General features: G+C 60.3%; 61 protein-coding genes and 1 tRNA gene (2 of these 62 cut by a window edge). 30 read left to right on the forward strand and 32 right to left on the reverse strand.

From position 1 onward, the window contains the following. Window positions 1-355: the beginning of a ferredoxin reductase family protein gene (locus BG455_RS08225; protein WP_071469508.1), read on the reverse strand. The gene continues 1,112 nt to the left of window position 1, outside the view; only the first 355 of its 1,467 coding nucleotides appear in the window; its start codon is at window positions 353-355; its stop codon lies beyond the left edge, outside the window. A gap of 132 nt (window positions 356-487) precedes the next feature. Here BG455_RS08225 and BG455_RS08230 point away from each other — a divergent pair, with 132 nt between their 5' ends. After that, on the forward strand, window positions 488-1,600 hold the full coding sequence (locus BG455_RS08230; RefSeq protein WP_071469509.1) for a polyheme membrane-associated cytochrome C: 1,113 nt from the start codon (window positions 488-490) through the stop codon (window positions 1,598-1,600). A 136-nt stretch (window positions 1,601-1,736) separates the two neighbouring features. Beyond that, window positions 1,737-1,874, forward strand: coding sequence for a hypothetical protein (locus BG455_RS17300; RefSeq protein WP_170124776.1), 138 nt, complete (start codon window positions 1,737-1,739; stop codon window positions 1,872-1,874). 24 nt (window positions 1,875-1,898) lie between these two features. Here BG455_RS17300 and BG455_RS08240 read toward each other — a convergent pair whose 3' ends face one another. Continuing rightward, the gene (locus BG455_RS08240) at window positions 1,899-2,702 is read right to left on the reverse strand and encodes an anti-sigma factor family protein (protein WP_071469511.1); all 804 of its coding nucleotides are present in this window, start codon (window positions 2,700-2,702) and stop codon (window positions 1,899-1,901) included. After that, on the reverse strand, window positions 2,702-3,214 hold the full coding sequence (locus BG455_RS08245) for a sigma-70 family RNA polymerase sigma factor (RefSeq protein WP_071469512.1): 513 nt from the start codon (window positions 3,212-3,214) through the stop codon (window positions 2,702-2,704). Before BG455_RS08245 ends, BG455_RS08240 begins: the two co-directional genes overlap by 1 nt. Window positions 3,215-3,397: 183 nt before the next feature. On the opposite strand from BG455_RS08245, the gene BG455_RS08250 reads away from it, so the two are divergent. After that, the gene (locus BG455_RS08250; protein WP_071469513.1) at window positions 3,398-4,396 is read left to right on the forward strand and encodes a DUF2333 family protein; all 999 of its coding nucleotides are present in this window, start codon (window positions 3,398-3,400) and stop codon (window positions 4,394-4,396) included. 162 nt (window positions 4,397-4,558) lie between these two features. Here the strand turns inward: BG455_RS08250 and BG455_RS08255 are convergent, their stop codons facing one another. Beyond that, window positions 4,559-4,885 (reverse strand): hypothetical protein, encoded by a 327-nt coding sequence (locus tag BG455_RS08255; protein ID WP_071469514.1) that lies wholly within the window; start codon window positions 4,883-4,885, stop codon window positions 4,559-4,561. A 307-nt stretch (window positions 4,886-5,192) separates the two neighbouring features. Between BG455_RS08255 and BG455_RS08260 the strand changes: the two genes are divergently transcribed. From BG455_RS08260 to BG455_RS08295, 8 genes are read left to right on the forward strand one after another with little or no spacing between them, the layout of a single operon-like run. Continuing rightward, a complete protein-coding gene (locus tag BG455_RS08260) occupies window positions 5,193-5,825 on the forward strand; it encodes a Na+/H+ antiporter subunit E (protein ID WP_170124775.1) in 633 nt (210 codons plus the stop codon). Beyond that, the gene (locus tag BG455_RS08265; RefSeq protein WP_071469515.1) at window positions 5,822-6,082 is read left to right on the forward strand and encodes an MrpF/PhaF family protein; all 261 of its coding nucleotides are present in this window, start codon (window positions 5,822-5,824) and stop codon (window positions 6,080-6,082) included. Before BG455_RS08260 ends, BG455_RS08265 begins: the two co-directional genes overlap by 4 nt. Then, window positions 6,082-6,366: a cation:proton antiporter gene (locus BG455_RS08270; protein ID WP_071469516.1), complete on the forward strand. Its 285-nt coding sequence runs from the start codon at window positions 6,082-6,084 to the stop codon at window positions 6,364-6,366. Before BG455_RS08265 ends, BG455_RS08270 begins: the two co-directional genes overlap by 1 nt. After that, window positions 6,359-7,336, forward strand: a complete 978-nt coding sequence (locus tag BG455_RS08275) for a hydrogenase subunit MbhD domain-containing protein (protein ID WP_071469517.1) — start codon at window positions 6,359-6,361, stop codon at window positions 7,334-7,336. The genes BG455_RS08270 and BG455_RS08275 overlap by 8 nt, the downstream gene beginning before the upstream one ends. Beyond that, window positions 7,326-7,616 carry an NADH-quinone oxidoreductase subunit K gene (locus BG455_RS08280; protein WP_071469518.1) on the forward strand — a complete coding sequence of 97 codons (291 nt, stop codon included), beginning with the start codon at window positions 7,326-7,328 and terminating at the stop codon, window positions 7,614-7,616. The genes BG455_RS08275 and BG455_RS08280 overlap by 11 nt, the downstream gene beginning before the upstream one ends. Further along, the gene (locus BG455_RS08285; protein ID WP_071469519.1) at window positions 7,606-9,057 is read left to right on the forward strand and encodes a complex I subunit 5 family protein; all 1,452 of its coding nucleotides are present in this window, start codon (window positions 7,606-7,608) and stop codon (window positions 9,055-9,057) included. Before BG455_RS08280 ends, BG455_RS08285 begins: the two co-directional genes overlap by 11 nt. Continuing rightward, complete coding sequence (locus tag BG455_RS08290; RefSeq protein ID WP_071469520.1) at window positions 9,054-10,544, forward strand: complex I subunit 5 family protein; 1,491 nt, start codon at window positions 9,054-9,056, stop codon at window positions 10,542-10,544. The genes BG455_RS08285 and BG455_RS08290 overlap by 4 nt, the downstream gene beginning before the upstream one ends. Window positions 10,545-10,548: 4 nt before the next feature. Beyond that, window positions 10,549-12,288: a complex I subunit 5 family protein gene (locus tag BG455_RS08295; RefSeq protein WP_071469521.1), complete on the forward strand. Its 1,740-nt coding sequence runs from the start codon at window positions 10,549-10,551 to the stop codon at window positions 12,286-12,288. 95 nt (window positions 12,289-12,383) lie between these two features. On the opposite strand, the gene BG455_RS08300 is transcribed toward BG455_RS08295, so the two are convergent. From BG455_RS08300 to dctP, 8 genes are all read right to left on the reverse strand, one after another. Further along, the gene (locus tag BG455_RS08300; protein ID WP_071469522.1) at window positions 12,384-14,975 is read right to left on the reverse strand and encodes a TRAP transporter permease; all 2,592 of its coding nucleotides are present in this window, start codon (window positions 14,973-14,975) and stop codon (window positions 12,384-12,386) included. Between the two features lie 142 nt (window positions 14,976-15,117). Next, window positions 15,118-16,104 carry a TAXI family TRAP transporter solute-binding subunit gene (locus BG455_RS08305; RefSeq protein WP_071469523.1) on the reverse strand — a complete coding sequence of 329 codons (987 nt, stop codon included), beginning with the start codon at window positions 16,102-16,104 and terminating at the stop codon, window positions 15,118-15,120. A 345-nt stretch (window positions 16,105-16,449) separates the two neighbouring features. Continuing rightward, complete coding sequence (locus BG455_RS08315; RefSeq protein WP_084386205.1) at window positions 16,450-17,430, reverse strand: quinone oxidoreductase family protein; 981 nt, start codon at window positions 17,428-17,430, stop codon at window positions 16,450-16,452. After that, a complete protein-coding gene (locus tag BG455_RS08320; protein WP_071469525.1) occupies window positions 17,427-18,941 on the reverse strand; it encodes a malonate--CoA ligase in 1,515 nt (504 codons plus the stop codon). The genes BG455_RS08315 and BG455_RS08320 overlap by 4 nt, the downstream gene beginning before the upstream one ends. A gap of 44 nt (window positions 18,942-18,985) precedes the next feature. Beyond that, the gene (locus tag BG455_RS08325) at window positions 18,986-20,269 is read right to left on the reverse strand and encodes a malonyl-CoA decarboxylase domain-containing protein (protein ID WP_071469526.1); all 1,284 of its coding nucleotides are present in this window, start codon (window positions 20,267-20,269) and stop codon (window positions 18,986-18,988) included. Further along, on the reverse strand, window positions 20,266-21,582 hold the full coding sequence (locus BG455_RS08330) for a TRAP transporter large permease (protein ID WP_071469527.1): 1,317 nt from the start codon (window positions 21,580-21,582) through the stop codon (window positions 20,266-20,268). Before BG455_RS08330 ends, BG455_RS08325 begins: the two co-directional genes overlap by 4 nt. After that, window positions 21,582-22,130, reverse strand: a complete 549-nt coding sequence (locus BG455_RS08335; RefSeq protein WP_071469528.1) for a TRAP transporter small permease subunit — start codon at window positions 22,128-22,130, stop codon at window positions 21,582-21,584. The genes BG455_RS08330 and BG455_RS08335 overlap by 1 nt, the downstream gene beginning before the upstream one ends. Before the next feature lie 74 nt (window positions 22,131-22,204). Then, window positions 22,205-23,158 carry a TRAP transporter substrate-binding protein DctP gene (dctP, locus tag BG455_RS08340; RefSeq protein WP_245735501.1) on the reverse strand — a complete coding sequence of 318 codons (954 nt, stop codon included), beginning with the start codon at window positions 23,156-23,158 and terminating at the stop codon, window positions 22,205-22,207. Window positions 23,159-23,384: 226 nt separating this feature from the next. On the opposite strand from dctP, the gene BG455_RS08345 reads away from it, so the two are divergent. Beyond that, complete coding sequence (locus tag BG455_RS08345) at window positions 23,385-24,050, forward strand: GntR family transcriptional regulator (RefSeq protein ID WP_071469530.1); 666 nt, start codon at window positions 23,385-23,387, stop codon at window positions 24,048-24,050. 135 nt (window positions 24,051-24,185) lie between these two features. Here the strand turns inward: BG455_RS08345 and BG455_RS08350 are convergent, their stop codons facing one another. Next, window positions 24,186-24,932, reverse strand: a complete 747-nt coding sequence (locus BG455_RS08350; protein WP_111361337.1) for a universal stress protein — start codon at window positions 24,930-24,932, stop codon at window positions 24,186-24,188. Between the two features lie 371 nt (window positions 24,933-25,303). Here BG455_RS08350 and BG455_RS08355 point away from each other — a divergent pair, with 371 nt between their 5' ends. The 5 genes from BG455_RS08355 (at window position 25,304) to BG455_RS08375 (ending at window position 30,973) form a co-directional block, all read left to right on the forward strand. Further along, a complete protein-coding gene (locus BG455_RS08355) occupies window positions 25,304-26,281 on the forward strand; it encodes a Bug family tripartite tricarboxylate transporter substrate binding protein (RefSeq protein ID WP_071469532.1) in 978 nt (325 codons plus the stop codon). Window positions 26,282-26,371: 90 nt separating this feature from the next. Further along, window positions 26,372-26,878, forward strand: a complete 507-nt coding sequence (locus BG455_RS08360; RefSeq protein ID WP_071469533.1) for a tripartite tricarboxylate transporter TctB family protein — start codon at window positions 26,372-26,374, stop codon at window positions 26,876-26,878. Window positions 26,879-26,890: 12 nt separating this feature from the next. Further along, a complete protein-coding gene (locus tag BG455_RS08365; RefSeq protein WP_071469534.1) occupies window positions 26,891-28,402 on the forward strand; it encodes a tripartite tricarboxylate transporter permease in 1,512 nt (503 codons plus the stop codon). 47 nt (window positions 28,403-28,449) lie between these two features. Beyond that, entirely contained in the window at window positions 28,450-29,991 is a 1,542-nt protein-coding gene (locus BG455_RS08370) for an acyl--CoA ligase (RefSeq protein WP_071469535.1), read from the forward strand. 4 nt (window positions 29,992-29,995) lie between these two features. Beyond that, window positions 29,996-30,973, forward strand: coding sequence for a 2-dehydropantoate 2-reductase (locus BG455_RS08375; protein WP_071469536.1), 978 nt, complete (start codon window positions 29,996-29,998; stop codon window positions 30,971-30,973). Window positions 30,974-31,378: 405 nt separating this feature from the next. Here BG455_RS08375 and BG455_RS17095 read toward each other — a convergent pair whose 3' ends face one another. The 3 genes from BG455_RS17095 to BG455_RS17655 all read right to left on the reverse strand — a co-directional run bounded on the left by BG455_RS17095 (window position 31,379) and on the right by BG455_RS17655 (window position 32,057). Next, window positions 31,379-31,651: a hypothetical protein gene (locus BG455_RS17095; protein WP_143079901.1), complete on the reverse strand. Its 273-nt coding sequence runs from the start codon at window positions 31,649-31,651 to the stop codon at window positions 31,379-31,381. Between the two features lie 63 nt (window positions 31,652-31,714). Beyond that, entirely contained in the window at window positions 31,715-31,837 is a 123-nt protein-coding gene (locus BG455_RS17685; protein ID WP_084386206.1) for a transposase, read from the reverse strand. Between the two features lie 85 nt (window positions 31,838-31,922). Next, window positions 31,923-32,057, reverse strand: a complete 135-nt coding sequence (locus BG455_RS17655) for a hypothetical protein (RefSeq protein WP_281243910.1) — start codon at window positions 32,055-32,057, stop codon at window positions 31,923-31,925. A gap of 30 nt (window positions 32,058-32,087) precedes the next feature. Here BG455_RS17655 and BG455_RS17305 point away from each other — a divergent pair, with 30 nt between their 5' ends. Genes BG455_RS17305 through BG455_RS08385 form a run of 3 tightly spaced genes read left to right on the forward strand, consistent with a single transcriptional unit; the run spans window position 32,088 to window position 32,721 of the window. Continuing rightward, window positions 32,088-32,246: a Clp protease/crotonase-like domain-containing protein gene (locus BG455_RS17305; RefSeq protein WP_170124774.1), complete on the forward strand. Its 159-nt coding sequence runs from the start codon at window positions 32,088-32,090 to the stop codon at window positions 32,244-32,246. Next, window positions 32,224-32,391, forward strand: a complete 168-nt coding sequence (locus tag BG455_RS17310; protein WP_170124773.1) for a site-specific integrase — start codon at window positions 32,224-32,226, stop codon at window positions 32,389-32,391. The genes BG455_RS17305 and BG455_RS17310 overlap by 23 nt, the downstream gene beginning before the upstream one ends. 24 nt (window positions 32,392-32,415) lie before the next feature. Then, window positions 32,416-32,721: a site-specific integrase gene (locus BG455_RS08385; RefSeq protein WP_071469538.1), complete on the forward strand. Its 306-nt coding sequence runs from the start codon at window positions 32,416-32,418 to the stop codon at window positions 32,719-32,721. A gap of 19 nt (window positions 32,722-32,740) precedes the next feature. Here BG455_RS08385 and BG455_RS08390 read toward each other — a convergent pair. The 4 genes from BG455_RS08390 to BG455_RS08405 all read right to left on the reverse strand — a co-directional run bounded on the left by BG455_RS08390 (window position 32,741) and on the right by BG455_RS08405 (window position 36,438). Continuing rightward, a tRNA-Arg gene (locus BG455_RS08390) sits at window positions 32,741-32,817 on the reverse strand. 78 nt (window positions 32,818-32,895) lie between these two features. Then, entirely contained in the window at window positions 32,896-34,293 is a 1,398-nt protein-coding gene (locus BG455_RS08395) for a sensor histidine kinase (RefSeq protein WP_071469539.1), read from the reverse strand. A gap of 22 nt (window positions 34,294-34,315) precedes the next feature. Then, window positions 34,316-35,710, reverse strand: a complete 1,395-nt coding sequence (locus tag BG455_RS08400) for a dihydrolipoyl dehydrogenase family protein (RefSeq protein ID WP_071469540.1) — start codon at window positions 35,708-35,710, stop codon at window positions 34,316-34,318. Continuing rightward, the gene (locus BG455_RS08405) at window positions 35,707-36,438 is read right to left on the reverse strand and encodes a TVP38/TMEM64 family protein (RefSeq protein WP_071469587.1); all 732 of its coding nucleotides are present in this window, start codon (window positions 36,436-36,438) and stop codon (window positions 35,707-35,709) included. Before BG455_RS08405 ends, BG455_RS08400 begins: the two co-directional genes overlap by 4 nt. A 274-nt stretch (window positions 36,439-36,712) precedes the next feature. On the opposite strand from BG455_RS08405, the gene rpmH reads away from it, so the two are divergent. The 10 genes from rpmH to BG455_RS08455 all read left to right on the forward strand — a co-directional run bounded on the left by rpmH (window position 36,713) and on the right by BG455_RS08455 (window position 43,765). Then, entirely contained in the window at window positions 36,713-36,847 is a 135-nt protein-coding gene (gene rpmH / locus BG455_RS08410; RefSeq protein ID WP_071469541.1) for a 50S ribosomal protein L34, read from the forward strand. Window positions 36,848-36,884: 37 nt separating this feature from the next. Then, on the forward strand, window positions 36,885-37,304 hold the full coding sequence (gene rnpA / locus BG455_RS08415; RefSeq protein WP_071469588.1) for a ribonuclease P protein component: 420 nt from the start codon (window positions 36,885-36,887) through the stop codon (window positions 37,302-37,304). Next, window positions 37,301-37,564: a membrane protein insertion efficiency factor YidD gene (gene yidD, locus BG455_RS08420; RefSeq protein WP_071469542.1), complete on the forward strand. Its 264-nt coding sequence runs from the start codon at window positions 37,301-37,303 to the stop codon at window positions 37,562-37,564. The genes rnpA and yidD overlap by 4 nt, the downstream gene beginning before the upstream one ends. Window positions 37,565-37,570: 6 nt before the next feature. After that, a complete protein-coding gene (gene ttcA / locus BG455_RS08425) occupies window positions 37,571-38,443 on the forward strand; it encodes a tRNA 2-thiocytidine(32) synthetase TtcA (RefSeq protein ID WP_071469543.1) in 873 nt (290 codons plus the stop codon). A 99-nt stretch (window positions 38,444-38,542) separates the two neighbouring features. Beyond that, complete coding sequence (yidC, locus tag BG455_RS08430; RefSeq protein ID WP_071469544.1) at window positions 38,543-40,315, forward strand: membrane protein insertase YidC; 1,773 nt, start codon at window positions 38,543-38,545, stop codon at window positions 40,313-40,315. 4 nt (window positions 40,316-40,319) lie between these two features. Continuing rightward, window positions 40,320-41,069: an MOSC domain-containing protein gene (locus tag BG455_RS08435; protein WP_071469545.1), complete on the forward strand. Its 750-nt coding sequence runs from the start codon at window positions 40,320-40,322 to the stop codon at window positions 41,067-41,069. After that, window positions 41,066-41,719, forward strand: a complete 654-nt coding sequence (gene yihA, locus BG455_RS08440; RefSeq protein WP_071469546.1) for a ribosome biogenesis GTP-binding protein YihA/YsxC — start codon at window positions 41,066-41,068, stop codon at window positions 41,717-41,719. The genes BG455_RS08435 and yihA overlap by 4 nt, the downstream gene beginning before the upstream one ends. After that, on the forward strand, window positions 41,720-42,610 hold the full coding sequence (gene argB / locus BG455_RS08445; RefSeq protein ID WP_084386208.1) for an acetylglutamate kinase: 891 nt from the start codon (window positions 41,720-41,722) through the stop codon (window positions 42,608-42,610). Window positions 42,611-42,614: 4 nt separating this feature from the next. Beyond that, complete coding sequence (locus tag BG455_RS08450; protein WP_071469548.1) at window positions 42,615-43,268, forward strand: ferredoxin; 654 nt, start codon at window positions 42,615-42,617, stop codon at window positions 43,266-43,268. Beyond that, entirely contained in the window at window positions 43,265-43,765 is a 501-nt protein-coding gene (locus tag BG455_RS08455) for a SixA phosphatase family protein (protein ID WP_071469549.1), read from the forward strand. The genes BG455_RS08450 and BG455_RS08455 overlap by 4 nt, the downstream gene beginning before the upstream one ends. A gap of 1 nt (window position 43,766) precedes the next feature. Here BG455_RS08455 and BG455_RS08460 read toward each other — a convergent pair whose 3' ends face one another. From BG455_RS08460 to rpmD, 12 genes are all read right to left on the reverse strand, one after another. Further along, complete coding sequence (locus BG455_RS08460) at window positions 43,767-44,477, reverse strand: ATP12 family chaperone protein (RefSeq protein ID WP_071469550.1); 711 nt, start codon at window positions 44,475-44,477, stop codon at window positions 43,767-43,769. After that, window positions 44,474-45,130, reverse strand: coding sequence for an HAD-IA family hydrolase (locus tag BG455_RS08465; protein ID WP_342742041.1), 657 nt, complete (start codon window positions 45,128-45,130; stop codon window positions 44,474-44,476). Before BG455_RS08465 ends, BG455_RS08460 begins: the two co-directional genes overlap by 4 nt. Before the next feature lie 2 nt (window positions 45,131-45,132). Then, window positions 45,133-46,170, reverse strand: coding sequence for an RluA family pseudouridine synthase (locus BG455_RS08470; RefSeq protein ID WP_071469589.1), 1,038 nt, complete (start codon window positions 46,168-46,170; stop codon window positions 45,133-45,135). 144 nt (window positions 46,171-46,314) lie between these two features. Continuing rightward, the gene (locus BG455_RS08475) at window positions 46,315-47,622 is read right to left on the reverse strand and encodes a replication-associated recombination protein A (RefSeq protein WP_071469552.1); all 1,308 of its coding nucleotides are present in this window, start codon (window positions 47,620-47,622) and stop codon (window positions 46,315-46,317) included. A gap of 41 nt (window positions 47,623-47,663) precedes the next feature. Beyond that, window positions 47,664-49,049, reverse strand: a complete 1,386-nt coding sequence (locus tag BG455_RS08480; RefSeq protein ID WP_071469553.1) for a trypsin-like peptidase domain-containing protein — start codon at window positions 49,047-49,049, stop codon at window positions 47,664-47,666. A gap of 113 nt (window positions 49,050-49,162) precedes the next feature. Beyond that, complete coding sequence (gene rplQ, locus BG455_RS08485; RefSeq protein WP_071469554.1) at window positions 49,163-49,579, reverse strand: 50S ribosomal protein L17; 417 nt, start codon at window positions 49,577-49,579, stop codon at window positions 49,163-49,165. A gap of 118 nt (window positions 49,580-49,697) precedes the next feature. Further along, complete coding sequence (locus BG455_RS08490) at window positions 49,698-50,714, reverse strand: DNA-directed RNA polymerase subunit alpha (protein ID WP_071469590.1); 1,017 nt, start codon at window positions 50,712-50,714, stop codon at window positions 49,698-49,700. A gap of 117 nt (window positions 50,715-50,831) precedes the next feature. Next, a complete protein-coding gene (gene rpsK / locus BG455_RS08495) occupies window positions 50,832-51,221 on the reverse strand; it encodes a 30S ribosomal protein S11 (protein WP_071469555.1) in 390 nt (129 codons plus the stop codon). A gap of 15 nt (window positions 51,222-51,236) precedes the next feature. Next, on the reverse strand, window positions 51,237-51,605 hold the full coding sequence (gene rpsM / locus BG455_RS08500; RefSeq protein ID WP_071469556.1) for a 30S ribosomal protein S13: 369 nt from the start codon (window positions 51,603-51,605) through the stop codon (window positions 51,237-51,239). A 257-nt stretch (window positions 51,606-51,862) separates the two neighbouring features. Beyond that, the gene (gene secY / locus BG455_RS08505) at window positions 51,863-53,236 is read right to left on the reverse strand and encodes a preprotein translocase subunit SecY (protein ID WP_071469557.1); all 1,374 of its coding nucleotides are present in this window, start codon (window positions 53,234-53,236) and stop codon (window positions 51,863-51,865) included. 105 nt (window positions 53,237-53,341) lie between these two features. Further along, window positions 53,342-53,833, reverse strand: a complete 492-nt coding sequence (gene rplO, locus BG455_RS08510) for a 50S ribosomal protein L15 (RefSeq protein WP_071469558.1) — start codon at window positions 53,831-53,833, stop codon at window positions 53,342-53,344. Between the two features lie 114 nt (window positions 53,834-53,947). Continuing rightward, window positions 53,948-54,086: the 3' portion of a 50S ribosomal protein L30 gene (gene rpmD / locus BG455_RS08515; RefSeq protein ID WP_071469559.1), read on the reverse strand. 50 nt of this gene lie beyond the right edge of the window; only the last 139 of its 189 coding nucleotides appear in the window; its start codon lies beyond the right edge, outside the window; its stop codon occupies window positions 53,948-53,950.

Below are 54,086 nucleotides of genomic sequence, written 5' to 3' on the forward strand. Positions count from 1 at the left end.
ACAGGCCGCGGGCGGGGTCATCCGCCCATGTTGGCAGCACATAGAACAGCGGATGCAGCAGCAGGCCAAGCAGCACCCACCATGCGGCGATCTTGTGAAAGCCCATGATCTGATCAATCCCAAGCCGCCCCGAGACAATTCCGAACCGCCCCGATGTCACGAATTGCACCGCCATGGCCGTCAGCGCAACCAGCCCCACACCAGCCCCCAGCCGCTCCCACGGGTCCAGCGGGACAACCTGCCGCCCAAGCGCCAGCGCAAGCGGCAGCAACGCCACGGCCAGATATATCGCGGCAAGCGCCTTGCCGCCAAGCTGTCGGGTTTTCGGAATTGGGGCGGGATCGGGCTGGGCCACGCTGCTCCTTTCGGGTCTTGGATATGGTCCCTCCAATCATCGGGCGGTTTCAGAAACAGGCCATGATCTGAGTCAATGTCGCGCCAGACTGTCTGTGCGATACTTCACATCTCAATTGCCGAAAAAGGAGGAATGACCTTGGGACAGTTCCGCCTGCTGCGTCTGGTCGCGGCTCTCTTGGCGGGTGTTATGATCGCAAGTCTTGCACCGCCTGCCAGTGCCACGGACGAGTTTGACATGGAGGCGCTTGCCAAAGCCATCGATACTTGGCTGGCATCCCCACATGCAGATCACAATTCACGCTCGTTCACCTATTGGAATGAACGGGGCAGCGTGCCGGAAAACTGCGCCGCCTGCCATTCAGAGCCGGGCTTTCTGGACTATATCGGGGCCGATGGCAGCGAAGCGGGCGTGGTAAACCATCCAGCGGCAATCAATGCGGTTATCGGCTGCGCGGCGTGCCATACAGCCACAGCCCATGCGCTGGAGAGTGCTGAACTGCCTTCGGGGGTTGCTGTCCATGGTCTGGGCATGAATGCGACCTGCACGATCTGCCATTCCGGCCGCGCCTCTGGGGATGCGGTAAGGGATGCGACAGAGGGGCTGGGTGAAGATACTGTCTCGGCTGATCTGCAATTCATCAATATCCATTACGGCGTAGCTGCGGCGGTTATGCACGGGGGCGATGGCCGCGCGGGGTTCCATTACCAAGGCAAAAGCTATGCAGGACAGTTCCGGCATGTTCCGGGGGCAGATACCTGCATCGCCTGTCATGACGCCCATACCACACAGGTGCAGGAAGAAGGCTGCCTGTCCTGCCATCGCGGGGTTCAGGATGTCCGCGACATCCGCACCCGCCATCAGGATTTTGATGGCGATGGCGACAATTCCAAAGGCATCCATGCCGAAATCATCGGGCTGCAAGACCAGCTCTATACCGCGATCCAGTCCTATGCAGTGTCGGTTGCAGGCACGCCCATCGGCTATGCCAGCGGCAGGAACCCGTATTTCTTCATCGATACAGATGGCGACGGGCAGATTGACGACAGCGAAGCCGTCAGGGACAATCGTTATCAAAGCTGGACGCCCCGTCTGCTGAAGGCCGCCTATAATTATCAGGTCGTCAAGAAAGACCCCGGCGGCTATGTCCACAATCCGGCATATCTGTTGCAGCTTTTGTATGACTCCCTTGAAAGTCTGGCAGAACAGGTCGAGGTTGAGGCCCGCAGCCGCCACCGCCCTTAGGCGCAGCAAGCGGCCACATGACACGCGCACCGAAAAGGCGGCTTGGCAGGGCTTTTTGCTTTTGTCACATGCTGTGACGGCGTGGCGGTGGCGAAAACTCTGGGTGGCCCAAAGCAGCGAACCTTGCCCGCAGCAGATGTTCAGCAGCATCCGCAAGGATGCTGCCCCCACAATCGCGGATGCGTCACGGTTTATGGTGCTGATTTCTGTCCTGATGCGTTCCTATGTCGAGGATTTGCAGCGCAGGTCAGGCCGCATGCGCGGCTTGCGCTGATTGCGTGCGTGGCAGGCAGGCCACTCAATCCCGCACCGCCGCTGCAAGGGTGGTGATCCGGCCAAGGTCCACATCGCCAATGACCGAATAATCCAGCCCCGCATCTGTCCAATAGGCCATGCTGTCTTGTTCCAGACGCACAACCCGCAGCTTGTACTCGGCCTGATCCGGCGCATGCGGGGTGATAGAGACGGTTACCCGCTGCCCTTCGCCGTCGCGGTAATGAAAGATTGCCAATGGCCCGCTTTCGCTGGCCAACAACCGCGCGCTTTCCACCTCATAGCCCAAGCGCTCCAGCTTGGGGCTGTCGATCTTGCGTTGCATTTGCGCCGACATCCAGTCCAGCGCCATGTCCATCTCGTCCGGTCGAAACTCGGCCTGTTGCACAGCGGCTTGCTGACGCGCCTGATGTCCGGTCATGGTGGCAGAGACGAATTGCGGATAATCCGCCCCCGCAATTTGCGACGCGGAACCGAAAAACCCATGCGCGCCCCAACCTGCGGCAAAGATCAGCACGCTTGCCGCGATCCGGCCAAGGGCCGGCCCCAACACGAACGCGCGGCGCTTGCGCGCTTGCAATTTCGCGGCCAGTTCACGCTCCAGCGCGGCAAGACGCATATTTGCGGGCAGGTCATCTGCAGTTTGCGCCATCTGCCGGATCAGATTGTCATTATGACGCCAGCTTGCAGTGGCCGCGCGGGCCTCTGGGTCGCGGGCAAGACGGGCCTCGACCTCGGCCATCCTCTCGGGGGGCAGATGGCCATCGACATAGGCCATCAGCTCATCATCCAGACCAAGGTTTTGTTCAGATGGTGTTTCTTGGGTCATCAGATGTTTCCTTTCCGTCTCAGCACCGCCAGCTTGCCCTTGCCCAACCCCGATACGATCTGCCGCAGCGCTTCGCGCCCGCGCCCCAGCCGCGACATGAAAGTGCCCAGCGGCACATCAAGCGCGCGCGCGGCCTCGGCATAAGACATTTCGCGCAAGGCAATCAGGATGATGGGGTTGCGCTGTGCCTCTGGCAATTGATCCAGCGCTTGTAGCACCTGCTTCAATTCAAGCTGCGTATGCTGGTGGTCGGGGACCACAGGTTCAGGCAAATCCGGCGCGGCATCGCTGCGGGTTTTCAACCGGCGCAACTCGCTGATATGGGTGTTGTGCATGATCCGAAACAACCACGGGCGCAGGTTGGTGCCCGGTTGCCATGTATCGGCCTTGTCGATGGCTTTGAGCAGCGTTTCCTGCACCAGATCATCTGCCGCTGTCGCATCGCGGGTCAGAACCAGCGCATAACGGCGCAAACTGGCCGTGTGCAGTGTCACTTCAGCTTTCAGACTCACAATGCGCCCTCCGGTTTCGGTTTGTCCACATACGCGCGACACGGCGAATTCATCCCAAAAAAAATGATCTGCTTCAAAAAACTCTTTGGTGCAGGGCGGATTAAACCGCCCCTGACCGCGTTAGTAGGGGTGAAAGTGCAGCACGCGGGCGTTGCCCTGCTGCCCAGTTACAGGAGGGGTGCAATGGGCAATGACCTGATCATTCGGCCACAAGTTCCGGCCAAAAGGCCGGAAATCTCGCTTCCGGGGCTTGTCTTCGGAACACGACCGCGCGTCATCCTCAAGCGGAGTTTGTGGATGCTTGCCGCTGCTTTCGTGCTGTATTTCGGCGTGATCGGCAATTTGATGCACCGGATTGACGCCAATCTGGATTTCACGCCCCCTGCCCCCGTCGAGGGGGGTAGCCATGCCGTGAACATGGCCGAGGCGTTGATCACCCGCGAAGTGGTCACCCATCGCTGGACCGCGAATGACCCGATTTTCTTTCCCACTGCATTCCATGACAATATGCCAAATTTCCAGCGCGGCATGATGCGCGCAATCAGCCGGTTCACGCTGGAACTGGAAAACCAGATCGGGCGGTTGCGCGGATCATCCGCGATTGACAGCGATCTGGAACGCGCAAGCGGGCTGCTGCAATTCCCCACCGATGTGTGGATTTTCGATCTTGATCAATCCTTTCTGCCTGTCCAGCCTGCCGAAACACAGTATGAAGCCGCCGCCCGCGCCTTGCGGGCCTATAACACGCGGGTCGCGCGCGGATTGGCGATTTTTGAAACCCGCGCAGATGCATTGGCCATGACGGTCGAGCGGATGGCCAGCGAACTGGGGTCACGCGCCGCAATCGTAGATGAGCATGTCAGCGCCGATGGCTTCATTCTGGACACAGTTGCCGATGATATATTTTATCTGAACAAGGGCATGGCCTATGCGTCTTATCTGTTGCTGCGCGAATTGGGGCGCGATTTTGAAAATGTCATCACAGCACAGGGGTTAACGCGTGTCTGGCTTCAGGCGCTGGACAGCCTGCGCGAGGCGTCACAACAAAAACCACTTGTCGTGCTGAACAGCTCTGGCGCCAGCAGCTTTCTGGCCAATCACCTGCATCTGCAAGGGTTCTACCTCAAGCGCGCGATCCTGCAACTGGACGAAATATCGCGCGTCATTCGGGCAACGCGGTGAATGGTGTTTCCAGAAACCTGCACCCGCAAAGCATATGGCAATCGGATCGGGGTCTGACTGCCATATTTCATGTTCTGACATCTGGACTGGGCAACCCCAGCTTTGCGGGGCATGAAAAAGCCGGGCAGTATGGCCCGGCTTTTCCAACGGATGAGGGGCATTTTATTCCGCCGCAATAGCATGGCCCTCAGGCGCATCATCTGTGACCAGCGCCAACACTTCCCTACAAATCTCGGCGTCACGCTGCGCACGCAGCGCCAGATCCTCGACATCGAGCGCCAGCGTTTTATGCGACAGGCCCAGCCGGTTCAACTGCCCCTCGGACAGGCGCATCAGGGTTGCGGTGATAATGGTCATGTCACGCTCTTGCAGCCAAGCCTCATATGCATCCGGTTGGCGGTGCCGCAGCCGCCCCCAAAGGCTGATCAACCCATCCTTGCGCAGGCGCGCGCGGATAGTTTGCGGCTGGGTGGTTGAGGTCATGTTCATGGCTTCCTCCTGTTGTTGATATGCCACTAACGCCCGTGGGCGGGGTTTCATCCACAGGTCACCACTCAGTGAAGTGGGGTTTCCGACTGTCCTGCCCCGCCTTGGGCCGCGCCGGAAAAAAGTCAGTGTCGCTGTCGATTTTTTGCCTAAGCAGGGATGAAACGCCGGGCTGGGGCGTTCTTTGGCCAACAGCGCAGACAGACCCTGCGCAGCCCTGACATGGCGTGCCGGATGGAACGGACAGGCAGCCCCTTCCCCGCCCATGTCAGGGAAAAGAACGCCACCAAGGCTGCCCGGAAATAGACTGATGCGCGCGACCACTCCCTTGCGCCTGACCGCGTCTGCGCGGGTGCACTCTCTGACGCTTGCTGACGGGCAAGTTTCACCCCCGCCCGATGCGGCACAAGTCGTGCCCGCGATACGCCCCGACAACACGCCCAAGCGCCTGCATATTGTGCGGCGGTGCCTGCTATCAATGCTGGTGCTGTCGGTGCTCTGGGGCGCGTTGACAGATTGGCGGGCAGATGCGCTGGTTTTTGGCATCCCTGCTGTGGTGCTGGGCGCTGCCATTGCGTTTCTGTTTCCCCATCCGCCGCACTGGCGTTTGTCCTTACGCGGGGCGCTGGTTTTCGCGCTGTGGTTTGCAGTGCAATCGGTGCGGGGTGCTGTCGATGTCGCGCTGCGCGCGTTTGCGCCCGCAATGGGGTTGCGCCCCTGCTTTCGCCCCTATCCGCTAACCCTGCCGCAGGGCGCGCCGCGGGTCATGTTCATCAACACGATCACGCTTCTGCCCGGCACCCTATCGGCCGAGGTTATGGGCGACACGCTGATCGTCCATCTGCTGGACGCCCGCACCGATCTCGCCCCCGCGCTGGCTGATCTTGACGCCCGCATCCGCGCGTTATTCGCCCTGCCACACCCTACGGAGCATTCGATATGAACACTTTCCTGTCCCTGACCCTGATCGCATTGCTGCTGTCCATCCTTGCAGGGTTGATCCGCGTCTTTCGCGGCCCTGCGCCCGCTGAACGCATGTTGGCGGCGCAACTGTTCGGCACGGCGGCTGTCGCGATTTTGCTGGTGCTGTCGCAGCTGATGCAAATGCCCGCGCTTCTGGATGTTGCAATGGTCTTTGCGCTGCTGGCGGCTGTCACGCTGGTTGGCTTTGTGGTGCTCGCCTCTCGGGGGGTACGCTGATGCTGGAGATTGCCGCCGCTGCCTTTATCGCACTTGGCACCTTGTTTTTCGTCGCGGGCACTGTTGGCTTGCTGCGCTTTCCCGATATCTTCTGCCGGCTGCACGCGCTGACCAAGGCCGATGGGCTGGGGCTGGCGCTGATTGCCGTTGGCGTGGCGCTGCTGGCAGGCACAGCGGGGGCGGTGTTCCGCATCGCGCTGGTCTGGTTCTTTGTCGCGGTGGCCAGCGCCACTTGCGGCCATCTGATCGCCCGCTACGCGCGGCACGGGGTGCGCCATGACTGACCCGCTGGTGATCTTTGATGTGGCGCTGGCGCTGGCCATCGTGGCACTTGCGGTCGCCGCGCTCAGCGTGCGTGACCTGTTCGCCATGATCGTTTTGTTCGTGGTGTTTGGCCTGCTATCGGCGCTGGCTTGGGTGCGGCTGTCTGCCCCCGATGTGGCCTTGGCGGAAGCCGCGATTGGCGCAGGCGTGACAGGCGCGCTGCTGCTGAAAACACTTCACCACCTGCGCTATGTCTCGGGGACGCTGGGCCAGCAAGCAGCATATGGGGTAACGCCCCTAACCCCTGTGCCAATAGGTGTGACACTGGCCAATGCCATATTTTGCGGGCTGATCACATTGGGGCTGGCCGTGGCCTATCTGGGCGCACCTGCGGCCGGGCCGGGCTTCGATGCGCTGGTGGCCGAGGCGATGCCCCGGAGTGGTGTGGACCACCCTGTGACCGGCGTTTTGCTGAATTTCCGCGCCTATGACACCTTGATGGAAGTGGTCGTTCTGCTGGCCGCCGTGGTTGCCGTCTGGCAGATCGAGCGCGGGGTGTCGGACGCGCCCGCGCCTGTCTTGGGCGAGGTGTGGCAGGGCTTCGCACGCCTTGCCCTGCCCGCAACGGTCGTGGTCGGCACCTATCTGCTATGGGTGGGCGCCGAGGCACCGGGCGGCGCGTTTCAGGGCGGGGCCGTGCTGGCGGCGGTGGGGCTTTTGCTGCTGCTGACGCGGGCCTATGTGCCGCAGCCCACCCATCGCGGCATCGCGCGCGGGGCCTTCGTTCTTGGCACAGGCGTCTTTGCGCTGGTGGCGCTGCTGGTCGCAAGCGGGGGCCGCGTGGCGTTTGAATACCCGCTGGAACATGCCAAGACCCTGATTTTGTTAATCGAAGGGATGGTAACGATTTCCATCGCCGTGACGCTGGCCGCGCTGTTTCACGGGCGCGAGCCTGTCGCGCAAACCAAAGGGGGCCGCGATGACACCTGATTTGATTTATGGACTCTGTGGGGTTGCCGTCTTCGGCATCGGGCTGGTGGGCGCGCTGTGTGCACAAGACAGGCTGCGCCGCGTGCTGGCATTGAAGCTGTGCTCGGTCGGCGCGGGGTTTCTGCTGGTCGTGGGCGCATGGCGCACGCCCCCTGCCACGCCCGACCCTGTGCCACATGCGCTGGTGATCACCGGCATCGTCGTGATGGTCAGCGCAACCGCTGTGGCCCTTGCCCTGATCCGCCGCTTGCAAAGTCTGGAGGCTGACGATGAGCGTTGAACTCTCGCCCATGATCCTTGCGATTTTCCTGCCGCTGTTCGGCGCGATTGCCGCTTTCATCGCACCCCGCGCGGCGTGGTCCATCGGGCTGGCAACACTGGCCGCGACAACTGGCGCAGTAATCTGGCTTGCCCGTGATGTGTGGGCAAAGGGCGCGGTGATGCTGCCGCTTGGCGGCTGGGGCGCGCCTTTGGGCATTGACCTGCGCGCTGACGGGCTGAGCGTGGCCATGCTGGCGCTGACCAGTGCGGTGGGCTTTCTGGTCAGCATTGCCGCGCTGGACAGCCTGAAGGATGCGGCGCGCCAGCGGCAGTATTTCTGGCCGCTGTGGCTTTTGCTGCTGACAGGTATGAATGGCGTGTATCTGAGCACCGATCTTTTCAACCTTTATGTCATGATCGAGGTAATCGCGCTGGCCGCTGTGGGCCTGACGGTCCTGAACGGGACGCGGGACGCGTTGCGCGCGGGGCTTGAATATATGTATGCCTCGATCCTGGGCGCGCTTTTGTTCCTGATGGGGGTGGGGTTCGTCTATCTGCACCTTGGACGGCTGGATTTCGCGGGGCTGGCGGGCGCCGAGGTGTCGGGTTCGCTGATTGCCGCTATGGCACTGATGTTTGTGGGGCTGGCGCTGAAGATCGCGCTGTTCCCGCTGCATTTCTGGCTGCCTGCGGCGCATGCCAACGCGACCGCGCCCGCAAGTGCGCTGCTGTCGGGACTGGTGGTGAAAGCAGCCCTCTATATTGTGCTGCGGCTGGCGCAATATATGCCGTTCCCGTCGGAAACCCTGCTGACATTGGTGGGGCTGATGGGCGCGGGTGCTGTGATCTGGGGCGGCATTCAGGCATTGCGGGCCGAACGGCTGAAACTGCTGGTCGCATGGTCCACTGTCGCGCAGATCGGGCTGATTTTTGTCGCCTTCGCGCGCGCGGGCGAGATGGGCTTGACCGAAAGCTGGAAGGCCGCCGCACTGCTCATCCTTGCACATGGCGTGGCCAAGGCTGCGATGTTTCTGGCCGCAGGGCGGATCAAGGACGAGATCGGCCATGACGTGATCCGCGATCTGGACCGCGCGCCCATCCGGCCCACACTGGCGCAATTCACCTTCGCGCTGGCCGCGATCAGTCTGATCGGGTTGCCGCCGTCCTTGGGCTTCATTGGCAAATGGTCCTTGATGGAAGGGGCCATGGCAGCGGGCTATTGGCATTGGGTGGCCGTCACAATGGCCGGCACGCTGCTGTCAGTGGCCTATTTCAGCCGCGTGCTGACAGCATTTCTGCGCTTTGACCGCGTGCGCGCGCCCGTGGGCGAGCATCAGGGCTGGGCCTTGGCCGATGCAGCGCCCCTGACACTGGCGCTTGCCGCCATCGGCCTTGGGCTGATGGCCGCGCCCCTGCTGAGTTTCATCGAAATCGGTTATCCTTTCGGAGTGGCACAATGACGGATGCCCCCCTTCTTCCCCTGTTCATTCTGCTGACCTCGCTTCTGGCTTCCCCTGTTCTATTCGCCCTGCCAGAGCGCGCGGCGCGGCTGCGCACGGCCATCAACCTTGGCATGGCGGGGGTGAAACTGGCCTTGGTGGCATGGCTGAGCCTGAAGGTTGCGCAAGGCGTAATTTATGATCTGCGCTTCGAGGTTCTGCCGGGGCTGGAGTTCAAACTGCAGGCCGATCCGCTGGCGATCCTGTTCATTGCGCTTTCGGCGGTGCTGTGGCTGATCACTACAGTCTATTCCGTAGGCTATCTGGAACATGGCCCCCATCGCGCGCGGTTCTTCGGGTTCTTCAGCCTATGCGTGGCCGCAACTGTGGGCATTGCCATGTCGGGCAACCTGTTCACCTTTTTGCTGTTCTATGAGTTGCTGACGCTGGCGACTTACCCGCTGGTCATCCATCGCGGCAATGCCGAGGCGTTGCGCGCAGGGCGCATTTACCTGATTTACACACTGGCAGGCGGGCTGGTGCTGCTTTTGGGCACACTGGGCCTGTGGGTGCTGGCTGGCACCACGGATTTCGTGCCCGGTGGCGTTCTGGCCGATGTGGTGGCGCAAAACCCGCGCGCGGCGCAGGCGCTGTTCGTAGTGCTGATCGGCGCGCTGGGGGTCAAGGCCGCGCTGGTTCCCTTCCACGCATGGTTGCCAATAGCGATGGTGGCCCCTGCGCCGGTCTCGGCGCTGCTGCATGCGGTGGCCGTGGTGAAAGCGGGTGCGTTCGGGATCATGCGCGTGGTCTATGAGGTATTCGGGATTGAAACCGCGCAGGCTTTGGGCGTGACCGCGCCATTGGCGATGCTGGCGGCAGTCACGATCCTCTATGGCTCGCTGCGCGCGATCACGCAGGATGACATCAAGAAGCGGCTGGCCTATTCGACCGTGTCACAGGTCAGCTACATCACGCTGGGCGTGGCGCTGGCCAGCCCCATCGCCGCTGTGGGCGCGCTCGCGCATCTGATCCATCAGGGGTTGATGAAAATCACCATGTTCATGGCCGCAGGCAATCTGGCCGAGGGGCTGGGGGTCAAGCGCGTCAGCCAGATGGACGGGGTGGGCCGCGCGATGCCCGGCACGATGCTGGCCTTTACCCTTGCCGCACTTGCCATGATCGGGCTGCCGCCTTTGGCTGGCTTTGTCAGCAAATGGTATCTGGCCCAAGGCGGGCTTGCGGCAGGGCAGGCTTGGGTAATTGCGCTGCTGCTGGGGTCCAGCCTGCTGAATGCGATCTATTTCCTGCCCATGCTGCACCGCGCATGGTTCCGCGACGCCGCCCCAGAGGGGGCAGGCGCACCGGGCCGCCCGCGCATTGGCTGGATGCTGGCCGCGCCGCCGGTCACCACAGCGGTGCTGGTGCTGGTCGCGGGGGGCTTTGCCAATGCGCCTTTCAGCCCGCTGGAATGGACGCGCTTCATCGTCGCCATCGAGTATCAGGAGTAAGCCTATGTCCCTTTTTCCCTTCCTGACAGCATTTGGACTGCCCATGGTGCTGGCCCTGTCGCTGACAGTGCCGCAGGGGCGCGCTTTGGTCTGGCGGATGATCCCCTTTGCCCCTTTGCCCGCGCTGGCGCTGGCGCTGCTGGCCGAGTTGCCATTGAACGCGCAGGCCGACTGGCTGATCTTGGGCCTGCATCTGGGCCTGAATGACGTGTCGCGCCTGTTCGTGATTTTCACCGGCCTGTTATGGTGCGCGGCAGGGGCCAGCGCGCGCCACTGGATGCGCGACGACCCGCGCGCCACCAGCTTCGGGGTTATGTTCCTATTGGCGCAGACCGGCAATCTGGGGCTGCTGCTGGCGCAGGACGCGCTAAGCTTCTACGCCTTCTTCGCGCTGATGAGCTTTGCATCTTACGGGCTGGTTTTGCACAACCGCGAGGCGCAGGCGCAAGGGGCGGCGCGGCTCTATATCAGCTTCGTCATACTGGGAGAGTTGGCGCTGTTTGCAGGGCTGGCGCTGGGCGCAGCGCAGGCGGGGTCGTTCCTGCTGGCCGATCTGCGCGGGACCGAGCTGCCGGACATGGCGGTGTCGCTGCTGATTGTCGGCTTTGGCGTCAAGCTGGGCATCATGCCGCTGCATTTCTGGTTGCCGCCTGCGCATGGCGCCGCCCCTGTGCCCGCCAGCGCTGTGCTGTCGGGGGCGATGATCAAGGCAGGGCTGTTTGGCATGATGGCAGTTTTGCCGCTGGGGAACGTGGCCTATGCCGATCACGGCACCGTGCTGATGGCGGCAGGCATGGTCACGATATTTGCCGCGCTCTTGCTTGGGGTACAGCAATCCAACCCCAAGGCCACTCTCGGATATTCCAGCGTCAGCCAGATGGGGATTATGGCGCTGGGCTTGGGTGCGGGGCTGATGGTGCCCGCAGCATGGGCCGCTATTCTGCCTGTGCTGGTGTTTCTGGCCGCGCATCACGCACTGGCCAAAGGGGCCTTGTTTCTGGGCACAGGGGCCTTTGCGGCGCAAAGCGGGTTTGCAGGGAAGCTGGCAGTCACACTGGCGCTGCTTTTGCCTGCATGCGTGCTGGCGGGGGTGCCTGCCAGTTCAGGCAGCTTGGGCAAAGAGGCGCTGAAAGCCGCCCTTGCGGCGGGGTCATCGGTCTGGCTGCCGTGGCTGCGTGTGGCTTTGACCTTGTCAGGCGTGGCAACCACCCTGCTGATGGCGCGCTATGTTGCGCTGCTCTGGCTGCACCCGCCCAAAACACCACACCCGATCACGCCAGAGGGGGTCTTGCTGCCATTCCTTGCGCTGGCGGCTGCGTCGCTGGGCCTGCCCCTTGTCTGGCCCCTTCTGGCCCAAACACTTGCCAGCCCGATCCTTGAGGGGGCGTCAGGTGCCTTCTGGCCTGTGGCGTTGGGTGGGGCGCTGGCCTCTGGCGTGGCGGTTTATGCCTATGCGCAGCGGATCGGCCCCGCGCTATTTGTTTCACATCTGACCGCGCCATTTCGGGCGTTTGGCGCAAGGGTGGGCAGCATCATGACGGCCAGACGCCGCGCGGCGCGCAGGCTGGGCCATGCTGTGCCAAAAGCGCTGGGCAGCACAGCCACCAGCTGGCGGTTGGGCCAGACCGCGATTGCAGGGCTAATCGCGCTGACGCTAACGGTCGAGATGCGCGCAAGCCTGCATCTCGAGGCGGCCATCCCCCCTGCCCCGCAGCAAGGCCAACCGTCAAGCCAAGCGCCATGATGCCCCGCTGGGGTACGAGCACAAGGCGCAGTTCCCGACGGTTCCGGCCACAGCCAAGGCGCGCGGGCATCCCCCTTTGCGCGCTTTGGCCCTTGTCAGTCTGCGCCGCGCGCGGGAATGACAGTGCCCTCTTTGGGATTGATGATGCGCTGGATCAAGAAGATTGCGACCGCGCTGCCCACGCCTACCACATCGGTGACAAGCCCCCCCTCGATCATGAACAGCGCCGCAAGGATCAGCGCCACGCGCAAGAACCAGACCGGACGCCTGCCCATGAACCAGCCCTGTACACCCGCTGAAAGCAGGAACACCCCGAAGGTCGCTGTCGTTGCGGCTTGGGTCACTTCAACCCATGTGCCATCCATCAGCAGCGCCGAATTGTAAAAGAACATGAACGGCACGATGAAGGCCGCGATCCCGATCTTGAAGGATGCAACCGAAGTTTCCATCGGGTTTGACCCGGAAATCCCCGCCGCAGCATAACTTGCCAGTGCCACAGGCGGCGTGATGGCCGACACCACCGCAAAGTAGAACACAAAGAAATGTGCCGTCAAAAGCGGGATGCCCAGATTGACAAGCCCCGGCGCAACCACAGCGGCGGCCACCGCATAGGCCGCAGTCGTGGGCATGCCCATACCAAGCATGATGGCGATGCACATGGCAAAGAACAGCGCCAGCAGCTGGCTGACGCCCGCAAGGTCAAGCAGCAGGTTCGAGAAGCGCGCGCCCACCCCTGTCAGCGAGATGACGCCCACGATAATGCCTGCCGCCGCACAGACCGCGATGATCTGGATCGACATGATGCCCGCAATCTCGAACGCCTTGATGATGGCGCGCAGCCCCATGCGATGCGGGGTCAGCCAACTGACCACGGCTGCCGCAACTGTCGCCAAGGTGCCTGCCCTGATAACGGAATAGCCCATGAACAGCGCGACAATCAGAATGATGATCGGGATGAACAGATAGACCTGCCGGATAAGGCGCGCAATTTTGGGCAGTTCATCTTCGCGCATTCCGCGCATACCCAGTTTCGCGGCCTCGAAATCGACCATGAAATAGATCGACACGAAATATAGGATCGCAGGGATGATCGCGGCGGCGGCGATTTCGGTGTAGGGAATGCCCGTCACCTCGGCCATGATGAACGCACCCGCCCCCATGATGGGCGGCATGATCTGCCCGCCTGTCGAGGCAGCCGCCTCGACCGCGCCTGCGGTCTTTTTCTCGTAGCCCACCTTTTTCATCAGCGGAATGGTCAGCGACCCTGTCGCAACCACATTGCCCGCCGATGTGCCATTGATCATGCCCATCAGGCCGCTGGCAAAAATCGCAACCTTGGCAGGCCCGCCGCGCGCGCGCCCTGCCATGGCAAAGGCGAAATTGACGAAATAATCACCCACTTTGGACGCCTGCAAGAAGGCCGCAAAGATGATGAACAGAATGATATAGGTCGAGGATACCGATGTCGTGGTGCCCAATATCCCCACATCTGAATAGACAGTGCCGAAAAAGCGCTGCCATGTATAGGGCTGGGCCACGCGCAGGATCGAGGGCAGAAGATGCGCCGTAAACGTATAGGCAAGGAAAATGCCCGCAATCACCACAAGCGCCATGCCCGCGACACGGCGTGTCAGTTCCAGAATAAGCGCAGTGCCAGCGGTTGCGGCAAAGGCCACGCCAATGGGCACTTGCGGCGTGCCAACGGCGTTGCGCGCCGCTGTGCCATAGATCGGGATCAGATACATCGCCACAATAACGGCACACAGCCCCAGCACGATGTCAGAGGCGCTGAACTCGGCGCGGTCGCGCCGCTCGAACCAGCCGGTCACGATGGCCCCGAAGGTGGCAACCAGAAGCGGCAGGCCGAACCACCAGATTTCACGCGCGTACACCCAGTCATAGATAGCGAAATTCTCGGGGATGTCGCGCATCGACATCCACAAAACCCTGCCCCCCATCTCCATCACCTGCCCCGAATTCAGAAACTGGATGATGGACAAAGTGGTGGCACCTGCGACCAGTGCAGGAATGGCAAGGAATGCCGCGATAAGGGTGACGGTGCGGTTTTGGCGCACGACCGCGCCCGCCGATGCAAAATTATGCGGCGCAAACATCAGAAAACCCAGCACCAGCGCGCCCGCGATGTGGACTGTGCGAAAGTTCCACGGCTCCATCGGCAGGGTGGGCAGGAAGGGGAAGCGGGCAGACCATGTGGCCTTGACCTCGCGGGCGGTGCGGCGCAGATCTGCTGCCCGTTCGCGGCGCTCTGAAATCTCGGCGGCGAGCGCGCGAATTTCGTCGCCATTGGGGGCAGTGGCCGCAGTTTCTTCGGCCAGCGCAAGCAGGCGGCGCATGCTGGTGCCGGTGAACCCTTCGGCGGCGGGGCCGGTCGCTGTCAGCAACGCGTCAAAGCCTTGCTGCGCCTGACGTTCCTGCCAGTTGGCCTGAATCGACCAAGGGGATGCAATGGTACCGCTGATCGACAGTCCATTCAGCGCCGCCATATGGAAAGCGGCATACAGAAAGGCAAGCGCGGCGATAACTGTGTAGGCGCGGCCCGCAAACAGGCGGCGGTTGCCCTCGACAGGCTCTTCATCGACGCCTTCTGCAATCACCAACTCTTCGGTCTGGTCAGGATCGGAATTCTTGCGACCGGGAAGGGCGGCGTGGCTGGTCTGGTCTGTCATGACTGCGTTTCCATCTGTTATCCCCCGCCAAGGGCGCAGATTTGCCCATATTCGGGATAAGGCCGAAGGCGCTGCACCGCCTGTTGCGATGCAGCGCCCCTGTTGTTCGGACAAGGGGGCGACATTGCGCCCCCCGACACTTTTAGCCGCCGTGGATCATGTCAGCGCCGATTTCCGCGCCAGCATTCTCGATGAACCAGCGCGCCGCGCCGGGGTGCCACATCAGCGAGGTGTTCTTGTCCCAATGCTCGGGCAGGGTTTCCGAAGCCGAAGAGTGGATGTTCACCATACGCGCATTGTCGGACATGATGATGTCGGTGACCGCATAGACGAAGCTTTCGGGCAGGTCGCAATTTGCGATGGCAAAGTTCCACATCGCAACCGAGCGCGCGGGCGCGGTCAGGGTGCTGTAGGTTTCGACAGGAATATCGAACGCCGCGACAGGGAATTGCGCGATGATCGTTGCCTGCTCTTCTTCGGTGAACTCGATGATGTTCACGTCGGTCTGAACTTCAAGCTGCGACACTGTCGGAATGGGCACACCGGCTGCAAAGGCGATAACGTCCAGCAACCCGTCCTGCAACTGGCCGCCCAGATCATCCCACCCGCCATTGCGGCGCTCGAATTCCACGCCAAGCGCTTCCAGCATCAATGGGAAATAGGTGTCAGAGCTGGACCCTGCGGGGCCAAAACCGATGCGTGCGCCCGCTGGGATATCTGCGATATCTTCAATCCCTGTCGAGGACAGCACTGTCACCGAGAAAGGCGTCTGGTACATGGGGAACATCGCGCAGGCATTGGTCATTTGCAGACCGGGCGCGATCGGGTTGGTGCCTGCCAGCGATTCCGCCGCAGGGCCCATCGTTGTCAGGCCGAACTGTGCCTCGCCGGTGTGCACCAGCGACATGTTCTGCATGGGGCCGCCAGTGACTTCTGCGCCGCCGGAAATGCCCAGCTCGTCCGCGACAAGATTTGCCCATCCGGCACCATAGACGAAGAAGGTACCGCCCTGCGAGGCTGTGCCTACAGTGAAGCTAGAGGGCCAGCCTGCGCGGTCGTCTTGGGCAAAGGCCGCAGTCGCGGTCAGCGCAGTTGTGGCCGCAAGTGCGGCGATCCGGGTAAAAGTCATCTTGTCACTCCCTGTTGGATTATTGAAGCGGCCGGTCAAAGCCAAACCGCAGAGGACTGGTTCTGTATGCTGGAACCGGAAATTCAAGCGAAAAATTACATGTTTGCGCTAACCTTTTCGCCCCTTAATTCTAAAGAGAGCACGCACCCCATTTCGGGGTCTGATCCATGCCAATGCCCCCCACAACCGCGCGCGAACGCGGTTGTGTCGCAGGTTTTCACCGCATGGCCAAAGACCAACCCAAGCCCTGCGGTTTGTGCATTCAGGCGCAGGGCAGCGCCGGAAAATGCCGCGTGCCTTTTAGCGCTATATCCCACAAGCGCAGCACGCGACATTCGGCACGCGTCAGACGGTCAGGACCGAGCTGCCGGTTGTTGTGCGCGCTTCCATCTGGCGATGCGCTTCTGCCACATCCTCCAGCGCGAATTCCTGCCCGATGCGGATTTTGACCTTGCCACTCTCCACCATCTCGAACAGATGCGCCGCCATGCTTTGGCACTTTTCCTGCTGCGCGATATGCATGAACAGCGTGGGCCGTGTCAGTTGCAAGCACCCTTTCGCGCCCAGAATGCCCAGATCGAACGGGGGCACCTTGCCGGAGGCATTGCCAAAGCTGATCATCATGCCGACAGGGCGCAAACAATCAAGCGACCCCTCGAACGTGGCCTTGCCGATGGAGTCCATCACAGCATCAACCCCGCGCCCATCTGTCAGATCGCGCACACGGGCCACGAAATCCTCGCGCTCGTAATTGATGACCTCTGCCGCGCCATATTCGCGGGCAAGGGCGCATTTCTCGTCCGTGCCTGCGGTGCCGATCAGCCGGATACCCAGCGCGCGCGCCCATTGGCACGCAATCAGCCCAACACCCCCTGCCGCGGCATGGAACAGCACAGTGTCACCGGCCTTTAGGGGAACCGTGCGGTTGAACAGATATTCGACTGTCAGCCCTTGCAACATCATCGCGGCACCCGTGCGAAAGTCGATACTGTCGGGCAAGCGGCAGACCTGCGCGGCCTTCATCACCCGTGCATCACAATACGCACCGGGGGGGGCCGCAGCATAGGCCACGCGGTCCCCCGCCGCCAGATGTGTCACCCCCTCGCCCACAGCCTCGACAATACCGGCCCCTTCCATACCAAGCGCGTGCGGCAATGGCAGCGGGTAGACGCCAGAGCGCTGATAGATGTCGATAAAGTTCAACCCGCAGGCATGGTGCCTGATGCGCACCTCGCCCGGCCCCGGATCGCCAACAGGACGCTGGACGAGTTTCATCACCTCTGGCCCGCCGGGTGCTTCAAAAATAACGGTTCTCGCGGTGCTCACTGGGCTGTCTCCTTGAACTTGGTTTCATATTGTTTGCGCAGCGCGGCTTTCTGCACTTTGCCCATGGTGTTGCGGGGCAGTTCCGGCAAGACAATATAGGCTTTGGGTTGCTTGTAGCGCGCCAGCTTGTCGCGCAATGCCTGTTCTATCTGCGCGATATCTGGCGCATGCCCGTTTGCCGCCAGAACAGCAACCACCGCCTCGCCGAAATCGGGGTGCGGCAGGCCGATGACGGCACTTTCCAGCACATGGGGCATGTCATCCAGCACCAGTTCGACTTCCTTGGGGTAAACGTTATACCCGCCCGAGATGATCAGATCCTTGGCGCGGCCCACAATGTTGACGTAGCCCTGATCGTCGATCAGCCCCAGATCACCCGTCATGAAAAACCCGTCTTCGCGGAATTCTGCGGCGGTTTTCTCGGGCATTTGCCAATAGCCTTTGAATACATTCGGGCCGCGCACTTCGATCATGCCGGTTTCACCCTGCGCCAGCTCTGCCCCTGTGTCGGGGTCGGCAATGCGCAACTCTACCCCCGGCAGGGGCTTGCCGACTGTGCCCGCGCGGCGCGCGCCCTCATAGGGGTTCGATGTCAGCATATTGGTTTCGGTCATGCCGTAGCGTTCCAGAATTGCATGCCCTGTGCGGTCGGACCATGCCACATGTGTTTCCGACAAAAGCGGGGCAGAACCGGACACGAACAGGCGCATATGGCCCACCGTCTCGCGGCTTAGGCGCGGGTCGTCCAGCAGGCGGGTATAGAAGGTCGGCACACCCATCATCGTTGTCGCTTGGGGAAGAAAGGCGAAGACCTGTTCAATGTCGAATTTCGGCAGAAAGATCATGCGCGCACGCGCCAGCAGCACCACATTGCTGGCCACGAACAGGCCATGCGTGTGAAAAATCGGCAGCGCATGCAACAGCACGTCATCGGGGGTGAATTGCCACAGATCCACCAGCGCTTGCGCATTGGACAGCAGGTTGCGCTGGGTCAGCATCGCCCCCTTGGACCGCCCCGTGGTGCCGGAAGTATACAGCAACGCAGTCAGATCATCTTCGGTGCGCGGCACTGCCGTAAAACTGTCGGCACAGCCTTCGGCGATGGCATCGAAACTGCCCCCCTCGCCCAATGTTTCCAGCCGCACGCCAAGTTTTGCCGCCAAAGGTGCCAGTGCCGCAGCCTGCGCGGGGTCCACCAGCAACAGCGTCGCCCCGCAATCGGCGACGAAATATTCCAGCTCTTGCGCTGTATAGGCGGTGTTCAAGGGCAGAAAGACTGCGCCCGCTGTCACCGCAGCCCCGTAGACGGCCAGCATATGGGGGCTTTTCGTGGCCTGAACGACCACGCGCGCGCCTGCGCTGACGCCTGCCACGCCAAGCGCATTGGCATAGCGCCCAACCCTGCGATGAAACGCGTCCCCGCTTAGCGTTGTTCCGTCTTCCAGATACAGAAATGGAAGATCAGATCCCGCAAGAGGCGCAAATAACGCGTCATAAAGGGGGTTTTCCATCAAACAAAACTCCTTCTCGTGCATGGTGTGCTGCACCGTTCTAGTCACTCGGCCTTGACGCGCGCCAGTTGGCGCACGCTGCGGGTGCTGACGATTTTATGCTGGGCAGCATAGCTTTCATGGTAGGCTTCGACATGTTCAAGGTCATACAGGTAATTCACCATTGCACCGAATGACTGCTTGAGGCCGCGCGCGGACATATCTGCCTGCGCATGAATTTCATGGACCAATGCGCCATTATGCAGGTGAAAGCGCGCGACAGGGTCGCGGGGGCGGCCATTGCTGTCCTTGGTTTCCAGCAGATAGCGCGCGGCAAGGGCGCGCAAGTTTTGCGCGGCGGCCTTGTCGGCCCCATGATCGGCATCAAGGCAGGACTGCGCCGCAGCCTCGCCTGCCGCGGCCATCTCGTGCAGCCATGGCACAAGCCCCGGAATGGGCGACAGGGTTACGAAATTGCGCAGATGCGGAAATTCCTGCTGCAACAGCGCGACCACCTGCTTGATCAGCGAGTTGCCGAAGCTGATGCCTTTCAAGCCGACCTGACAGTTTGAAATGGAATAGAAAGTCGCCGTATCGGCCTGTGCCGCATCCAGATGGGTGCGATCCGGGGCAAGCAGGCCCTGCACCGAATTGGGTATGCCCTTTGTCAGCGCCACCTCGACGAAGATCAGCGGCTCGTCCGGCATGGCGGGGTGCAGGAAGGCAAAACAGCGCCTGTCCTTTGGGTCTACGCGGGCGCGCAGCGCTTCCCAATCGCCAATCGCATGGACAGCTTCATATTCGATGATCTTTTCCAAAAGCCGCGCGGGGCTTTCCCATGTCACCTGTTTCAGCACCAGAAACCCGCGATTGAACCAGGACTGGAACAGATGCGCGAAATCCAGATCAACCCGCGCCAACTCGCGCATCTCGGGCAGCAGGCGCAACAGGTCGCGGCGCATGCGCACCAATTCACCCGTGGCACCGGGCGCGTGGTTCAACCGGCGCAACAGGCTTTGGCGCTTTGGCTCTGCCGCTTGCAGCAGCCAGCGCAAGGTTGTGGCGTCGCGGTCCTCGCCATATCGCAGCGCGGCCTGTGTGACGGCGTCGGGGGTGATGTCATAATCTTCGGCCAGAAGCGCGAAGAATTCGCGCTTGCCCGCATCATGCAGCCGCGCATAAGAGGCCAGTATCTCGCGCGCAAGGCGCATGGTCGAAACCTCGCCCTCGCCCGCGATCAGTGCCGCGCACATCTCGCGCAGCGGCTTGTCGGACACTGCGCGCAAGGGCACGAAGCGGCGTTCCGTCAACTGGCTGAGAAGATCCCCGAGATAGCCTGTGCGTGTCATCTTACCGGCCCCATGACCAGATCTGGCAACCATGTGGCAATTCCGGGGAAGACACACAAGATCAGGATAGCCAGAACCATACAGCCGACATAAGGCATAGACCCCTTGAGGATGGTTTTCAGCTTGATATCGGGCGCGATGGAACTGATGACATACAGGTTCAGCCCCACAGGCGGCGAGATCAGGCCGATTTCCATATTGATCGTCAGAATGACCGCGAACCAATACGGGTCGAATTCCGCCGCCAGAATGATCGGCAGCAGGATCGGCGCGGCCATCAGGATCACCGCAACCGGCGGCAGAAAGAATCCCGCAATCAGCAAGAAGACATTGACCGCCCCCAACAAGACCCAGCGGTTCACATCCAGATCGGAAATCCACATCGCAATGGATTGTGTAATGAACAGCGACGACAGCATATAGCTGAACACGCCTGCAGCCCCGATGATGAACAGGATCATCACCGATTCCCGCGTTGAATCGCGCAGCACCACCCACAAGGATTTCGGCGACCACATGCGATAGATGACAATCGCCATCAGCAGACACAACAGCGCGCCCACTGCCGCCGTTTCCGAAGGGGTGGCGATGCCGCCATACATGGCATAGAGCACACCCACGATCACCAGCAGGAACGGCACCACGCGCGGCAGGATTTCCAGCTTCTCGCGCAAGGAATAGCTGCGCGCCGACATGACCGACAGGCCGGTGTTGCGCCATGTGGACCAGACCGACCACGCCATGAACAACGACACCAGCAACAGCCCCGGCATGACCCCTGCCAGAAACAGCCGCCCGATAGAAGTTTCGGTCGCAATGCCGTAGACGATCATTGTCACCGAGGGCGGGATCAGAATGCCCAGCGTGCCGCCTGCCGCGATAGAGCCTGCCGCCACCTCTTCCGGGTAGCCGCGCTTGCGCATCTCTGGAATGCCCATCTTGCCGATTGCCGCGCATGTGGCAGGGCTAGACCCTGACATGGCCGAAAACAGCGCACAGGCCCCGAGATTGGACATGACAAGCCCACCGGGCACGCGGGTCAGCCACCGCTCTAGCGCTTCATACAGGTCCGCACCCGCCCGCGTGGACGAGATGGCAGACCCCATGATGATGAACATCGGGATCGACAGCAGGGCAAAGGAATTCAGCTTGCCAAAGAATTTCTCCGGCATCAGCTCTAGTGCCCACATCCCCTCGAACAGGGCAAGAAACACCCCCGAGACGATCAGCAGGCCAGTTGCGACCGAGACGCCGGAAAACAGCACCGCAATGGTGACAAAAGCAACAAGTGCGCCAAGAACAAGCGGGTCCATCAGTCAGCCTCCAGTCCGAAAGCGGTGTCGCGGCCAATCAGCAGCGCAAGAAGGTCTGCCAGCAATTGCAGGATGAAAAGCGCAAAGCCCAGCGGCATGGCCAGATAGGGTATCCATAAGGGTGGCCCCCAGACGCTGGACGACCGCCAACCGCGCTGGAACGCCAGATACCAATGTTCGAACGCATAAAACCCCATGATGCCCAGAACCACGATACCCGAAAGCAGCACCACAACCGCCAGCAGCTTGCGCGGCACAGGGCGCAGCCACAGCGGCAACAGGTCCACATTCACATGCCCGCGCAGTTTCTGGACATAGGGCAGACCCAGCATTGTGGCGGCGATCATCAGATAGATCACGGTTTCTGTTTGCCAGATGGTGGACTGGCGCAGCACGAAGCGCACGAAAATCATCTGGCAGGTGATGAAGACTGAGGCAAGGATCATGGACGCAGCAATCCAGCCGCACAGGATCGAGATACCCCCGATGCCGCGGACAAGGAAATCTGCGCCGCGTCGCCATCCGGCGTCAACGGTCGTCAAGGCCATGTGGCATGACTCCTGATAATCTGTGGGAAGGGAAGACGGGCGCGGCCTTTGCCGCGCCCATGGTTAGTGGCGGATCATTCGACCTCGAACGCCATATCCAGCAGTTCCTGTCCGTTTGGAACCTGATCCACGAAGGACGCATAGGCCGATTCCATCGCCAGAGTGCGCCATGCCTCGAAATCCTCGACGGTCATTTCGGCAATCTGGACGCCATTCTCGCGGTACACATCGACCGAGCGGACATCATCCAGCTTGGCCTGCTCCAGATACCATTCCTCTGCCTTTGCCGCGGCGGCCAGAAGCACCTCTTGCTGTTCCGCGCTCAGCCCGTCGAAGGTTGATTTGTTCATCAGCAAGGGCTGATACATGAACCAAAGGGCAATATCGCCAGCAGGTGTGTAGCAATCAACCTGCTCATACAGGCGGAACGACACGAAAGACGAAGACGAGGTGTTCACCGCATCCAGAACGCCGGTCTGCATGCCGTTATAGATTTCGGAAGATGCCATGGACGAGATGGACGCCCCTGCCGCAGCCAGCATCTGTTCAAAGGCGCGCCCTGCGGCGCGCACGTTGCGGCCCGCCATATGCTCTGGCCGGGTGATGCATTCGCCCTTGGCCGCGAAACCGCCCGCCAGATAGCCATGCACCAGAACCATGACGTCATCTTCCGCCATCAGCTCTTCCAGCCGCTCCATGAAGGGGGAATCGTTCAGGCGCGCGCCGTGATCGTGGTTGCGCACAAGGCCGGGCATCAGCGTCAGGTTAAACTCCGGCCGCTGACCGCCCGCATAGGACAGCGGATAGACCGTCATATCAAGCTGGCCACGGCTGACGGGCTGATACTGTTCTGTCGCAGAAAAAAGCGAGGCAGATGGGAAAATCCTGATCGACAGACCAACATCCGCCGCGTCCAGATCATCCGCAATCATTTGTGCAACCTGATGACGCAGATCCGCCGTAGACCACTGGTGCGACAGGCGAAGCTGTTGCGCCTCTGCGCTCTGCGCCCCGATGAATGATGTCATTGCCAATACAGACGCAGCAGCTAGCGATAAAATTCTCATCTATTCCTCCCTGAAGGTTGGGCGAAGGCATTTCCTGCCCTTGCATTCGTGCATTGCTCCTCAACAATGTAAATACATAAAAAGATATCTTTAATACAAAGTCAATATTTTTGTATACAATAATAGATTTGCGAAATACACAATGGTATACTATGACGATTGTCAGGCAGTTCAGGACAATAAAGCAATGTCATCGCGCAGAGCCGACAGCGTCCGAGAGGCGCTAGAGCAAATGATTGTCACCGGTGATCTGGTGAACGGAGAGCGGCTGGATGAAACGTCGCTGTCCGAACAGTTCGGATGCTCTCGAACCCCGTTACGAGAGGCCTTTCAAAGTCTGGCCGCGTCCGGCCTGCTGGAACTGGTGCCGCATCGCGGTGCCTTTGTTCGCCACCCCGACTTGGGCGAAATGATCGAGATGTTCGAGGTCATGGCCGAATTGGAAGCCTTTTGTGGCAGGTTGGCGGCACGGCGCGTCACGACGCAAGACCTTGCCGATTTATGCAAAACAGTCACCGCCTGTGAAGATGCGGCGGCGCGCAACGATTCTGACAGATATTACGCCGAGAATGAGAAGTTCCATCACCTGCTCTACAAAGCATCGGGGAACGGGTTTCTGGCAGATCAGGCCAAGCAGCTGCACCGCAGGCTGAAGCCGTTTCGCAGGTTGCAACTGCGGGTGCGCGGACGCTTGCAACAATCGCTGTCAGAACACCGGATCATTCTGAACGCGCTTGAACAGGGCAGTGAAGATGACGTTGCCGCAGCCTTAAGAACGCATGTCGCAGTGCAGGGCGGGAAGTTCAACGATCTTATGGCAAGCTATAAAAACTTCCACCTGACAGGGACATGACCCAAGACGCCGCGTAAAAGGGCGGTTGCGGCATCGGATCTGACAGCTAACAGGCTAAATCGGCAACCTTGCGCGCGCCGACAGCGTATCGCCGCGCGCAAGCCTGACGCTTTGGCACTGCCAGCGCGATCTGCGTTAATGGGACATCATCACAGGCAAGCGCGCATCTGTCAGAATGTCACGGGTGACGCCCCCCAGCAAATCTTCGGTGAATTTGCTATGCTCATAGGCCCCCATCGAAAGCATATCAGCCCCCACTTCGGCGCAGACATCAAGCAGCGTATGCGTAATGCGCCGCCGCCCTGCGTCACGATGCAGCCATTGCGCTTCGATCCCGTGTCGCCCCAGATAGGCGATCACGTCATCGCCGGCTTCGGCTTTGGGTTCTGGCTGCTTTGCCACGCTGACAACTGTGACTTTCTGTATGTCAGGCATCAGGTTCAGCATATCGCCCAAGGCGCGCGCAGCTGCGCGTTTGCCATCCCAAGCCAGCACAATATGTTCTGGCACCTGACCGGCAAAATCATCTGGCACAGTGATAACGGGCCTGCCGCTGCGCAGCGCGACAACATCGGGGCGCACTTCGGCATGTTCGCGCCCGACTTCGGCGGCGTGACGTGTCATCACTACCAGATCATAGGCGCGCGCCTGCTGCGGCAAGCTGAAAGTCTCTACCTCATGCAAATCAATGAAGCTGGCCTTGTCTGGCATGCCAGAGGCCGCGACCCGCTTGGTGAACTCTGCGCCGATACGCTGTGCTGCCTCATCCTCGCGCCCGGTCAGCATAGATGCGACGTCTTTGCTTAGAAAAGCGCGGTGTCGGCTTTCCAGTGGCAGCGGCCCGTGCCAGACAACGCCTGTAACATATGCGCTGTGACGCATCTGTAAAGAAAGGGCGAGTTGCAAAGCGCTACAGCTGGCAACATCCCCCGAAAAGGCCACCAGAATACTTTTAAGTGGCATGCAACGCTTCCTCCCTTTGCAATGTCACGGTCACAAAACAGTTACCCGCCAAAACGCTAGCACGTTCACAGACCACTAGGCGAGAGGAGTTCTACCACTTGGCAGCATTTTTTAAACAAAAGTTACCATCAAACATTAACAAAAATTACTCATCTAATTTTTTGTTAATGACAAGGCTTACATTGTGACGCGAAAATTATTGGAGATCAGGCAAAGTCACAATATTTCGTATGGTAACCTGATTCGGGAATATTCTTTCACATCAGGATCTTTGGGAGGAGATAAACACCATGACTATCACTTTAGCACGCCGGACAGTTTTTGGCCTTGCTGCCGCAGCAGCCCTGACCACTGCCATGCCCGCATCTGCGGCAGATTGGCAACCCAACCGCCCCGTCGAGATGGTGATCATGGCAGGGCAAGGCGGGGGTGCAGACCGGCTTGCCCGTCTGTTCCAGTCGATCATCCAGCAAGAAGGCTTGGCGCGCATGCCCTTCATGCCTGTGAACAAAGGCGGCGGTTCAGGGGCAGAAGCCCTGCGCTATGTGAAAGACAATGCTGCCAACCCGCATATCATCATGGCCACGCTGAACAGCTATTTCACCACCCCACTCCAGACAGATATTGGCGTGGATATCGAAGAATTCACCCCGATCGCCCGCATGGCAGTTGATACATTCGCGCTTTGGGTCAATGTCGACAGCGGGATTGAAACGCTCGACCAGTATATCGAGGCTGTCAAAGCCGCAGATGGCGCATGGCGCATGGGCGGGACAGGGTCCGGGCAGGAAGACAGCCTTGTAACCGCATTGCTAGAGCGCGAGTTTGGCATTCGCCACACCTATGTGCCAATGGGCGGCGGCGGCGAGGTGGCGACACAACTTGCCGGTGGGCATATCGATGCAACGGTCAACAACCCGTCCGAAGCCATGAGCTTCTGGCAGGCTGGCCGCGTGCGCCCGATTGCGCTTTTGACAGGCGAGCGCCTTGAAAGCATGCCCGATGTGCAGACATTCGCTGAATTGGGCTATCCGCTGGAATATTACATGCAGCGCAGCTTTGTGGCACCGGCGGGCATTACCGAAGCGCAGCAGGCCTATTACATCGACCTGCTAGAGGCCCTCAGCCAGACCGAAGCATGGCAAAGCTATGCGACAGAGCAAGCGTTGCTGACCGATTTTCTATCGGGCGACGCGCTTCAGGCGTATTTCCTGCAAGAGCGCGATTTGCATCGTGACCTTCTCGCCTCGATTGAGCAACCCTCCTAAGCACCTGCCCCTATCGCAGTAATTGCACGCACCGGATGCTGCCATGTGCCGCATCCGGTGTCGTGTTGCCCCTGAACGGAGACCGCCCACATGCTCAAGACCCTGACAAAACCAGACACCCTGATCGCTGCCGCCCTGATGGCGTTTGCGGCCTATCTGATGTGGCACGCGACCGCGTTGCCGATCGGCTGGGACGGTGCCCGCGGGCCGGGCGGGGGCGCATTCCCCTTTTGGCTATCCGCGATCATGTTTCTTGCTGCGGCAGGCATTTTCATGCGCTCGCTGCTGGCGGGGGTCAGGCCAGAAGACCTGAAGCCATTTTTTGAACCGGGAATGCTGGGGCCTGTGCTGGCGGTCACACTGGCATTGGGCCTGACGATTTTCCTGATGCCCATCATTGGCGCATATCTGGCTATTCCGTTGTTCATGTTTTGGTATTTGCGCTTTTACGGCAGAAATGGCTGGCCGGTCACCTTGTCCTTGACGCTGATCACGCCGGTCGCACTGTTCTTCTTTTTTGAAGTGGCTTTGCTGATCTTGCTGCCAAAGGGAATCACAGAGCCGCTGTTCTTCCCGCTTTACGCCATGTTCTTCTGAAGGCGCGCACATATGGAAATTCTGTCCCTTCTTGGCCAAGGCTTTGCTACATCGCTGATGCCGCTGAATATCGGCATCGTGATTGTCGGGGTAACGCTTGGGCTATTCATCGGCGCCATGCCGGGCCTTGGGTCTGTGAATGGCGTGGCAATCGTGCTGCCCCTGACCTTCATCGTGCCGCCAGCATCCGCAATCATCTTTCTGGCCGCACTTTACTATGGTGCAATGTATGGCGGGGCGATCAGTTCGATCCTGCTTGGCATTCCCGGATCGTCCACGGCGGTCGCCACCACATTTGACGGACGCCCCATGGCACAGCAAGGCAAGGCCGGGCTGGCGCTGATTGCAGCGGCGGGCGCATCCTTTGTCGGTGGAACAATTTCGGTCATCCTGTTCACAATCTTTGCCGCACCCTTGGCAGATTTTGCCCTGAAATTCGGGCCAGCAGAAAATTTTGCGCTGGTGCTTCTGGCCTTTACCACTTTTGTGGGGCTGGGCGGGGATGATGCGTTAAAAACAATCGCCATGATCTGCCTTGGGCTGGTCCTGTCCACGGTCGGGCTGGACCTGATTACCGGCCAGCCACGGCTGGTGTTCTTCGACATGCCGGGGTTTTATGCGGGCATCTCTTTCCTTGTGCTGGCCATTGGCGTTTATGGCATTGGCGAAGTGCTCTGGACGCTGGAGCGGTCGCGCATTGCCCCCACAGTGACCGCCGCCAAAGTGACATATGCCGAACTGCGTTCTGCGATTGTCACCCTTGCACGCACTTGGAAAACAATGACATTCGGTTCGGTCATGGGGTTCTTTGTCGGCATGCTGCCTGCCGCAGGGGCAACGCCTGCCTCTCTGATGGCCTATGGCATTGCCAAAAGCACCTCGAAAAACCCCGAAACCTTCGGCAAGGGCAATATCGAGGGCGTGGTCGCACCTGAAACGGCGAATAACGCAGCCTCGACCGGCTCTTTGTTGCCCATGCTGTCGCTTGGTATTCCCGGCTCTCCGACGACTGCGCTGTTGCTGGGTGGCATGGTCATGTGGGGGCTGATGCCCGGGCCGATGCTGTTTTCCGAACAACCGGATTTTGTCTGGGGGCTGATTTCATCGCTCTATACTGCAAATCTGGCGGCAGTTCTGATCAATCTTGCACTTATCCCGCTTTTCGTCTGGGCGCTGAGAATGCCCTTCTCGGTGCTGTGTACGATGGTCTTGGTGCTGTGCATTGTGGGCGGCTTTGCGCCAGACCAGCGCATGCATGATGTCTGGCTGATCCTGATATTCGGGATTGCGGGCTATCTGCTGCGCAAGGCCGACTATCCCATGGCACCGCTTGTGCTGGCCCTTGTTCTTGGGCCTGTCATGGAACAAAGCTTTCGTCAGGCATTGATCGCCGCGCAAGGGGATGTCACAACGTTCGTCACCCGTCCGCTTTCGGGCATGTTCATTGCTTTGGCCTGCGTCTTTTTCCTGCTGCCACTTGCTGCGAAACTGCGAAAACACCGTCACGCAGTGCAATCTGGCTAACCCTGTTTCCGCGTGACCCTACCTGCAAATCTTGAGAAGGAATTACCATGTCGAATACCCTGCACGCATTGTTGGCGCCACATCCCGCTGATGCGCCCGCCCTTGGTGCACCAGAGCGCCCCTGGCTTACTCATGGTGGATTGCGCGCGCTGACAGAGCAGACATTGGCCGCTTTGCATGGCGCAGGCATTGGCCGGGGCGACCGCGTGGCGATTGTGCTGCCAAACGGGCCAGAGATGGCCTCGGCCTTTGTGACCATCGCGCAGGGTGCCGTGACGGCCCCGCTTAACCCGTCTTACCGCGTGGATGAATTCGACTTCTACCTTCAGGACTTGAAAGCCAAGGCGATTGTCCTGCCCGAAGGCTATGACGGCCCCGCATTAGAGGCCGCAGGCCGCCATGGCCTTGTGATCTTGCGACTGGGGTTCGATCCGGCACAGCCCGCAGGCAGTTTTACACTGGTTGCAGAGGGGCAGGCCACAGGCACGCCGGACACAGCCATGGCAGGGCCGGACGATATTGCCCTGATCCTGCACACATCGGGCACCACCTCTCGGCCCAAGATTGTGCCGCTTTTGCAGCGCAACATTGCAGCCTCGGCCCACCATATCGGCACTTCGCTGGCGCTGACGCCCGCAGATCGGTGCCTGAATGTCATGCCCCTGTTTCACATCCACGGGCTTGTGGCCGCTGTCTCTTCCAGCCTCGCTGCTGGCGCGTCGATCTGGTGCGCACCGGGCTTTGATGCGCTGCGCTTCTTTGGCTGGCTCGATACCGCGCGCCCGACATGGTACACTGCTGTGCCGACCATGCATCAGGCTATTCTGACCCGCGCCGAACGCAACTCCGACATATTGGGCCGCCTTCAGCTTCGCCTGATCCGGTCGTCATCCGCCTCGCTGCCGCCGCAAGTCATGGTGCAGCTGTCCAAGACATTCGCCTGCCCCGTCATCGAAAGCTATGGCATGACCGAAGCCGCGCACCAGATGACCACCAACCCCTTGCCGCCACGCGCGCAAAAACCGGGGTCCGTTGGCGTTGCCGGTGGCCCCGAAGTGCGCATCGCCCATGAGGTGGAAGACACCCTTTTGCCAATGGATGCCACTGGCGAGGTGGTCATCTCTGGCCCCAATGTCACCCCCGGATATGAGGCAAATGAAGACGCCAACCGCAAAAACTTCTTTGAAGCCGATGGAAAGCGCTGGTTCCGCACTGGCGATCAGGGCACCTTCGATCCGGAAGGGTATCTGAACCTGACAGGGCGGCTGAAAGAAATCATCAATCGCGGGGGCGAGAAGATCAGCCCTCTGGAAGTGGATGCAGTGCTGATGGATCATCCTTCGGTGGTTCAGGTGGTCACATTTGCCCTGCCCCACCCCAAGCTGGGCGAAGACGTGGCCGCAGCCGTTGTCTTGCGCGAGGGTGCGACAGGCACAGAGCGCGAAATCCGCGATTTTGCCGCAACGCGGCTTGCAGATTTCAAAGTGCCGCGCAAGGTTGTGATCCTTGAGGAAATTCCCAAAGGTGCGACAGGCAAATTGCAGCGCATTGGCCTTGCCGAAAAACTGGGTCTGGTGACGGAGGCATGAAAGCATGAAAATTTGCATATTCGGCGCCGGTGCCATCGGCGGCTATATGGGTGCGAAACTGGCCAAGGCCGGTGCCGATGTCAGCCTAGTTGCGCGCGGCCCCCATCTGGCCGCGATGCGCGACAAGGGCCTGACCCTGATCGAAGAAGAGGGCAGCTTCACTGTGCCGGTAACCGTGTCGGACGATCCGCGCGAACTGGGCCATCAGGATTATGTCATCATCACGCTCAAGGCCCATTCCGTGCCCCCTGTTGTTGATCAGATGAAGCCACTGATCGGCGCAGGCACAACAATCGTTTCGGGCGTCAATGGTGTGCCGTGGTGGTATTTTCACGGGCTTGAGGGGCCTCTTGCGGACAAGCAACTCAACTCGGTCGATCCAGATGGCGCACAATGGCGCGGCTTTGGGCCGGAACGCGTCTTGGGGTGCGTTGTCTATCCGGCGGCAGAGGTGGCAGAGCCGGGAACGATCCGTCATATCGAAGGCAATCGTTTTTCATTGGGAGAACCGTCAGGCCAGAAATCCGAGCGCGCACAAAAATTGTCGCAAGCCCTGCAAGATGCAGGGCTGCGCGCCCCCGTGCGCCCGAAAATCCGCGACGAGATTTGGGTCAAGCTTTGGGGGAACCTGTCTTTCAACCCCATCTCGGCGCTGACCCATGCAACGCTGGACGTGCTGTGTACCGATACCGGCACCCGCGCTGTTGCGCGTGCCATGATGCTTGAAGCGCAGGAAATCGCCGAAAAACTGGGCGTGAAATTCCCCATCGATGTCGATAAACGCATTGATGGGGGGGCCGCAGTCGGGGCGCATCGCACCTCGATGTTGCAAGACTTGGACGCCGGTCGCCCGATGGAAATAGATGCATTGGTCAGTGCGGTGCAGGAACTGGGGCACTTGACCCAGACGCCAACCCCCACCATCGACACAGTCCTTGCGCTGATCCGGCTGCGCGCCCGCACTGCTGGCCTGTATGCCTGATCTACAGTAGCGTATTGTGTTGAGTTCTGATTCAGTTGCGCCATTGGATTGGAGTGATGCGCATGTCTGTATTGGATTGGGCTGGAAGCTTTGGAAATTAGCGCAGGGCGCTTGATGACCTGTGGGCATTTGTCGGGCCTGCGTTCAAGCGCTCAGAGCAGCAGCTTTCGGCGGGCGCACTCAGTGATGGGTTGCTGTCAGGTGCGGAGTGCAAGACAGGGTGGATGCTGGCCGAAGAAGCCGGGCTGGCCCGACCCTATCGTAGTCCGTCCTTGCTGGGTCGATCACGTTGGCCCGCAGATGGCCTGTGCGAGCAGGTGCGTAACTATGCTGTCGATGCGCTCACCGATCCGGATGGCGTCCTTGTGATTGATGAGACGGGGTTTTCTAATCGAAGCCTTTGGGTCAAGCATTTCTTCTTCGTAACGGCGCCAAAGTGGGCGACGTTTTTGGTTTTCTGGATTCCTGAACGTCTGTGGTTTGTCCGCCTGTCCGGGGTAAAGGTAGTTTTCGCGGTCGGGCATCGGCTTCAAACAGCTTGCCAGTGTACAGCATGGCAAACAACGTCACAGCCAGTTTTCTTGCGACCATCACATTTGCGCGTTTGAACCCAATCTTTTCCCAAGGCGCCATACCCCACTTCTTCAGGGCGCTGTCCGTCTTGGCACGGATCAGCATGTGGGCAGCAGCCTCGTAGAGATATGTGCGGAGTAGCTTGTCCCCGTGGCGCGAAATCCGACCCTACATGTTGATCTCGTCTGACTGATATCGTCGTGGGGTCAAGCCGATCCAGGCCGCTGCCGTGCGGCCGGACGGGAAAGCCTTAGTGTCTCCAATCGCGGCTATGAAGGCAACTGCGCTCAAATGGCCGGCCCCAGCCCCATGATCCTGTGGCGATCCAGTGAGGGCTGAAACGAGAAGTCGAAGCTCTCCAGCGTTTTAACAGGCATCAGGCACGCAGCAAGACACCAATTCTGCGGTTCTCTCTAAGGCTGAGTTCTTCGGCCAGCAGTTCATCAACCGCCTCAATGGCGCTGATCTCACCCTTCTCCAGCCGGCCAAGAACCTGATCAAGGGCTTCCACTCAGGCGGCGGCATCGCGTCCGAGGGTCAGGTGATTTACCATATCCTGAAAGATTACAAAGGCTTTGCCACTGTCGAGGTCGAGGTCGTGGCGGCATCCGCTGCAACCCTTATTGCCATGGCGGGCGACAAGATCATCATGCGCATGGACGCGTGGGAGCTGGTGCATGATCCGCCTGCGCTGGTCTGACTATGACGGCATAAAGATCAGCCTGCGCCAGAACAAAAGCAAGCGGCGCGTGCTGGTTCCCTGCATTCAGGCACTCAAGCGCATGCTGGACGCAATGCAGCGTGTTGGCCCCTACATTCTGACCCGCCCTGATGGCAGGCCATAGAGTGCCGAACGCGACGACAAGGCCATGGGCAAGGCATGGACTGCACACATGAAGGCATGCGGCCTGTATAATGTGGACAAGTCCGAGCGACTGGAATTTCGCGATCTGCGCGGCACGGCGGTAACGTTGCTTTCTGAAGCGGGCTGTCCAGTCCCTCAGATTGTATCGATCACCGGCCACTCCCTGCAATCAGCACACCGTATTCTGGAAAAATATCTCGCCAGAACTGAAGCGCTGTCACAGACAGCGATTCACCACTTCGAGAACGCAACGGCAACAGCTTTTGCAAACCACAAATGCAGCGCGAGCCGCACCAAAGCGGAAAAATGAAAGAAAACAATAATATGTATGGCGCGCCCGAAAGGATTCGAACCTCTGACCCCCAGATTCGTAGTCTGGTGCTCTATCCAGCTGAGCTACGGGCGCGTTGAGGGCGACATACCCCCCTGCCCCGTCCTTTGCAAGGGGACTTTCAAAACGAATTTGCAAATCCGGCGGAAAAATTCAAACCTCGCAGGGAAGCCAGATGCGAAACTCTGTTCCTTCGGCATCTGAGCGGATCAACTCCAGCACGCCACCATGCCCGCGCACCAGTTCTGCTGCAATCGCCAGCCCCAGCCCGACACCGCCTTTGCGCGCGCCGCCCTGAAACGCCTCGAACAGGTGCTCGCGTGCCTTGGGTGGCAGGCCCGGCCCCGAATCGCCCACCCGGATTGCAACGCCGGGCTTTCCGTCCTGTTGCGCGCGCTTTGCCAGTATCTCGATCACGCCGGGTTGTTTGGTGGCCTCAAGGGCCTGACGCGCATTGCGCACCAGATTGCTCAGAACGCGAAACAACTGCTCGCCATCGGCATGGACATGCAGATCGGCAGGCAGATCGGTCAGGAATGTGATCTCGGCACTGTCGGCAACGGCCAGTTTCTCGTTCTCCACAACATCTTCAACCAATGCCCCGAGGGGCAGTCGTGCAAGTTTTGGCGGCGCCTCTTCTGCTTTGCCAAAGGCCAGCGTGGATTCGCACAGGTTGATCGCCCGCGACAACGAGCCGACAAGCTTGGGCGCGGCACGCTGGACGCTGGGGTCTTTGCTCAACTCCATCCGGTCGGCCAGCATGGATGCGGTTGTCAGCATATTGCGCAGGTCATGGCTGATCCGCGCGACCGACCCGCCCAGTTGCACAAGCCGGTTTTTCTGCCGCAACAGCCCTGTCAGGTCGGTCTGCATCTGGTTCAGCGCCTCTTCCGCCTCGCGGATCTCGCGGATGGTGGATCGGGGCACGATAATGCGGTTGGCATCTTGCGGTGCCTCTGCATAAGCCGACATAGACCGGATCACCCGCCGCATCGGTGCCACGACAAAAGCCTGAATGGAAAGATACAGCAACAGCGCCGTGATCCCTGAAATCAGCAAGGTAAGCAGCAAGATACGCTTGCCATATTCCCACAATCCGGCTTGCAGATTTTCCGTATCCAGCGTGATTTCAATCAGCAAACCGGCCTGTCGCACAGGATCGCCGATAACCCGAATGATCCGCCCCTCGTTGCGGCGCATCTCGTCCAGCGCATCGCGCATCAGCGCAAAGGCATTGGCACCGCGCAGGTCATATGTCGCATCGATCTGCCCCGGTATAGGCGAGGATAAGATAAGTTCGCGCACAGCATCGCGGCGCAGCACCACGTTATAGACGCCCGCATTCTCCAGCAACTCGCCCGCCAACTCCCCTGCGATGGACCCGTCAGAGGCAAGAAGCGCAAGCGACGCGATTTGCGCACGCTCCAGCCGTGCCAGAAGGTACTCTTCACGATAGCGTGACACCGAGGGGACAAAAATCAACACTTCGGCCAGCATCACGAAGATGACGACAAGCCAAAGAAATCGCGCTGACAAACTATTCGAGATCATACCCTTACCTAGCGCATGCTGGTCAGGGCAACCACCTCTGAACCATCCCGACAAAGCGCTTCACGTTTATGCTATCAAAGAGTTTGGGTGAAAAATAGGCCCCTGCTGCGCGTTTGCCGATTTCCGCCAAAGTTGGGTAAGGCAAGACTGTGCCCGCAATGGCGCCAAGCTTGAGGCTGTTGGCCATGGCCAGCGCATAGGGGGCGATCACCTCGCCCGCCTGCGCGCCAACAATCGTGACGCCCACAGGCCGCCCACGAACCGCCATCAGCTTGATGAACCCTGTGGTCTGCCCCTCGGCCTGCGCGCGGTCGATCTGGTCATAGCCCACTTTATGCACGCTGAGTGCGCCGCCATAGCGCTTGCGCGCATCCGCTTCACTCAGGCCGATATGGGCCAGTTCGGGGTCGGTAAAGGTGACATGGGGAATATGGTCATGTCGCGCTTTCGCAGGCAAACCCAATACCACAGAACGGATAACCACGCCCGCGTGATAGCCCGCCAGATGGGTGAATTGACCCTGCCCTGCCACATCGCCAATCGCATGGACGCGCCTGTTGGTGCTGCGCAACCTTGCATCGACGGTAATGCCTGCACGGGTGTGGCGAATGCCTGCCTTGTCCAGATCCAGCTTTTCGACATTGGGCGCACGCCCGACAGCCACCAGCAGATGCGTTCCCACAAAGATCGTGCCGCCCTTGACCTGCACTTCAATCGCGCCTGCGCGGCCAGAGACCTGTTCAACCTGCGCCTGCTCGACAATCTCGATCCCCTCGCTGCGCAAATGCTCCAGCACCACAGCGGCCGCCTCTGGGTCATCGCGGCCAAGGGCTGCGGCCCCTTCAATCACCGTGACCCGCGCGCCAAGGCGCTTATGCGCTTGCGCCATTTCCAGCCCGATGGGACCAGCGCCAATGACCAGCAGATGGCCGGGGCAATCTGCCTGCGTGAACAGGGTTTCATTGGTCATATAGGGGACATCCTCCAACCCCTTGATCGGGGGGATAAAGGCACGCGACCCGGTCGCCACCACAAAGCGCCGCGCAGAGATTGTCACATCCCCCACAGTCACAGTGTCGGGGCCAGTGAAACGGGCAAACCCCTGTATGACCTGCACGCCAAGCCCCTCAAAGCGTTCAACCGAATCATGCGGCTCGATCGTGGCGATGGTGGATTTTACATGCGCCATTGCGGCGCGGAAATCTTCCGCGCGCGGTGTGTCGCCGCGCGCCTTGACCGCCTTGGCCTGCGACAACAACGCCTTGGACGGGACGCAGCCGTAATTCAGGCAATCCCCCCCCATTTTGTGCCCTTCAATCAGCACGACACGCGCGCCCATCTGCACCGCCCCCGCCGCAACCGACAACCCGCCAGAGCCGCCGCCGATAACACAAATATCCGTCTTGATCCGGCTCATACGTCACGCTCCTTGCCACGTAGGGATTTCAGGATTGTGGGCAGCAACGACAAAGCCGCCAGCCCCAGCAGCGGCCCCAGAATATGCGGCTCGAAGATAATGCCCAGATCGGGCGTTTCATCGCGGGCAAACACATCGCCCAGTCCAGCGCCAACCCAAGTATAGATAATGCCACCCGGCATGATGCCCAGAAAAGTTGTGGCCGCAAAAACCGAAATGCGCACCCCAATCAAGGCAGGAATCACATTCATCACGAAAAACGGCAGCACCGGCATCAGCCGCAGCGAGAACAGCACCGGAAATTCATTTGCGCGAATCGCCTGCGTCATCCGCTTTACACGCCCGTCGCTGGCATCGATCTTGGCGGCCATCGACCGGCCAAACCCCGCGCGCACCGCAAGAAAGATCAGCACCGCGCCGATTGTCGCGGCAATAATGTTGAACGCAGCCCCCGGAAATACGCCGAACAGGAACCCCCCTGTCAGCGTGGCCGCTGTTGCACCGGGCAGCGAAAAGCTGACAATGGCGATATAGGCCAGCACAAAAGCCGCCGCTGTCAGCAGATAATTGCTGTCCCGAAAGGCGATCAGCGCGGCACGGTTGTCGCGCAATGCGTCAAAGGACAGATATTCGCGCAACACCACAGCGCCAAGGATGGCGACAAGCAGGATAATGATAATTGGCAGGCGCTGGCGCCATTGCGCGATTGGAAGCTGGGGCTGGGTCACGCGATACTGTCCTTTTTTGGCTGTCACATGCCGGATTACGTCAGCACGCCCCAAGTGTTACGCATTTTCTTGCATTATCACGCGGCCTTGATGACATGCGAGGGTATCTGCGGGAATTGTTACAGTTTTCTGCATGATCCAGCACAAGACCCGCCCTTTTCGCAGATTAGAGAATTGACTTACGCCCCTGTGCCGCGTATTCGGCGAGCCTGAATTAGGACTGGGGGCCGAATCCGGCAGGATCTGCGGTTGCCCGAATGTAAGGAACGGAGCGATGAAACGCACCTATCAGCCCAGCAATCTGGTACGCAAGCGCCGCCACGGCTTTCGCGCACGCATGGCAACCAAAGCCGGTCAGAAAATTCTGAACGCACGCCGCCGCATTGGCCGCAAGAAGCTGTCAGCATAAGCATATGGCCTGCGATAGCGGGCCAATGGTGAGCAAGATGAAACCGCCGGTTGCAGATGTGGTAAGGCCAAATGCCGAACCCGCAGATGTGTCGGCGGATTTGTCATGTCTGACGCCCGAAACGCTGAAGAAACGTGCGGATTTCCTGCGCGCGGCCAAGGCAAGGCGCCTGCCCTGCCCGGCCTTCCTGCTACAGGCCCGCCAGCGCGACACGGACGCGCGCGAAGGTTTGCGCGTGGGCTTCACCTGTTCAAAGAAACTTGGGAATGCTGTTGCACGCAACCGCGCCAAACGGCGCTTGCGCGAAGTCGCGCGCCATGTCCTGCCGCGTCACGGGCGCGCGGGGTGGGATTATGTGCTTGTGGGCCGCCCTGACGCGACCGCGCATCACAATTTCGCCGATATGTGCGCAGACCTTGAACGCGCGCTGACCAAGCTGCATGGGGGCGCGACATGACCCCTTTTGCATGGGTTGTCTCTTTGCCGGTGCGGTTTTACCGGATCGTGTTCAGCCCATGGGTGGGGCATGCATGCCGGTTTCAGCCCACCTGTTCGGCCTATGCGATGGACGCGTTGGAACGGCACGGCGCGCTGAAAGGCAGCTGGCTTGCCGCCCGCCGGATCGGACGGTGCCATCCTTGGGGCAGTTCCGGTTACGATCCGGTTCCGGCACCACAGGCGGACCAGAAAACACGCCCCGATTGCGACGAAAGGTGATGCTGCATGCTTGATGAGACATCAGATATCCCGCCGATCCTGCAAGCTGCCCCCGACAGCACCGAATTTCGTAAGCTGCGCAAGCGCATCATCCGCGAAACCCGCGCGGCGATTGACCAATATGGCATGATCCAGCCCGGCGCACGCTGGCTGGTCTGCCTGTCTGGTGGCAAGGACAGCTACACCCTGCTGGCCGCGCTGATCGAACTGAAATGGCGTGGCCTTTTGCCGGTGGAATTGCTGGCCTGCAATCTGGATCAGGGCCAGCCCGGCTTTCCGGCAACGGTGCTGCCAGAGTTTCTGACCCGCATGCAGGTGCCGCACCGGATCGAGTATCGGGACACCTATTCCATTGTCATGGACAAGGTGCCGCAAGGGCGCACCTATTGCGCGCTGTGTTCACGGCTGCGACGCGGAAACCTGTACCGAATCGCCCGCGAAGAAGGGTGTTCGGCTGTGGTGCTGGGCCATCATCGGGATGATCTGCTGGAAACTTTCTTCATGAATTTGTTTCACGGCGGGCGATTGGCCACGATGCCGCCCAAACTGGTAAATGAAGATGGCGATCTGTTTGTCTATCGCCCCCTCGCCTTTGTGCCCGAGGAAGATTGCGACCGTTTTGCCCGCGCCATGAACTACCCCATCATCCCCTGCGATCTGTGCGGCAGTCAGGACGGATTGCAGCGTATGCAGGTCAAGGCGCTGCTGAACGAGTGGGAAAAACGCATGCCGGGCCGGCGCAACATCATGTTTCGTGCCCTGATGAATATTCGCCCCTCGCATATGCCAGATCCGCAGCTTTTTGATTTTCTTTCCCTTGCAACTGCGCTGCGGACTGATACGGACCTTCAAACGCCACCGGTTTTAGACGCGATGTGATGACGCGCCGTCCGAATTCAGGGGAAAATCGCTTGACCTTTGGGCGGGGCTTCTGTTGAACCGGGCGCGACCCCAGATGTGACAGGATACGGCCTTCTCATGGATGAACAGAACCGCAATCTGCTTATGGCTTTCGCCCTAAGCCTCATGGTGCTCGTGGTCTGGATGTGGATGTTCCCACCCCCCGAACCCGCACCGCGCGACACAGCCGATGTGACCGAACTGCCCATCGCGGCAGGCGGAGAGGCGCAATCCATGGCCGAGGCCGAGCAGGTCGAACTCGATGAGGAACTGCCCCGCATCGAAATCGATACGCCCCGCCTGACAGGCTCCATCAACCTGCGTGGTGGCCGGATTGATGATCTGTCGCTGAAGGATTACCGCGAAACAGTCGATCCCGGCGCAAGCATCGTTCAGCTTCTTATGCCAGAGGACCAGAACGAAGCGTTTTATGCGCTATATGGCTGGCGCCCCGGCCGCGACATGGGCTGGGATGACGTGCCCGGTGCCAATACCCCTTGGGAATTGGTCGAAGGCACCAACCTTTCGCCGGGCCTGCCTGTCACACTGGCATGGACAAATGACACCGGCCTGCGCTTTACCCAGCGCTTCGAGATTGACGAGAACTATATGTTCACCGTCACCCAAGGGGTCGAGAATACCAGCGACACAACCGCGCGCATGGCCCCTTATGGCCTGCTCTCGCGGCATGGCGAACCAAGCGACCTTGAAAATTTCTTCATCAGTCATGAAGGGTTTATCGAGGTTGCAGATGGCCGCCTGAATGAAGACAAATACAAGGCCGTGCGCGATTTCCGTGTCAGCGAGCGTGAAAACACCAACGCCCGCGTCACAGAAGTGGCTGAAAACGGCTGGCTTGGCATTTCCGACAAATACTGGATGGCCATGCTGATCCCGCAGCCCGGACAGCCCTTTTCGGCTGTTTCGCGCTATATTCCTGCGCGCGATGTGTACCAGACCCGCGCAGACCTGCCCACACTGACAGTCGGGCCGGGCGAAAGCGATCAAGTCCAGACCATGCTGTTTGCGGGTGCCAAGGAATGGACCGTCATCCGCAATTACGAGCGTGACCTGGGCATCGAGCGCTTTATCGACGCCATCGACTGGGGCTGGTTCTTCTTCCTGACCAAGCCGATTTTCGCCACGCTGTATTTCATCAATGGCATTATCGGCAATATGGGCTGGTCGATCGTCACTCTGACACTGCTGATCAAGGCCATCTTGCTGCCGCTGGCGTGGAAATCCTATGTCAGCATGGCCAAGATGAAAGAACTGCAACCCGACATGCTGGCCATCAAGGACCGTGCGGGCGACGACAAGCAGAAAATGCAGCAGGAAATGATGAAGCTGTATAAGGAGAAGAAGGTCAACCCCGCTGCGGGCTGCCTGCCGATCCTGTTGCAGATTCCGATTTTCTTCTCGCTGTATAAGGTGATCTTCGTCACGCTGGAATTGCGGCACGCGCCATGGTTCGGCGTGTTCAACGACCTCTCGGCGCCTGACCCCACCTCGATCATGAACCTGTTCGGGTTGCTGCCATGGGCTGCACCCCACCCCGACAGCATTCTTGCGATGATCTTTATCGGTATTCTGCCGATCATGCTGGGTGTGTCGATGTGGTTGCAGATGAAGCTGAACCCAACGCCCACCGAACCGATCCAGCAGGCCGTCATGACATGGATGCCTTGGATCTTCATGTTCATGCTGGGTTGGTTTGCCTCGGGTCTGGTGCTGTACTGGATTGCGAACAACGTCATCACCTTTACACAGCAATATTCGATCATGGCGATGAATGGCAGCCGGCCAGACCTGCTTGGCAATATCGGCGTCAAGAAGAAGAAAAAGGGCTAGGCCCGTGGGGTGGCGGCTTGCGCATATCTTCCGCCATCCCATCAAGGCGCATGGGCGCGAAGAGTTGCCTGTGGTCCCCCTGACCGAAGGGCGCTGCCTGCCCTATGACCGGCATTGGGCCGTCGCACACGAAGCGGCGGCCCTGTTGCCCGGCTGGAACGCCTGCATGAACTTCACCCGCGGGGCCAAAACCCCCACCTTGCAGGCGATCCAGTGCCAGTTTGACGAAATGACCGGCCAGATCACCCTGACCCACCCCGACCGGCCCGCGATACAATTTGCCCCCGATGACAGCGCAGGGCAGCATGCCTTTCTTGACTGGCTGCGCCCGCTGATGGTGGGGGGGCGCGCCCAGCCTGAGCGCCTTGTCAGTGCCGGCCGTGGCATGACCGATTCAGATTTCGAGTCGGTGTCGATCCTGAACATGGCCTCGAACCGCGTGCTGGGCGCGCGGCTTGGGCGCGATCTGGGGTTGGACCGCTGGCGCGGCAATCTGTGGCTGGACGGGCTGGTTCCTTGGGAAGAATTCGATCTGCTTGGCCGAAACTTGCAAATCGGCGCGGCAAAACTGAAAATAGTAGAACGCATCACACGGTGCCGCGCGACGATGGTGGATTGCGCAACCGGCAAGATTGACGTCAATACGCTTGACGCCCTCGAACAGGCCTATGACCACACCGATTTCGGTGTATATGCCGTTGTCACCCAATCCGGCGCAATCCGCGCAGGCGACCCGGTGGAGATTTTACCATGACCACGCTGCCGTTTCCCATTGTCGAAGACCCCGACGCCCTTGCACTGGAGGCAGGGCGCAAGCTGCTGACCAGCGAGGTGGAGTTCCTCAAGGGTGTGGTGGCCATGGATGGCCTGCCCCCTGCCGACCGGCTGGAAGTCTGTTTTGCGGGCCGCTCGAACGTGGGCAAATCCAGCCTGATAAATGCGCTGACAGGCCGCCGCGCGATTGCGCGCACCTCGAACACACCGGGGCGCACTCAGGAAATCAACTATTTCACCGCAGGCGACAGCCACTATCTGGTGGACCTTCCGGGCTATGGCTTTGCCAAAGCCCCCCTGCCCGTGGTCGAGAAGTGGCAACGCCTGCTGAAAGCCTATCTGTCAGGCCGCGCCAACCTGCGCCGCGCCTTTCTGCTGGTCGATATGCGCCACGGCGTGAAGGACGTGGACGCCGAAATCATGAAGCTGCTGAACCAATCGGCGGTCACCTTTCAGGTGGTGCTGACCAAGGCCGACAAACTCAGCACCGCCGAGCAGGACAAAACCCTTGCCCAAGTGCGCGCCGCCCTTGCCAAGCATCCGGCCGCATATCCCGAACTTGTCGTGACCTCGTCCGAAAAGGGCGCGGGCATTCCCACCTTGCGCGCGATCATCGCTGGACTGACCTAAATGAAGAAGCAACGCCCCATGACTCAGGACTGGTTTGCCACCGCCCGGACATTGTCCGAGGCGCTTCCTTATCTGCAACGCTACGCTGGCGCGATTGTCGTCATCAAATTCGGCGGTCATGCTATGGGTGACGCCGAAGAAATGGCCAGTTTCGCGCGCGATGTGGTGCTGATGCGTCAGGTTGGCGTAAACCCCGTCATCGTGCATGGCGGCGGGCCGATGATTAACGAAATGCTGGGCAAACTGAACATCCAGTCCGATTTCGTGCGCGGCAAGCGCGTGACCGACGCGGCCACCATGGAAGTGGTCGAGATGGTCTTGTCCGGTGCCGTGAACAAACGCATTGTGCAGGCCATACAGGATGAAGGCGGGCGCGCGGTGGGCCTGTCGGGCAAAGATGGCGGCATGGTCACCTGCGAAGCGGACGACCCCGAACTGGGCCTTGTTGGCCGCCCCGTCGCGGTGAATACCGATCTGCTGCACCATCTGTTCACGGGCGGCTTTATTCCCGTGATTGCACCCTTGGGCATGGGCCGTCAGGGCGAGACATATAATATTAACGGCGACACCGCCGCAGGTGCCATCGCTGGCGCGCTGAAAGCAGACCGCCTGTTGCTGCTGACGGATGTCTCCGGCGTCAAGAATGCCAGCGGCGAAGTCGTCACCCAACTCTCTCCCGCCCATGTGCGCGAGTTGACAGAGGCAGGTGTGATCGCAGGCGGCATGATCCCGAAAACCGAAACCGCGCTTGCGGCCATTGAAGGGGGTGTGCGCGCTGTGGTCATCCTGGATGGCCGCGCGCCCAATGCCTGCCTGCTGGAACTGTTCACGGACCATGGTGCTGGCAGCATCATCCGCAACAGCGCGCCGCAAATCACACCAAAAGGCTAGGCGCATGGCGGGGCTTGACCAGATTTCCAATCTGGCACGGCCCCACGCGCTGGCAGTTCTGGGCGCGTTCCACAAAGGGGCCGCCCCAGTGCCCGAAGGTGTTGAAACGCTGGTTCTGCTCGGCCCGCAAGAGCCGGGCTTCTGGGCCAGCTTCACGCAAAGCCCCGAATACCGCGATACCCTGCCAGACCCTATGGACAGATGGTCCCGCCGCATCCTCGACGCGCTGGCGGGCAGGCTTGGCGCGTGTGCGTTCTACCCCTTCGGCACCACCCCGCCGCACCCGTTCTATACATGGGCCAAGGCCAGCGGGCGCGCCTGGCCCTCGCCTGTGCAGTTTCTGGTGCATGATACGGCAGGGCTGTGGCTGTCCTATCGCGGCGCGCTTGGCTTTGCCCAGCGGCTGGACTTGCCCCCACCCCCCGCCGCGCAAAGCCCCTGCACCACTTGCGCGCAGCCCTGCGTCACCGCCTGCCCGGCCCGCGCCCTGACGCAGACAGGCTATGACACGGCTGCCTGCCATGCCTATCTGGACCAGCCCGCGGGGCAAGCCTGCATGACCGGCGGTTGCGCTGTGCGCGCGGCCTGCCCCCTCTCTCACGCCTATGGCCGCGACCCTGACCAATCTGCATTTCACATGAGGCATTTTCACACATGACCCTGCGCCTGATCCTGACCCGCCATGCAAAATCCGACTGGGACAACCCGTTGGAAACCGACCACCAGCGCCGATTAAACCCGCGCGGCACGCGCGCCGCGCCCCTGATCGGGCGCTGGATGGCAGACAAAGGCTATCTGCCGCAAGACGCGCTGGTATCCGATGCGACCCGCACGCGCGAAACATTCGCGCTGCTCAGCACCCAGTTGCCACAGATGCCTGTGCGGTTTGAACCCGCGCTTTATCACGCCTGCCCCGATGTGATGCTGCGCGCCTTGCGCACGGCCAAGGCGCCGACTGTCCTGATGATCGGCCATAACCCCGGCATTGCCGCGCTGGCCGCCATGCTGCTGCGCCAGCGCGTCACGCATCCCGCGTTCAACCAATACCCGACCTGCGCCACACTGGTTGCAGAATTTGACGCTGAAAACTGGGCCGCCGTGGATTACGACACTGGCACCGCACTGGATTTCGTGGTCCCGAGAGAGTTGGAATAACTCATGCCTGCAACGTGAAATACAGGCGCGCGGCATCCAGAAAGCTTTGCCTGCGCGCCTGTGTCAGGGCTTCGGCAATCTCGTCGCTGCCCCATTGCTCGGCCTGCCAATCCTCATCAATGCGAGAGGCGTCCCACAATGCCTCTGGCGGGGCGAAACGGTCCAGCACGGCCAAACCGATAATCAGCGAACCTGTCATCGACACCAGATCATGAAAAGCGGTCAGTTCGAACACGCTCAGCCGCTCGACATCCGCGCGCAGGCTTGCCAGCAAGGCAGGCGGCTGGGGCGTGTGGACAATGCCTGTGCGTACGACAGGGCGCAGGCCATAGCGGTGCGCTGCCCAGTCCACCAGCGGGTCCCAAGCCTGCGCCTCGCGCGCGACAAGCCCCTCTGGCGCCTCGGCGCGGTAACACACCAGATCGCTGTCACCATAGGCGGTGATCAGCTCTGTCACCTCTGATGTTGCAACCTGCACCTTGTCGATGGCCGAATTTGCCGCGCGGGTGACAGGCATTGTCTCTGGGTCCAGCACTTTGTCCTGCGCCTGAAACTCTGCAGCAATCAACTGCGCCACGGCCGCATTCGGCACCACCAGCGCCGCCTTGCCCGGCGTCTTGACCGCGCGCCCGTCCAGCGTGACGGTGAACCCGCCTTCGGTCGCGCAAACCTCGGCCTGCGCCCAGAACCGCTTTTTCACCCAACCGCTCATGCTGCCCTCTCATCCCAGATATCCGCAAGTTCTGCGGGCAATGCCTCAAAGCGGTCTATCACGCGCGGCCCCAGCCGGCTGGCATGGTGATAGCCCCAACTGACGCCCACGCCGTGCAAGCCCGCCGCCCGCGCCATCTCCATGTCATAGACCGTATCGCCCACCATCACCGCATGTTGCGGCGCGATGCCCGTTTCGCGCAGACAGGCCTGCAACATGGACGGGTGCGGTTTTGACGGGTGGTCATCGGCCACCTGCATCGTGACAAACCGCCCCTCCCATCCATGCGCGGCCATCAGGTGCAGCAGGCCGCGCCGTGATTTGCCGGTCGCAATGCCCAAGTGCAGGGACGGGTCGCGCGCCAACGCCTCCAGCATCGCGGCCGCACCGGGGTATAGCGGCGACAGGGTCTGCGCGCGCATGCCCGAATATGCGTCCTTATAGCCCGCCACCAACTGGTCCCGCTCTGGCGCACTTAGTGCAGGCACCAGCCGCGCCATGGCTTGTGGCAGTGACAGGCCCACAATCTCCAGCACTGCGGCACGGTCCGGCGCTGCCAGCCCCAGCCCGCCAAAGGCCTGCGCCATCGCGGCCAGAATATGCGCCTGACTGTCCACAAGCGTGCCATCCACATCAAACACGACCAGACGCAAGATCAGCTTTCCCCCTCAAACGGGTCGGCAGGCACATCGCGTGCATCCCAGCCAAACAGCTTCCAGCTCTCGGCCATATGGTCGGGCAATGGGGCTGTCAGCTCCAGCATCGCGCCTGTCACAGGGTGCTCTACCCGCAAGGACCGCGCATGCAGATGCAGCTTGCGGCTCACCTCGCCGCCAATCCCCGCGCCCCAGCCATCGCCAAGGTTTTCCTGCGCTGATCCGCCATATTTGCCATCCCCCATAATCGGATGGCCCATCTCGGCCATATGCGCGCGCAACTGGTGTGTGCGGCCCGTGATCGGCGACAGGGCCACCCAAGCCGCGCGCCCGCCCAGCCGCTCCAACACGGCGAAATCGGTGGTCGCGCGCTTGGCCCCTTCGACCTTGTCGACTTCGGCAGGGTGGATGCAGTGCATCTTCTCATTGCCCCCCCGTCCACCGGCCTTGACCAGCCCGTATTTGATCGTGCCCTTCAAAGGTTGCGGCACACCGGCCACCAGTGCCCAGTAGATCTTGCGCGTCTCGCGGTGGCGAAACGCTTCGGCCAGCCTACGCGCCACGCGCGGGGTGCGCGCCAGCAGCAACACGCCAGAAGTGTCCTTGTCCAGCCGGTGCACCAGCACAGGGCGTTCCTTATAGTCAAACATCAGCGCCTCGGTCAGCCCGTCAACATGCCGGTTGCCCTGCCCGCTGCCGCCCTGACTCGGCAGGCCCGTCGGTTTGTTCAGCGCGATGATATGCTGGTCTTTCCACATCACGGCGGCCTGAATCATCCGCGCATCACTGGCGCTGATCTTGGATTTGGGCTCTGCCAAGGCGGGCATGCTTTCAGGCAGGGGCGGGACGCGCACCTGCTGTCCGGCCTCGATCCGGCTTGACGCCTTGACCCGCGCGCCATCCACGCGAATATCGCCCTTGCGGCAGGCCTTCTCGATCAGCCCTTGCGTGATTTGCGGAAACTGGCGCTTCAGCCAGCGATCCAGCCGCTGCTCGCCCTCTTCCGGCCCCACTTGCACAACCTGCACTTTACTCATCTTCATCCCCGCTTTTCACATCTTCCTTTCCCTGCCAGCCCCCCGATGTCAACCGGATGCAAGACGCAACCGCAGGCAGACAGCCAATCTGACATTTTCTTGCTCCAAATACTCGCGGGGGTCCGGGGGCGGCAGCCCCCGGGGTTAGCCGCCGCGCTTGGCCCGCAATTTGGCGAAATAGGCCAGCCGCTTGGCCAATTCCCGCTCGAATCCGCGCTCGCGCGGCTGGTACAGCACCGGGCGCTTAACCCCTTCGGGAAAATAATCCTGCCCTGAAAATCCGTCCTCGGCGTCATGGTCGTAATCATAGCCCGCCCCGTAGCCCTGGTCTTTCATTAGCTTCGTGGGCGCATTCAGAATATGCTTGGGCGGGGGCAGCGAGCCGGTTTGCTTTGCCAGTTTCAGCGCGGCTTTCCACGCCACATAGCCCGCATTCGACTTGGGTGCGAGGGCGAGGTAGCTGACCGCCTGCGCCAGCGCCAGATCCCCCTCGGGGCTGCCCAAGCGCTCGTAACTCTGCCACGCTTCCAGACAGACAGCTTGCGCCTGCGGGTCTGCAAGGCCGATATCTTCAACTGCCATCCGCGTCAGGCGGCGCGCCAGATAGCGGGGGTCTTCGCCCCCCTCTATCATGCGTGCGAACCAGTAAAGTGCGGCATCGGGGTCCGACCCGCGCACGGATTTGTGCAGCGCCGAGATCAGGTTGTAATGCGCATCCCCCGATTTGTCGTATTGCGCCGCGCGCCGCATCAGGCGTTTGGACAGATCGGCGCTGTTCAGCTTTCCGCTCAGCCCCCAGCCCATCACCTGCTCGATCAGGTTCAGCGCCGCGCGCCCGTCGCCATCGGCCATGTCCAGCAGCGCCTCGCGCGCGGGGCCGTCCAGCGGCAACGCGCGGCCAAAATCCTGTTCGGCGCGTTGGGCCAGAAGTTCAAGATCGGCCAGACTGAACCGCTCCAGCACGATCACCTGCGCACGCGACAAAAGTGCCGCGTTCAACTCGAATGACGGGTTTTCAGTGGTCGCCCCCACCAGAATGATGGTGCCATCTTCCATATGGGGCAGGAAACTGTCTTGCTGCGACTTGTTGAAGCGGTGAATCTCATCCACGAATAACAATGTGCCGCGCCCGTTCTGGCGACGCAGTTTCGCCTGCTCGAACACCTTGCGCAACTCCGGCACGCCTGTGAAAATCGCGCTGAGTTGTGTGAAATGCAGCGCGGTTTCATCCGCCAGCAACCGCGCGATGGTTGTCTTGCCCACCCCCGGCGGCCCCCACAGGATGAGAGAGGCGATCTGCCCACTGGCCAGCATTGCCCCCAACGGCCCGTCATCGCGCAACACTTTGTCCTGCCCGATCACATCGCGCAGGCTGCGCGGGCGCAACCTGTCCGCAAGCGGACGGGGCGCGCTGTCGGGCGCAGTGTCTTGGGTGTCGAACAGGTCAGCCATATATGCAGTCTATCCCTGTTGCGGCGCGTGCGAAAGGCGCATCACAACCGGAAGCGCAGGGCCACGCGCCGCCCGTCGCGCAAAACCTCGATCAACCATGTGCGCGTCTGTTCGCGCGCCAGCTGCACCACATCCTCGGTCGAAGTGATGGCCGCGCCATTTATCGCTAGCAGAATATCCCCCCTGCGCAGGCCGGTACGGGCGGCAAATTGTTCCAGCCCGGTGACGATGATCCCCTCTGCCTCTGGCGCAAGGTTGTATTCGGAAATCACCGCCGGATTGATCCGCGCGACAGACAGCCCCCGCAGGGCAGAGCGTCCGTCCACATATCGCGCCTGACGGTCGGGGCTATCGGGTGCTGCGATCAGGGCAATCTGGGTGGTCGTCACCTGATCGCCGCGCCGGTAGGTCAGGTCCGATTGCGCACCAAGCCCCTGCACCGACAGGCGGAACATCATCTCGGGGGCCGAGTTGACCGCAGCACCATCGACGCTCAGGACCACATCGCCGCGCAGCAGCCCCGCTTTGGCAAGCGGGCTGTCTGGGTGCATTTCCAGCAGGATCACCCCTTCGGGGGCGGTTTGCCCGAAAGCATCGGCCAGCGCCGCATCGACCGCCTGTGCCGTCACGCCCGCCCAAGGCCGCTGAAAACTGGATTGCCCCGCGCGCGCCTGTTCAACCACTGCCGCGACCAGATTGGCCGGTATCGCAAAGCCAATGCCATGCGACGCCCCCGAGCGCGAGATGATCGCGGTGTTCACCCCCACCAGCCGCCCCTGCATATCGACCAGCGCACCGCCGGAATTGCCCGGATTGATCGGCGCATCGGTCTGGATGAAATACCCCCTGCCCGACCCCACCGCGATACCCGACCGCGCCAGCCCCGAGATGATGCCGCTGGACACTGTCTGCCCCACCCCGAACGGGTTGCCGATGGCCAGAACCAGATCACCCACTTCGGCGGCGTCAGAATCCGCGAAGTGCAGGTTTGGCAAGCCGGATGCCCCGCGCAACCGCAGCACCGCCAGATCGCTTTCTTCATCTGTCAGGATGATTTCGGCGTCATATTCGCGGCGGTCATTCAGCACGACCCTGATCTCGGTCGCATTGCCCACAACATGGAAGTTTGACACGACAATCCCATCCTCGGACAGAATAACCCCCGACCCCAGCGCGTTTTGTACCCGCGGGGTGACCTGCCCGAAATTGCGAAACAGATCGCCAAAGAAGGGATCATTCGCAAACGGGCTAGCGCGCTGCGCAACAACACGCTGCGCATAGATATTGACCACAGCGGGCGCGGCATGGCGCACGACCGGCCCAAAACTGAGTTGCACTTCGGCCAGCGAGTTTGGCACCGTCTCGGCCCGCGCAGGGATTGCCCAAGCCAAGGCCGCACAAAACGCAATCAGGGTGACAGGACGCATATGCAAAACTCCCTCTTACAGCTTGCGCAATATAGGAAACGGCCAGCGCCAAGTTCAATGCAAAAGGCCCGCACAAGATGTGCGGGCCTTTGCTTAACGCTGTGCTGCGAAACTTAGGCTTCGGCTGCTTCTGCTTCCAGACGGGCCAGATCGGCAGCGCCTTTGGCAGTCACGTCACGGTCAACAAATTCGATGATCGCCATTGGCGCCATGTCGCCATACCGGAAACCGGCTTTCAGAATGCGCACATAGCCGCCCTGACGGTCTTTGTAGCGGGGGCCAAGCACGTCAAACAGCTTGGCAACATACATGTCCTGCTTCAGCTGCGATGCGGCCTGACGGCGTGCATGCAGGTCGCCGCGCTTGGCCAGCGTGATCAGCTTTTCGATGATCGGGCGCAGTTCCTTGGCTTTGGGCAGGGTGGTCTTGATCTGCTCATGTTCAATGAGCGAGCCCGACATATTCGCCCACAGCGCCTTGCGGTGCTCATGTGTGCGGTTCAGGCGGCGGTATCCTCTGGCGTGACGCATGTCATTTCTCCTTTAACGTCATTTTTACTTTGTCTGGCCTAGGCTGCGTGACCTCGGCTCTCCTTGGGGCATGTGCCCGGTCGTAGGCAGGGCGGGTGGTTGACCCGCCCTGCAAATCTTAGAACTGGTCTTCGAACCGCTTGGCAAGGTCGTCGATATTCTCTGGCGGCCATTCCTCGACATCCATGCCAAGGTGCAAGCCCATACCAGACAGCACTTCCTTGATCTCGTTCAGCGATTTGCGGCCGAAATTCGGTGTGCGCAGCATTTCTGCTTCGGTCTTCTGAATCAGATCGCCAATATACACGATATTGTCGTTCTTCAGGCAGTTGGCCGAACGGACCGACAGTTCCAACTCGTCTACTTTCTTCAGCAGCAGCGGGTTGAATTCCAGACCGTCATCATCATCTTTCGAGCCAGCCGATTCAGGCTCGTCGAAATTGACGAAGATTTGCAGCTGGTCTTGCAGAATGCGCGCCGCGAATGCGACAGCATCTTCTGCACTGACAGAACCGTCAGTTTCCACTTTCATGGTCAGCTTATCATAATCCAGAACCTGCCCTTCGCGGGTGGGCTGAACTTCGTAGCTGGTTTTCTTGACAGGCGAGAAAATGGCGTCGATCGGAATCAGACCGATGGGCGCATCTTCGGGCCGGTTCTTGTCGGCCGAGACATAGCCCTTGCCGGTATTCACCGTCAGTTCCATGTAGACCGACGCGCCATCGTCAAGGTGACAGATGACCTGATCGCGGTTCAGAACCTCGATGCCCGCAGATGTCTGAATATCACCCGCAGTCACAACGCCCGGCCCTTGTGCGGAAATCGACAGGCGTTTTGGCCCTTCGACATCCATGCGCAGGGACACGGTTTTCAGGTTCAGAACAATATCTGTCACATCTTCGCGCACGCCCGGCACGGAAGAGAATTCGTGCAGCACATTGTCAATCTGGACAGAGGTGATGGCCGCGCCCTGAAGCGACGACATCAGCACGCGACGCAGCGCGTTGCCAAGGGTCAGACCAAAGCCGCGTTCCAGCGGTTCTGCAATGACTGTTGCCTGACGCATAGGGTCAGCACCTGGCTTGACTTCCAGTTGCGTGGGCTTGATCAATTCTTGCCAATTTTTATGGATCATGCGTGTCGCCTCCATTCCTGTTGCTGCGCCATGTCCGTAACGCGGCAACGCCCGAGGTTCAAAAATGACAAAGCCAGACCGCGAAAATCACGCGGCCTGACCAAGGGTATACAGAAATCAGACGCGACGCCGCTTTGGCGGGCGGCAGCCATTATGGGCCATTGGTGTCACATCGCGGATAGACGTGATGTTGAAACCGGCAGCAGCCAAGGCGCGCAGCGCAGATTCACGGCCCGAACCGGGGCCTTGCACTTCGACTTCCAATGTCTTGACGCCATGTTCCTGCGCCTTCTTGCCTGCATCTTCGGCAGCAAGCTGGGCGGCATAAGGTGTCGATTTACGCGACCCTTTGAACCCCATTGTGCCAGCAGACGACCAAGAAATGGCGTTGCCCTGCACATCCGAGATCAGGATTTTGGTGTTGTTGAAGCTGGAGTTCACATGGGCAACACCAGCAGCAATATTCTTGCGGACTTTGCGTTTGACGCGAGTCTTTTCACGAGCCATCGTTCAAACCTCCCCTTACTTCTTCTTGCCGGCGATTGCTTTCGCCGGACCTTTGCGCGTGCGCGCATTGGTATGTGTGCGCTGTCCGCGCACGGGAAGGTTGCGACGATGACGCAGACCACGGTAAGACCCCATGTCCATCATGCTTTTGATGTTCATCTGGACTTCGCGGCGCAAATCGCCTTCAACTGTGAAATTCGCGTCGATATGTTCACGGATGGACAGGATCTCGCTGTCCGACAGCTCGTTGACGCGGCGCGTCAGGTCGATGCCCACCGAAGTGCAAATCTCCTCGGCCGCTCTGGGGCCGATGCCGTGGATATAGGTCAACGCGATGGGAACGCGCTTTCCTGTCGGGATGTTTACGCCAGCAATACGTGCCACGCGGGTGCTTCCTTTCGTTGCGGTTCCGTAATACCAGAACCTTTTTTCACAACACGGGCCGAATGCCCGCGTGCATCAAAAACAAATCACGCCCCGAATACGAGGCGCGATTCGTCAGTCGAGATTTGCGGGTAAGTCTTTTTCGTCATAACGTCAATAGGATCAGACAGCGTTTTATCACACGTCGCGGTTACCGCAGGCTTTGGGGAGAGATACGCGCGAATTTACGCGCATCCCCCCTGCACCCAGTGCATATATCAGCGGCGCGCGGGTGCTTTTGGTTTGCCCGCTGGCCCCTTTTTGCGGCCCTTGCCGCGAAGCTGCGACTTCTCCAAAAGCCCCTCATACTGATGCGCGACTAGATGCGACTGAACACGGTTGATCGTGTCCATCGTCACCGACACAACAATCAGAACCGAAGTACCGCCAAAATAGAACGGGATGGCAAGCTGGCCGCGCAGGATTTCGGGAAGCAAACACACAGCCGCCAGATAGATCGCGCCGACAGTGACAATCCGGTGGACCACATAGTCCAGATACTCTTCAGTGCGCTTGCCCGGACGAATACCGGGAATAAACCCGTTCTGGTTTTTCAGGTTATCGGCCACATCTTCGGTCTTGAAGGCCACATTCGTGGTGTAGAAGAATGTGAAAAAGATGATCATCGCCGTGAAGAATGCCAGATAGGCAGGCTGCCCCGGCCCGAAATAGGCCAGCACCGTCGCCATAAATTCGCTTTGCGAATTGCCAGAGAAGGTCGCGACCGTGGTCGGCAACAGCAACAGCGATGACGCGAAGATGGCGGGAATCACATTGGCGGGGTTCACCTTGATCGGCAGATGCGACGCACCGCCGTCAAACACTTTCATACCAACCTGACGCCGCGGGTATTGAATGGTGATCTTGCGGATCGCGCGTTCCATGAACACCACGAAGGCGATCACCGCAATCACCATAATGATAACCCCGACGATCACTGCGGGAGAGATGTCACCAGTCCGTCCCTGGCTGAGGAATTGCGCAAGTGCCGCTGGCAATTCGGCGATGATGCCCACAAAGATGATCAACGAGATACCGTTGCCGATGCCGCGCTCGGTGATCTGCTCGCCCAGCCACATCAGGAACATGGTGCCGCCCACAAGCGTAATCACCACAGCCGAGCGGAAAAACCAGCCCGGATCGGTTGCAAGATCGCCCGCTTCCAACGACACGGCAAGCCCGTAAGATTGGCCCGTCGCCAGAATAACAGTCAGATAGCGCGTATACTGGTTCAGCTTGCGCCGCCCCATCTCGCCTTCTTTCTTGAGCTGTTTCCAAGGCTCGTACATGGCACCAACCAACTGCACGATAATGGCTGCGGAAATATAGGGCATGATGCCAAGGGCAAAAATACCCATGCGGCTGATTGCGCCGCCTGTGAACATGTTGAGCATGCCACCGATACCGGCCGCTGCCTCATCCATAAATTCACGCAGTGCCAGACCATCGATGCCCGGCACAGGAATATATGTCCCGATTCGATAAACAATCAGAAGCCCGAGCGCAAAAAAGATGCGGCGGCGCAAATCCGTGGCTTTCGCCAGCGCGCCCCACCCAGTGTTGGTCGCAAGTGAATCAGAAGCAGATGCCATGCGCGTCTCTCTCTGTCATGTCAGCGCCGCCAAACCGGGGTACGGTCGGCGGCGCGAAATCCCGTATGCGGATGATGTAAGCGGCGAAGACGCCGCTCACAACCATTATTCGGCTGCCGCCTCTTCCTTTTTCGCCACAGGAGCGAGGATCTCGATAGAACCGCCAGCTTTTTCTACAGCATCAACCGCTGATTTCGAGGCACCAGTGACCTGCAAGGAAACTTTCGTCGTGATCTCGCCCTTCGCCAGAACGCGCACGCCATCCAGCTTGCGACGCACCAGACCGGATGCGATCAGCGCATCTTCGGTGATGAGGTTGCTGGCGTCCAGCTTGCCTTCGGTGATGAATTTCTCGATCAGGCCAAGGTTGACGACAGCAAAAGCCTTGCGGTTTGGCTTGTTGAAGCCACGCTTTGGCAGACGCATGTACAAAGGCATCTGACCGCCTTCGTAGGACTTGATCGCCACACCAGAACGCGAGTTCTGACCCTTGATCCCGCGGCCACCCATTTTGCCCTTGCCAGAGCCGGGACCGCGACCAACGCGCATGCGCTTTTTGGTGGCGCCTGCATTGTCACGAAGTTCATTCAGTTTCATGTCGCTTCTCCTTTTGCCGGAACACCCTGCCAGCGACGGATCAGGGCAACGCGGCGTTGTAAATGTCGGACAAGAGGCCCCGGATCAAGTCCGGGGCCGCTGGAATTATTCTATTCAGCCGCGCTCTTCAATGATCTGCACCATATGCGAGATCGAGTTGACCATGCCGCGCACGGAAGGTGTATCTTCCAGTTCGCGTGTACGGTGCATTTTGTTCAGCCCCAACCCCTTCAGGGTTGCGCGCTGGACTGCG

Origin of the sequence: Roseinatronobacter thiooxidans, from assembly GCF_001870675.1 — a bacterium.
GTDB lineage: Bacteria > Pseudomonadota > Alphaproteobacteria > Rhodobacterales > Rhodobacteraceae > Roseinatronobacter > Roseinatronobacter thiooxidans.

Bases quoted from the DNA above. Each gene is read 5' to 3' on its own strand.
- BG455_RS08230 (WP_071469509.1), top strand. From the start codon at position 488: ATGACCTTGGGACAGTTCCGCCTGCTGCGTCTGGTCGCGGCTCTCTTG.
- BG455_RS17300 (WP_170124776.1), top strand. From the start codon at position 1,737: ATGTTCAGCAGCATCCGCAAGGATGCTGCCCCCACAATCGCGGATGCG.
- BG455_RS08240 (WP_071469511.1), bottom strand. From the start codon at position 2,702: ATGACCCAAGAAACACCATCTGAACAAAACCTTGGTCTGGATGATGAG.
- BG455_RS08250 (WP_071469513.1), top strand. From the start codon at position 3,398: ATGGGCAATGACCTGATCATTCGGCCACAAGTTCCGGCCAAAAGGCCG.
- BG455_RS08255 (WP_071469514.1), bottom strand. From the start codon at position 4,885: ATGAACATGACCTCAACCACCCAGCCGCAAACTATCCGCGCGCGCCTG.
- BG455_RS08260 (WP_170124775.1), top strand. From the start codon at position 5,193: ATGCGCGCGACCACTCCCTTGCGCCTGACCGCGTCTGCGCGGGTGCAC.
- BG455_RS08265 (WP_071469515.1), top strand. From the start codon at position 5,822: ATGAACACTTTCCTGTCCCTGACCCTGATCGCATTGCTGCTGTCCATC.
- BG455_RS08270 (WP_071469516.1), top strand. From the start codon at position 6,082: ATGCTGGAGATTGCCGCCGCTGCCTTTATCGCACTTGGCACCTTGTTT.
- BG455_RS08275 (WP_071469517.1), top strand. From the start codon at position 6,359: ATGACTGACCCGCTGGTGATCTTTGATGTGGCGCTGGCGCTGGCCATC.
- BG455_RS08280 (WP_071469518.1), top strand. From the start codon at position 7,326: ATGACACCTGATTTGATTTATGGACTCTGTGGGGTTGCCGTCTTCGGC.
- BG455_RS08285 (WP_071469519.1), top strand. From the start codon at position 7,606: ATGAGCGTTGAACTCTCGCCCATGATCCTTGCGATTTTCCTGCCGCTG.
- BG455_RS08290 (WP_071469520.1), top strand. From the start codon at position 9,054: ATGACGGATGCCCCCCTTCTTCCCCTGTTCATTCTGCTGACCTCGCTT.
- BG455_RS08295 (WP_071469521.1), top strand. From the start codon at position 10,549: ATGTCCCTTTTTCCCTTCCTGACAGCATTTGGACTGCCCATGGTGCTG.
- BG455_RS08300 (WP_071469522.1), bottom strand. From the start codon at position 14,975: ATGACAGACCAGACCAGCCACGCCGCCCTTCCCGGTCGCAAGAATTCC.
- BG455_RS08305 (WP_071469523.1), bottom strand. From the start codon at position 16,104: ATGACTTTTACCCGGATCGCCGCACTTGCGGCCACAACTGCGCTGACC.
- BG455_RS08320 (WP_071469525.1), bottom strand. From the start codon at position 18,941: ATGGAAAACCCCCTTTATGACGCGTTATTTGCGCCTCTTGCGGGATCT.
- BG455_RS08325 (WP_071469526.1), bottom strand. From the start codon at position 20,269: ATGACACGCACAGGCTATCTCGGGGATCTTCTCAGCCAGTTGACGGAA.
- BG455_RS08330 (WP_071469527.1), bottom strand. From the start codon at position 21,582: ATGGACCCGCTTGTTCTTGGCGCACTTGTTGCTTTTGTCACCATTGCG.
- BG455_RS08335 (WP_071469528.1), bottom strand. From the start codon at position 22,130: ATGGCCTTGACGACCGTTGACGCCGGATGGCGACGCGGCGCAGATTTC.
- dctP (WP_245735501.1), bottom strand. From the start codon at position 23,158: ATGACATCATTCATCGGGGCGCAGAGCGCAGAGGCGCAACAGCTTCGC.
- BG455_RS08345 (WP_071469530.1), top strand. From the start codon at position 23,385: ATGTCATCGCGCAGAGCCGACAGCGTCCGAGAGGCGCTAGAGCAAATG.
- BG455_RS08350 (WP_111361337.1), bottom strand. From the start codon at position 24,932: ATGCGTCACAGCGCATATGTTACAGGCGTTGTCTGGCACGGGCCGCTG.
- BG455_RS08355 (WP_071469532.1), top strand. From the start codon at position 25,304: ATGACTATCACTTTAGCACGCCGGACAGTTTTTGGCCTTGCTGCCGCA.
- BG455_RS08360 (WP_071469533.1), top strand. From the start codon at position 26,372: ATGCTCAAGACCCTGACAAAACCAGACACCCTGATCGCTGCCGCCCTG.
- BG455_RS08365 (WP_071469534.1), top strand. From the start codon at position 26,891: ATGGAAATTCTGTCCCTTCTTGGCCAAGGCTTTGCTACATCGCTGATG.
- BG455_RS08370 (WP_071469535.1), top strand. From the start codon at position 28,450: ATGTCGAATACCCTGCACGCATTGTTGGCGCCACATCCCGCTGATGCG.
- BG455_RS08375 (WP_071469536.1), top strand. From the start codon at position 29,996: ATGAAAATTTGCATATTCGGCGCCGGTGCCATCGGCGGCTATATGGGT.
- BG455_RS17095 (WP_143079901.1), bottom strand. From the start codon at position 31,651: ATGCTGATCCGTGCCAAGACGGACAGCGCCCTGAAGAAGTGGGGTATG.
- BG455_RS17310 (WP_170124773.1), top strand. From the start codon at position 32,224: ATGATCCGCCTGCGCTGGTCTGACTATGACGGCATAAAGATCAGCCTG.
- BG455_RS08385 (WP_071469538.1), top strand. From the start codon at position 32,416: ATGGGCAAGGCATGGACTGCACACATGAAGGCATGCGGCCTGTATAAT.
- BG455_RS08395 (WP_071469539.1), bottom strand. From the start codon at position 34,293: ATGATCTCGAATAGTTTGTCAGCGCGATTTCTTTGGCTTGTCGTCATC.
- BG455_RS08400 (WP_071469540.1), bottom strand. From the start codon at position 35,710: ATGAGCCGGATCAAGACGGATATTTGTGTTATCGGCGGCGGCTCTGGC.
- rpmH (WP_071469541.1), top strand. From the start codon at position 36,713: ATGAAACGCACCTATCAGCCCAGCAATCTGGTACGCAAGCGCCGCCAC.
- rnpA (WP_071469588.1), top strand. From the start codon at position 36,885: ATGAAACCGCCGGTTGCAGATGTGGTAAGGCCAAATGCCGAACCCGCA.
- yidD (WP_071469542.1), top strand. From the start codon at position 37,301: ATGACCCCTTTTGCATGGGTTGTCTCTTTGCCGGTGCGGTTTTACCGG.
- ttcA (WP_071469543.1), top strand. From the start codon at position 37,571: ATGCTTGATGAGACATCAGATATCCCGCCGATCCTGCAAGCTGCCCCC.
- yidC (WP_071469544.1), top strand. From the start codon at position 38,543: ATGGATGAACAGAACCGCAATCTGCTTATGGCTTTCGCCCTAAGCCTC.
- yihA (WP_071469546.1), top strand. From the start codon at position 41,066: ATGACCACGCTGCCGTTTCCCATTGTCGAAGACCCCGACGCCCTTGCA.
- argB (WP_084386208.1), top strand. From the start codon at position 41,720: ATGAAGAAGCAACGCCCCATGACTCAGGACTGGTTTGCCACCGCCCGG.
- BG455_RS08450 (WP_071469548.1), top strand. From the start codon at position 42,615: ATGGCGGGGCTTGACCAGATTTCCAATCTGGCACGGCCCCACGCGCTG.
- BG455_RS08455 (WP_071469549.1), top strand. From the start codon at position 43,265: ATGACCCTGCGCCTGATCCTGACCCGCCATGCAAAATCCGACTGGGAC.
- BG455_RS08460 (WP_071469550.1), bottom strand. From the start codon at position 44,477: ATGAGCGGTTGGGTGAAAAAGCGGTTCTGGGCGCAGGCCGAGGTTTGC.
- BG455_RS08470 (WP_071469589.1), bottom strand. From the start codon at position 46,170: ATGAGTAAAGTGCAGGTTGTGCAAGTGGGGCCGGAAGAGGGCGAGCAG.
- BG455_RS08475 (WP_071469552.1), bottom strand. From the start codon at position 47,622: ATGGCTGACCTGTTCGACACCCAAGACACTGCGCCCGACAGCGCGCCC.
- BG455_RS08480 (WP_071469553.1), bottom strand. From the start codon at position 49,049: ATGCGTCCTGTCACCCTGATTGCGTTTTGTGCGGCCTTGGCTTGGGCA.
- rplQ (WP_071469554.1), bottom strand. From the start codon at position 49,579: ATGCGTCACGCCAGAGGATACCGCCGCCTGAACCGCACACATGAGCAC.
- BG455_RS08490 (WP_071469590.1), bottom strand. From the start codon at position 50,714: ATGATCCATAAAAATTGGCAAGAATTGATCAAGCCCACGCAACTGGAA.
- rpsK (WP_071469555.1), bottom strand. From the start codon at position 51,221: ATGGCTCGTGAAAAGACTCGCGTCAAACGCAAAGTCCGCAAGAATATT.
- secY (WP_071469557.1), bottom strand. From the start codon at position 53,236: ATGGCATCTGCTTCTGATTCACTTGCGACCAACACTGGGTGGGGCGCG.
- rplO (WP_071469558.1), bottom strand. From the start codon at position 53,833: ATGAAACTGAATGAACTTCGTGACAATGCAGGCGCCACCAAAAAGCGC.